51 protein-coding genes are annotated in these 53960 nt (G+C 69.8%); 30 read left to right on the top strand and 21 right to left on the bottom strand.

All coding sequences use genetic code 11. The features are described 5' to 3' along the window. Positions 1–65: 65 nt before the first annotated feature. Complete coding sequence (locus OXS49_RS13240; RefSeq protein WP_267424743.1) at positions 66–1667, top strand: gamma-glutamyltransferase family protein; 1602 nt, start codon at positions 66–68, stop codon at positions 1665–1667. A 384-nt stretch (positions 1668–2051) separates the two neighbouring features. On the opposite strand, the gene prfB is transcribed toward OXS49_RS13240, so the two are convergent. Beyond that, a protein-coding gene (prfB, locus tag OXS49_RS13235) for a peptide chain release factor 2 (protein WP_244000861.1) occupies positions 2052–3180 on the bottom strand; the annotation gives its coding sequence in 2 pieces (ribosomal slippage) (positions 2052–3110 and positions 3112–3180; 1128 coding nt in all). A gap of 188 nt (positions 3181–3368) precedes the next feature. On the opposite strand from prfB, the gene OXS49_RS13230 reads away from it, so the two are divergent. Further along, positions 3369–3707: a DUF3140 domain-containing protein gene (locus OXS49_RS13230; protein WP_267424740.1), complete on the top strand. Its 339-nt coding sequence runs from the start codon at positions 3369–3371 to the stop codon at positions 3705–3707. A gap of 24 nt (positions 3708–3731) precedes the next feature. On the opposite strand, the gene OXS49_RS13225 is transcribed toward OXS49_RS13230, so the two are convergent. Both OXS49_RS13225 and OXS49_RS13220 read right to left on the bottom strand, forming a co-directional pair. After that, positions 3732–4091: a hypothetical protein gene (locus OXS49_RS13225; RefSeq protein ID WP_244000865.1), complete on the bottom strand. Its 360-nt coding sequence runs from the start codon at positions 4089–4091 to the stop codon at positions 3732–3734. Positions 4092–4202: 111 nt separating this feature from the next. Beyond that, the gene (locus tag OXS49_RS13220; RefSeq protein WP_267424737.1) at positions 4203–4415 is read right to left on the bottom strand and encodes a hypothetical protein; all 213 of its coding nucleotides are present in this window, start codon (positions 4413–4415) and stop codon (positions 4203–4205) included. Positions 4416–4833: 418 nt separating this feature from the next. Here OXS49_RS13220 and OXS49_RS13215 point away from each other — a divergent pair, with 418 nt between their 5' ends. Beyond that, on the top strand, positions 4834–5241 hold the full coding sequence (locus tag OXS49_RS13215; protein WP_244000867.1) for a hypothetical protein: 408 nt from the start codon (positions 4834–4836) through the stop codon (positions 5239–5241). A 67-nt stretch (positions 5242–5308) separates the two neighbouring features. Here OXS49_RS13215 and OXS49_RS13210 read toward each other — a convergent pair whose 3' ends face one another. Beyond that, positions 5309–6526, bottom strand: coding sequence for an LL-diaminopimelate aminotransferase (locus OXS49_RS13210; protein WP_244000869.1), 1218 nt, complete (start codon positions 6524–6526; stop codon positions 5309–5311). A gap of 112 nt (positions 6527–6638) precedes the next feature. Continuing rightward, complete coding sequence (locus tag OXS49_RS13205) at positions 6639–7037, bottom strand: hypothetical protein (RefSeq protein ID WP_267424735.1); 399 nt, start codon at positions 7035–7037, stop codon at positions 6639–6641. A gap of 218 nt (positions 7038–7255) precedes the next feature. Between OXS49_RS13205 and phaC the strand changes: the two genes are divergently transcribed. After that, positions 7256–9037, top strand: coding sequence for a class I poly(R)-hydroxyalkanoic acid synthase (gene phaC, locus OXS49_RS13200; protein WP_267424748.1), 1782 nt, complete (start codon positions 7256–7258; stop codon positions 9035–9037). A gap of 166 nt (positions 9038–9203) precedes the next feature. Here the strand turns inward: phaC and OXS49_RS13195 are convergent, their stop codons facing one another. Further along, complete coding sequence (locus tag OXS49_RS13195; protein ID WP_267424733.1) at positions 9204–10517, bottom strand: porin; 1314 nt, start codon at positions 10515–10517, stop codon at positions 9204–9206. A 417-nt stretch (positions 10518–10934) separates the two neighbouring features. Here OXS49_RS13195 and OXS49_RS13190 point away from each other — a divergent pair, with 417 nt between their 5' ends. Next, the gene (locus OXS49_RS13190; protein WP_244000873.1) at positions 10935–11819 is read left to right on the top strand and encodes a fumarylacetoacetate hydrolase family protein; all 885 of its coding nucleotides are present in this window, start codon (positions 10935–10937) and stop codon (positions 11817–11819) included. Positions 11820–11863: 44 nt separating this feature from the next. Then, a complete protein-coding gene (gene bioB / locus OXS49_RS13185) occupies positions 11864–12865 on the top strand; it encodes a biotin synthase BioB (RefSeq protein WP_267424729.1) in 1002 nt (333 codons plus the stop codon). A gap of 29 nt (positions 12866–12894) precedes the next feature. On the opposite strand, the gene OXS49_RS13180 is transcribed toward bioB, so the two are convergent. From OXS49_RS13180 to mnmA, 4 genes are all read right to left on the bottom strand, one after another. After that, positions 12895–14349, bottom strand: coding sequence for a HAMP domain-containing sensor histidine kinase (locus OXS49_RS13180; RefSeq protein WP_267424727.1), 1455 nt, complete (start codon positions 14347–14349; stop codon positions 12895–12897). 365 nt (positions 14350–14714) lie between these two features. Further along, positions 14715–15512 (bottom strand): TVP38/TMEM64 family protein, encoded by a 798-nt coding sequence (locus OXS49_RS13175; RefSeq protein ID WP_244000879.1) that lies wholly within the window; start codon positions 15510–15512, stop codon positions 14715–14717. Further along, positions 15509–16162 (bottom strand): class I SAM-dependent methyltransferase, encoded by a 654-nt coding sequence (locus tag OXS49_RS13170; RefSeq protein ID WP_244000880.1) that lies wholly within the window; start codon positions 16160–16162, stop codon positions 15509–15511. Before OXS49_RS13170 ends, OXS49_RS13175 begins: the two co-directional genes overlap by 4 nt. 25 nt (positions 16163–16187) lie before the next feature. Beyond that, positions 16188–17342: a tRNA 2-thiouridine(34) synthase MnmA gene (gene mnmA, locus OXS49_RS13165; protein WP_267424721.1), complete on the bottom strand. Its 1155-nt coding sequence runs from the start codon at positions 17340–17342 to the stop codon at positions 16188–16190. A gap of 248 nt (positions 17343–17590) precedes the next feature. On the opposite strand from mnmA, the gene OXS49_RS13160 reads away from it, so the two are divergent. The 8 genes from OXS49_RS13160 to OXS49_RS13125 all read left to right on the top strand — a co-directional run bounded on the left by OXS49_RS13160 (position 17591) and on the right by OXS49_RS13125 (position 25765). Next, positions 17591–19216: a flagellar hook-length control protein FliK gene (locus OXS49_RS13160; RefSeq protein ID WP_267424719.1), complete on the top strand. Its 1626-nt coding sequence runs from the start codon at positions 17591–17593 to the stop codon at positions 19214–19216. Positions 19217–19290: 74 nt separating this feature from the next. Next, positions 19291–19974 carry a flagellar hook capping FlgD N-terminal domain-containing protein gene (locus tag OXS49_RS13155; protein WP_244000886.1) on the top strand — a complete coding sequence of 228 codons (684 nt, stop codon included), beginning with the start codon at positions 19291–19293 and terminating at the stop codon, positions 19972–19974. A 91-nt stretch (positions 19975–20065) separates the two neighbouring features. Then, entirely contained in the window at positions 20066–20341 is a 276-nt protein-coding gene (locus OXS49_RS13150; RefSeq protein WP_007569077.1) for a DUF1153 domain-containing protein, read from the top strand. A 322-nt stretch (positions 20342–20663) separates the two neighbouring features. Beyond that, entirely contained in the window at positions 20664–22301 is a 1638-nt protein-coding gene (gene fliF / locus OXS49_RS13145) for a flagellar basal-body MS-ring/collar protein FliF (protein ID WP_267424676.1), read from the top strand. 23 nt (positions 22302–22324) lie between these two features. Further along, on the top strand, positions 22325–23371 hold the full coding sequence (locus OXS49_RS13140) for a flagellar motor switch protein FliG (RefSeq protein ID WP_244000890.1): 1047 nt from the start codon (positions 22325–22327) through the stop codon (positions 23369–23371). After that, positions 23368–23979, top strand: coding sequence for a FliH/SctL family protein (locus tag OXS49_RS13135; protein ID WP_267424674.1), 612 nt, complete (start codon positions 23368–23370; stop codon positions 23977–23979). Before OXS49_RS13140 ends, OXS49_RS13135 begins: the two co-directional genes overlap by 4 nt. Positions 23980–23989: 10 nt before the next feature. Further along, positions 23990–24322 carry a flagellar motor switch protein FliN gene (gene fliN / locus OXS49_RS13130; protein ID WP_243916503.1) on the top strand — a complete coding sequence of 111 codons (333 nt, stop codon included), beginning with the start codon at positions 23990–23992 and terminating at the stop codon, positions 24320–24322. Between the two features lie 84 nt (positions 24323–24406). Beyond that, the gene (locus OXS49_RS13125) at positions 24407–25765 is read left to right on the top strand and encodes a sigma-54 dependent transcriptional regulator (RefSeq protein WP_267424671.1); all 1359 of its coding nucleotides are present in this window, start codon (positions 24407–24409) and stop codon (positions 25763–25765) included. Between the two features lie 155 nt (positions 25766–25920). On the opposite strand, the gene OXS49_RS13120 is transcribed toward OXS49_RS13125, so the two are convergent. Then, positions 25921–26205 carry a hypothetical protein gene (locus OXS49_RS13120; RefSeq protein ID WP_267424669.1) on the bottom strand — a complete coding sequence of 95 codons (285 nt, stop codon included), beginning with the start codon at positions 26203–26205 and terminating at the stop codon, positions 25921–25923. A gap of 99 nt (positions 26206–26304) precedes the next feature. Further along, positions 26305–27612: a capsule biosynthesis protein gene (locus tag OXS49_RS13115; RefSeq protein ID WP_244000898.1), complete on the bottom strand. Its 1308-nt coding sequence runs from the start codon at positions 27610–27612 to the stop codon at positions 26305–26307. 284 nt (positions 27613–27896) lie between these two features. Between OXS49_RS13115 and OXS49_RS13110 the strand changes: the two genes are divergently transcribed. The 3 genes from OXS49_RS13110 to fliP all read left to right on the top strand — a co-directional run bounded on the left by OXS49_RS13110 (position 27897) and on the right by fliP (position 30247). Further along, on the top strand, positions 27897–28337 hold the full coding sequence (locus OXS49_RS13110) for a hypothetical protein (protein ID WP_267424668.1): 441 nt from the start codon (positions 27897–27899) through the stop codon (positions 28335–28337). Positions 28338–28400: 63 nt separating this feature from the next. After that, complete coding sequence (locus OXS49_RS13105; protein WP_244000902.1) at positions 28401–29468, top strand: lysylphosphatidylglycerol synthase domain-containing protein; 1068 nt, start codon at positions 28401–28403, stop codon at positions 29466–29468. 5 nt (positions 29469–29473) lie between these two features. Then, complete coding sequence (gene fliP, locus OXS49_RS13100; RefSeq protein ID WP_244000904.1) at positions 29474–30247, top strand: flagellar type III secretion system pore protein FliP; 774 nt, start codon at positions 29474–29476, stop codon at positions 30245–30247. 20 nt (positions 30248–30267) lie between these two features. Here the strand turns inward: fliP and OXS49_RS13095 are convergent, their stop codons facing one another. The 4 genes from OXS49_RS13095 to OXS49_RS13080 form a co-directional block, all read right to left on the bottom strand. Next, complete coding sequence (locus OXS49_RS13095; protein ID WP_267424663.1) at positions 30268–30732, bottom strand: AAA family ATPase; 465 nt, start codon at positions 30730–30732, stop codon at positions 30268–30270. Continuing rightward, entirely contained in the window at positions 30729–34115 is a 3387-nt protein-coding gene (locus OXS49_RS13090) for a hypothetical protein (protein WP_267424746.1), read from the bottom strand. The genes OXS49_RS13095 and OXS49_RS13090 overlap by 4 nt, the downstream gene beginning before the upstream one ends. Before the next feature lie 135 nt (positions 34116–34250). After that, a complete protein-coding gene (locus OXS49_RS13085) occupies positions 34251–34940 on the bottom strand; it encodes an invasion associated locus B family protein (protein WP_267424661.1) in 690 nt (229 codons plus the stop codon). Positions 34941–35054: 114 nt separating this feature from the next. Continuing rightward, a complete protein-coding gene (locus OXS49_RS13080; RefSeq protein WP_244000910.1) occupies positions 35055–35231 on the bottom strand; it encodes a hypothetical protein in 177 nt (58 codons plus the stop codon). Between the two features lie 372 nt (positions 35232–35603). Here OXS49_RS13080 and OXS49_RS13075 point away from each other — a divergent pair, with 372 nt between their 5' ends. Next, entirely contained in the window at positions 35604–37049 is a 1446-nt protein-coding gene (locus tag OXS49_RS13075; RefSeq protein WP_244000912.1) for a saccharopine dehydrogenase NADP-binding domain-containing protein, read from the top strand. Between the two features lie 313 nt (positions 37050–37362). Here OXS49_RS13075 and OXS49_RS13070 read toward each other — a convergent pair whose 3' ends face one another. Continuing rightward, a complete protein-coding gene (locus OXS49_RS13070; protein ID WP_267424657.1) occupies positions 37363–38214 on the bottom strand; it encodes a metallophosphoesterase in 852 nt (283 codons plus the stop codon). An 8-nt stretch (positions 38215–38222) separates the two neighbouring features. Further along, on the bottom strand, positions 38223–38828 hold the full coding sequence (locus tag OXS49_RS13065) for a cation transporter (protein WP_244006286.1): 606 nt from the start codon (positions 38826–38828) through the stop codon (positions 38223–38225). Between the two features lie 185 nt (positions 38829–39013). Here OXS49_RS13065 and croR point away from each other — a divergent pair, with 185 nt between their 5' ends. The 5 genes from croR (at position 39014) to OXS49_RS13040 (ending at position 43362) form a co-directional block, all read left to right on the top strand. Then, the gene (gene croR, locus OXS49_RS13060; protein WP_244006284.1) at positions 39014–39487 is read left to right on the top strand and encodes a 3-hydroxybutyryl-CoA dehydratase; all 474 of its coding nucleotides are present in this window, start codon (positions 39014–39016) and stop codon (positions 39485–39487) included. Position 39488: 1 nt separating this feature from the next. After that, a complete protein-coding gene (locus OXS49_RS13055) occupies positions 39489–40319 on the top strand; it encodes an RNA methyltransferase (RefSeq protein ID WP_267424648.1) in 831 nt (276 codons plus the stop codon). A 205-nt stretch (positions 40320–40524) separates the two neighbouring features. Continuing rightward, the gene (locus OXS49_RS13050; RefSeq protein ID WP_267424646.1) at positions 40525–41148 is read left to right on the top strand and encodes a TadE/TadG family type IV pilus assembly protein; all 624 of its coding nucleotides are present in this window, start codon (positions 40525–40527) and stop codon (positions 41146–41148) included. Continuing rightward, on the top strand, positions 41148–41759 hold the full coding sequence (locus tag OXS49_RS13045; protein WP_244006281.1) for a TadE/TadG family type IV pilus assembly protein: 612 nt from the start codon (positions 41148–41150) through the stop codon (positions 41757–41759). Before OXS49_RS13050 ends, OXS49_RS13045 begins: the two co-directional genes overlap by 1 nt. 286 nt (positions 41760–42045) lie before the next feature. After that, a complete protein-coding gene (locus OXS49_RS13040; protein WP_267424644.1) occupies positions 42046–43362 on the top strand; it encodes a TadE/TadG family type IV pilus assembly protein in 1317 nt (438 codons plus the stop codon). 220 nt (positions 43363–43582) lie between these two features. Here the strand turns inward: OXS49_RS13040 and OXS49_RS13035 are convergent, their stop codons facing one another. Further along, complete coding sequence (locus tag OXS49_RS13035) at positions 43583–44458, bottom strand: LysR family transcriptional regulator (RefSeq protein ID WP_267424642.1); 876 nt, start codon at positions 44456–44458, stop codon at positions 43583–43585. 74 nt (positions 44459–44532) lie between these two features. Between OXS49_RS13035 and OXS49_RS13030 the strand changes: the two genes are divergently transcribed. The 5 genes from OXS49_RS13030 to OXS49_RS13010 all read left to right on the top strand — a co-directional run bounded on the left by OXS49_RS13030 (position 44533) and on the right by OXS49_RS13010 (position 50244). Then, positions 44533–45747, top strand: a complete 1215-nt coding sequence (locus OXS49_RS13030; protein WP_267424640.1) for a YbfB/YjiJ family MFS transporter — start codon at positions 44533–44535, stop codon at positions 45745–45747. 261 nt (positions 45748–46008) lie between these two features. Continuing rightward, on the top strand, positions 46009–47598 hold the full coding sequence (gene crtI / locus OXS49_RS13025) for a phytoene desaturase family protein (protein WP_267424638.1): 1590 nt from the start codon (positions 46009–46011) through the stop codon (positions 47596–47598). Between the two features lie 38 nt (positions 47599–47636). Then, positions 47637–48056: a DUF2141 domain-containing protein gene (locus OXS49_RS13020; RefSeq protein ID WP_244006295.1), complete on the top strand. Its 420-nt coding sequence runs from the start codon at positions 47637–47639 to the stop codon at positions 48054–48056. Between the two features lie 5 nt (positions 48057–48061). Then, positions 48062–49039 carry an ABC transporter ATP-binding protein gene (locus OXS49_RS13015; protein WP_244006276.1) on the top strand — a complete coding sequence of 326 codons (978 nt, stop codon included), beginning with the start codon at positions 48062–48064 and terminating at the stop codon, positions 49037–49039. Further along, positions 49036–50244 (top strand): ABC transporter permease, encoded by a 1209-nt coding sequence (locus OXS49_RS13010; RefSeq protein WP_244006275.1) that lies wholly within the window; start codon positions 49036–49038, stop codon positions 50242–50244. Before OXS49_RS13015 ends, OXS49_RS13010 begins: the two co-directional genes overlap by 4 nt. A 10-nt stretch (positions 50245–50254) precedes the next feature. Here OXS49_RS13010 and OXS49_RS13005 read toward each other — a convergent pair whose 3' ends face one another. Together OXS49_RS13005 and OXS49_RS13000 are read right to left on the bottom strand one after the other, a co-directional pair. Further along, on the bottom strand, positions 50255–50734 hold the full coding sequence (locus OXS49_RS13005; RefSeq protein ID WP_244006274.1) for a cache domain-containing protein: 480 nt from the start codon (positions 50732–50734) through the stop codon (positions 50255–50257). A gap of 47 nt (positions 50735–50781) precedes the next feature. Beyond that, positions 50782–51087, bottom strand: coding sequence for a hypothetical protein (locus OXS49_RS13000; protein WP_267424629.1), 306 nt, complete (start codon positions 51085–51087; stop codon positions 50782–50784). A 306-nt stretch (positions 51088–51393) separates the two neighbouring features. On the opposite strand from OXS49_RS13000, the gene OXS49_RS12995 reads away from it, so the two are divergent. Both OXS49_RS12995 and crtI (OXS49_RS12990) read left to right on the top strand, forming a co-directional pair. Next, a complete protein-coding gene (locus OXS49_RS12995; protein ID WP_267424628.1) occupies positions 51394–52239 on the top strand; it encodes a type 1 glutamine amidotransferase in 846 nt (281 codons plus the stop codon). Between the two features lie 97 nt (positions 52240–52336). Then, complete coding sequence (gene crtI / locus OXS49_RS12990) at positions 52337–53866, top strand: phytoene desaturase family protein (protein WP_267424627.1); 1530 nt, start codon at positions 52337–52339, stop codon at positions 53864–53866. Positions 53867–53960 lie beyond the last annotated feature (94 nt).

Raw genomic sequence — 53960 nt, 5'->3', positions numbered from 1 at the left:
TGTGGATCCGTTAGCCCTTGTGGGGAGGGGAAACGTTGGACGCCTTTGAAACGACAGGACATCCCGTGAGAGACTTCTCCGCCCCCGGCCGGTCCCCGGTCTACGCCGCCAACGCCGCCGTCGCGACCTCGCACCCACTCTCGACGCTCGCCGCGATTGAAGTCCTGCGCGCCGGCGGCAACGCCGTCGATGCCGGCATCGCGGCGGTGGCCGTGCAATGCGTGGTCGATCCGCTGATGACCGGCATCGGCGGCGACTGCTTCGCCCTCTACGCTCCCGCGGGCGCCACGAAGCCCATCGCCCTCGACGGTTCGGGCCGGGCGCCCGCCGCCGCCACGCCCGACTGGTACGCCGAGCACGGCGTCACGATCACCCCGACCTCGCCGCACGCCGTCACGGTGCCGGGCGCCGTCGCGGCCTGGGAGCTGATGGTGCGCGAACACGGCACCCGGTCCCTCGGCGAGCTGCTCCAGCCGGCGATCCGCTACGCGGCGGATGGGTTCGTCGTCCAGCAGCGGGTGGGCTGGGACTGGCAGCGGGGCGCCGAGCGGGTGGCCGCCGATCCCCACGCCGCAGAAACCTACCTGCCCGGCGGACAGGTGCCGGCGATCGGCAGCGTCCTGCGCCTGCCGAAGCTCGCAGCCACGCTCCGGCGCATCGCTGAGGACGGCGCGCGCGCCTTCTATACCGGGCCCGTGGCCGAGGACATGGTGAGCCGGCTCAACGCTCTCGGCGGCCTGCACACCCTGGACGACTTCGCCGCCGCCCGGCCCGACGTGGTCGTGCCGGTCTCGACCCGCTACCGCGGCTACGACGTGTACGAGTGCCCGCCCGCCGGCCAGGGGCTGGCCGCGCTGATGATGCTCAACGTGCTGTCCCACTACGATGTCGGTTCGCTCTCGGACCTCGACCGGCTTCACCTGTTCGCCGAGGTGTGCAAGCAGGGCTACCACCACCGCGACGTGCTGTTCGGCGACGCCGCCCTCGCGCAGGTTCCGATCGAGCACCTGCTCTCCGATGCCTGGAAGGCCGCCGCCCACGGGGCGATCGACATGGGCCGGGCCCGCGAGCCGGAGATCTATCCCGAGATCGCCCGGGAGATCGCCGAGGGCCGCGCCCACAAGGACACGGTCTACCTCTGCATCGTCGACCGGGACGGCAACGCGCTGTCGCTGATCAACTCGATCTTCCAGGGCTTCGGCTCCGGGATCCTGGCACCCGAGAGCGGCGTGCTGTTGCACAACCGCGGCCTGTCGTTCCGCACCGAGGGCGGCCACCCGAACAGCGTCGGGCCGGGCAAGCGGCCGATGCACACGATCATCCCCGGCATGCTGATGAAGGACGGGCAGGCGGTCGCGCCGTTCGGCGTCATGGGCGGCCATTACCAGGCCATGGGCCATGTCGAGCTGCTGTCCGGCCTCCTCGACCGGGGCCTCGACGTGCAGGAAGCCCTCGATGCCCCCCGCAGCTTCGCCTATGGCGGAACCTTGGAGGTTGAGGGCGGAATCTCCGACGCCGTGATGGCGGGGCTGAGGGAACGCGGCCATCCGGCGATCCGGGCGCCGCTGCCGCTCGGGGGCGGTCAGGTCATCTGGATCGACCGCAAGGCCGGCACGCTGGCCGCCGGCTCGGACCCGCGCAAGGATGGGGCGGCGCTGGGGTATTGAAGGGCGCGACGCCCCCCCACTGCGGGCTTGCGGATGCACACATCTCCCATGGAGAGGCGAAAGCGGCTCCGCGCCTCTCCCTCCCCCCCTTTGCGGGGGAGGGTGGCCCCCGAAAGGGGGTCGGGAGAGGGGAGCGACGGTGCAGGATTGAACGCCGGCCTCCATGAAGGCTGCGCCAGATCCGGACACCGCGCTCCCCTCTCGCGGGACTTCGTCCCGACCCGACCCCTGCTGACGCAGGGGCCACCCTCCCCCGCAAAGGGGGGAGGGAGGGCGCATGTGCCAGCCGAGCCGCCCCACTTGGCAACTGCACGATGATCCCCAACCCGATGTGTGAATCCGCCAGCTCTGCGGGAGAGGGAGAGCAGCGGAACCGCCGACCGATCAGTCGATATCCTCGACCGCTTCCATACCGCCGAAGACCCGCTGGGCGAGCGAGGCTTCCATGAACGGGTCGATGTCGCCGTCGAGCACCTCGTCCGGATCCGTGGACTGCGTGCCGGTGCGCAGATCCTTCACCAGCTGATACGGCTGCAGCACATAGGACCGGATCTGGTGGCCCCAGCCGATATCGGTCTTGGAGGCGGCCTCGGCGCTGGCCTTCTCCTCGCGCTTCTTCAGCTCGGCCTCGTACAGCCGGGCCCGCAGCATGTTCCAGGCGGTCGCCCGGTTCTTGTGCTGCGAGCGCTCCTGCTGGCACGCCACCACGATCCCGGTGGGATTGTGGGTGATGCGCACCGCCGAGTCGGTGGTGTTGACGTGCTGGCCGCCGGCGCCGGACGATCGGTAGGTGTCGATCCGGCAGTCGGATTCCTTGATCTCGATCTCGATTCGGTCGTCGATCACCGGATAGACCCAGACGCTGGCGAAGCTGGTGTGCCGCCGGGCACTGGAATCGTAGGGCGAGATCCGAACCAGACGGTGCACGCCGGACTCGGTCTTGAGCCAGCCATAGGCGTTGTGGCCCTTGATCAGGAGCGTGGCGCCCTTGATCCCGGCCTCTTCGCCGTCGGTCATCTCGACGACCTCGACCTTGTACTTTCGGCGCTCGGCCCAGCGGGCATACATGCGCTGAAGCATGTTGGCCCAGTCCTGGCTCTCGGTGCCGCCGGCCCCGGCATGGACTTCGAGATAGGTGTCGAACCCGTCGGCCTCGCCGGACAGCAGGGTCTCGACCTGCCGGCTCGCGGCCTCCTTCTCGACGGCCAGGATCGTGGCCTCGCCCTCGCGGATCGAGGATTCGTCACCCTCCATCTCGCCGAGTTCGATCAGCGTGGCGCCGTCCTCAAGATCGCGCTCCAGCTTCTTGATCGCCGTGACGGCCTCGTCGAGCTGCTGACGCTCGCGCATGACGTTCTGGGCGGCCTCGGCATCGTTCCAGAGGTCGGGGTTCTCGGAAGCTGCGTTCAGCTCCGCGAGGCGTTTATCGACTGTATCCCAGTCAAAGATGCCTCCTCAGCAGCCCTATAGACTGCTTGGCGGCATCCGAGGCTTGCTCGATCTCGGCGCGCATCTGGTTCTTCGGAAAACGTGGGAGGCTGGTCGGGCCGGGGTGATACCCGCCGGGGGCCGGCCTGTAAACGCCACCACGCCGCCGTATGGGCCCTCCGTGCGGCGGCCGACCGCAGGGACGGGAGCGACCCCTCCGGCCCCGGACGCGTTGGTGTTGACACCTGACGGGGCAGACGAAGGAGCGGATCAATGGCAGAGGCCGACCACGCCGAGACCTGGAAGGACTTCAACGAAGCGGTCAACATGACGCCTGCGGCGCTGAAGAAACACCTCGACAGCGATGCCAGCCAGGAGGTCGGCCAGAAGAAGGACGGCGATGAATCGACCGGCCACGAGATGGGCCGGCGCATCCTGGCGATCAAGGACACGAAGAAGGCCGACCTGACGGACGACGACTACGCCGCCATGCGCAAGGTCGTGGGCTACGTCCATCGCCATCTCAAGCAAGGCGGCGCGGCCCGGAAGGACCCCGACTCGCCCTGGCGGCTATCGCTGATGAACTGGAGCCACGATCCACACAAGGATTGAGGCCCTGCCGCGGGAGCCTGCAGCTCAGTAACGCGGCGGGACGACGTAGGACGGGGCGATCACATATTCCTTCGGCCGCTTGCGCGCCCCGAACCGGCCCTCGGTGATCTGGTCGTTGTAATAGTCAAACCCGGTGTAGCCGAAGCCACCACCGTTCATCACCTCGACCACGGGGATCGCGGGCTGGGCGAGATCGGGGCGGCCCGGCGGTACGACCACCTTGCAGCAGCCCTCGGTGTCCAGGACCGTCGGTCCGTTCGGTGCCGTGAACACGTAGGATGGCCCGCGATACGGCCCTGGCGCGTAGGCTGCGTCGGAGGCTGAGGCGCCCTGCCCCGCCACGAGAGCGAGAAGGCCGGCGGCGATCAGGGTCTTGGTGCTCACGCGATGCTCCGTCACAGGCCGGCTCGGCCGGCAACTCACGAACAGTCTAGCTGATCGCGGCCCGATTGTCCGGCTCTTCCGACCCGACCGGTTAGCGAATGGTCGGCCGGATCAACCCCGGGCGCGCAGGATCACCTGCGGGCTCGCCGGAACCGGCTTGCAATCCGAGATGAAGGCGTTGACCGGCAACGGCTTCGAATCACAGGCGTAGACATCCGTCGGGCCCGGCGCCGGGATCGGATCGCGGGCGATGATCGGGTTCGGCGCACAGGCCGAGGCCGCGGCGGCGAGCAGCAGGGCGGCGATCAGATTCAGGCGGCGCATGCTTCTCTCGGGACGCGGGGGGACCCCTCCCCTGACCCTGGCCATCGCAATCCGCCCTGACAAGCGCCGGAGCTGGACGGCAGCACCTTTGGCGGAGCCTGTCGCGCCGCGGCAACAATCAGGGCGGGCGCAACCGGGGAACGGGATGCGGGCATCGAACCGCGTCTGCGTCCTGTTTCGTGAGGCCGAGACCACGGCAGGGCCGAGCTCAACAGCACAGTTTCTGGCTATTGAAGAACGTATCGGAAGGAAACTTGCTTCGATAGGCACAGCAGAAATAAAATTTATGATCTTTTGGTCAGATCTCTGAGAATAAAAGGGCATAAATCAGGATTAAAATCAGCGCTTTGCTCTTTCTTAACCATCCTGACCTAGGATCTGGCCGTGTCCCGACGCAAACCAGCCTGGAACAACCGCCATGAGATCGTCCCTCGCATCGTTGATGGCTGACGGGTTCAAGTCTTCGGCAGTCGGCCGTGCCAAAACCGTTCCCTCCACAAGTTTCGAGGGTGAGATCGCAGTCGCGGCCCAGGTTATTGCGGATGGCTTGGCCGAAATGTGGGCGGCCCGGCGCGATACGGCGACGGCGCGGCCTTCGGACCCGGCGAGCAGGCGCGCCCTGCTCGACTCCATCACGGACCGGACCGGCATCCTGACCGCGCGGACGACCGCACCGGCGGCGCAGCTTGGCACGGCCGGCGGCTTCGGGCAGGCCGGGGCGTCGATCCACGACCTCGCCCGCAGGGTCCGGGCGGCCGAGACGCTGGCGCCGCACCCCGCGAACAGGCGTACGGTACAACTCCGAGCATCCGGCGGCACAGCGTAAGTCACCACCGGGCCCGAGCTTCGCACCGCGAGGGGCGCGGCGCCGGCTGGTTCGCGGCGGGTCGGCCTTACCCGGCCCGCACCATCGGCACGACGTTGTGCAGGGTCTTGTCGGTGCCGTCGAAGAACCGACGCACGTTGCGGGCGGCCTGGCGGATACGCTGCTCGTTCTCGACGAGCGCGATGCGCACGTATTCGTCGCCGAACTCGCCGAAGCCGATGCCGGGCGCGACCGCCACATCGGACTTCTCCAGCAGCAGCTTCGAGAATTCGAGGCTGCCCATCTCCCGGTAGCGCTCGGGGATCGGCACCCAGGCGAACATCGAGGCGGCGGGCGACGGGATGGTCCATCCGGCCTTGCCGAAGGATTCCACCAACGCGTCGCGGCGCTTCCGGTAGATGCTGCGCATCTCGTTGATGCAATCGTCCGGCCCGTTGAGGGCTGCGGTGGCGGCGACCTGGATCGGCGTGAAGGCGCCGTAATCGAGGTAGGACTTCACCCGGGTGAGCGCCGCCAGAAGCCGTTCGTTGCCGACCGCGAAGCCCATGCGCCAGCCAGCCATCGAGTAAGTCTTCGACAGCGAGGTGAACTCCACCGTGCAGTCGATCGCGCCCGGCACCTGCAGGACGGAGGGCGGCGGATTGCCGTCGAAATAGACCTCCGCGTAGGCGAGGTCCGACAGCAGGATCAACTCGTGCCGCTTCGCGAAGGCCACGAGGTCCGTGTAGAAATCGAGGTTCGCCACGTAGGCGGTGGGGTTCGACGGGTAGCACACCACCAGGGCGACCGGCTTCGGGATGGAGTGGCGCATGGCCCGCTCCAGCAGCGGGAACATCGCCGGGGTCGGCTCGGCCGGCACGGAACGGATCACGCCGCCCGCCATCAGGAAGCCGAAGGCGTGGATCGGGTAGCTCGGGTTCGGCACCAGCACGACATCGCCCGGGGCGGTGATCGCCTGGGCCATGTTGGCGAAGCCTTCCTTGGAGCCGAGCGTCGCCACGACCTGCGTGTCGGGGTTCAGGTTCACGCCGAAGCGGCGCTGATAGTAGCCGGCCTGGGCCTTGCGGAGCCCGGCGATGCCCTTGGAGGCGGAATAGCGGTCGGTGCGCGGGCGTCCGGCGGTCTCGCACAGCTTGGCGATGACGTGCTTGGGAGCGTCGAGATCGGGGTTGCCCATGCCGAGGTCGATGATGTCGGCGCCCTGCGCGCGGGCGGCGGCCTTGATCCGGTTGACCTGCTCGAAGACGTAAGGCGGCAATCGTTTGATGCGGTGAAAGTCGGTCATGGGCCTGTCCATCGGCGCGCCCCGGAGCTGGCGTCTCTCATTTGTGCCGGTCGCGCGAACCAAAGACTGTAGCAGACTTGAGCGCCGCCGCCGACCCACAAAACCGCGGCTCTTACGGAGGCGGGGGCGCCGGCTTGATCGTGGCGGCCGCACCCTGGCCGGCGCTCGCGGCGGCACGGCCGCGCGCCACGTTGCGGCCGCGAGCGCTCTCCAGCTCGGCTTCCAATTCCTTCTGGCCGGTGACGGACTTCGCCCGGATCGGGCGCTTCGGCGCGTCGACGCCGACAGGCATGTAGTCCGGCACGGCCTTGCTGCGGGTTTCGGCCACGAAGTCCGGCGTCGCGACGACCCGTGGCCCGTAGCCCGCATCGGAGGCGAGCGAGCGCACGACGTCGCCCGAGCAGGCGGCCAGCGATCCGGCGAGGAGTGCGAGAATCGACGCGCGGATAAATGCCGGGTGCCGGCCGGGATCACGGAGGCAGGATCCGGGGTTCAAAGAGGGTCGATCCATAGTCACATGTCCATGAGAAGACGCGCGGGCATGAGAAGATCGGCGGGATGTTTCGATCGCGTTCGTGAGCGCACTGGCGAAAACTCTGGCTCGCTCTTTATTTTGTCGGAAACGCGGCCCCTGCGCGGGTCGACGGATAAACCCACAGGGAGGCACGTTTGACCAGCCCTCAGGCGCCGGACCGGACCGCCCCTCCGAAATCGCCGACCAGCGGCGCGATGCCCACCGACGTCAGCCCGGCCTTGCCGGACTTCGAGGCGCTGTCGCGCAACGCCGGACAGTTCATGGAAGCGATGGGCCGCAATGTCGGCCGTCTGCTTCAACCCGAAGCCCAGGCCGGCGCCCCCGGCGGGGACATGAACGAGGCCGCCAAGGTCCTCCAGCAGGTGGCCGAGGCTTGGCTCGCCGACCCGAACAAGAGCGCCGAGGCCCAGGCCCGCCTGTCCCAGGCCTTCTTGAATCTTTGGGGCTCGACCTACTTGCGCCTGCAAGGCCAGCCGGCCGATCCCGTGGCGCTCCCCGAGCCGCGGGACGCGCGTTTCGCGCACGCCGATTGGTCCACGAACCCGTATTTCGACTTCCTCAAGCAGGCCTACCTGATCGGCACCCGCTGGGCCGAGGGGCTGGTCGAGGAGGCCGATGGGCTGGACGCGCATACGCGCCACAAGGCGCAGTTCTACCTGCGCCAGTTCACCAGCATGCTCTCGCCCTCGAACTTCCTGCCGACCAACCCGGAATTGATCCGCCACACCCTGCAGGAGAATGGCGCCAATCTCGTCCGCGGCCTGAAGATGTACGAGGAGGATCTGGAAGCCGGCGGCGGGCAGTTGCGCGTGCGCCAGACCGATCCCAGCGGCTTCGAGGTCGGCAAGAACGTGGCGGTCACCCCCGGTGAGGTGGTGTTCCGCAACGACCTGATCGAGCTGATCCAGTACAGCCCCACCACCGAGACCGTCCTGCGGCGCCCGTTCCTGATGGTGCCCCCCTGGATCAACAAGTTCTACATTCTCGATCTCAATCCCCAGAAGAGCTTCTTCAAGTGGATGGTCGACCAGGGACTGACGGTGTTCTGCATCTCGTGGGTGAACCCGGATGCGCGCCACGCCGACAAGGACTTCGAATCCTACATGCGGGAGGGGATCGAGGCGGCGATCGACGCGATCGGCGTCGCCACCGGCGAGAGCGAGGTAACGGCCGCCGGCTACTGCGTCGGCGGCACGCTGCTGTCCGTCACGCTCGCCATGCAGGCGGCCACCGGTAACCGGCGGATCAAGAGCGCGACGCTGCTGACCACCCAGGTCGACTTCACCCATGCGGGCGACCTGAAGGTTTTTGCCGACGAGGACCAGATCCGCCAGATCGAGGCCCGCATGGAGCAGCAGGGCTACCTGGAGGGTACCCAGATGGCGAACGCCTTCAACATGCTCCGGCCGAACGATCTGATCTGGCCGTACATCGTGAACAACTACATCAAGGGCAAGGCGCCCACGGCCTTCGACCTGCTGTACTGGAACTCCGACGCGACCCGGATGCCGGCGGCGAACCATTCGTTCTACCTGCGCAACTGCTATCTGAACAACACGCTGGCGCAGGGCCGGATGGTGCTGGGCAACGTCCGGCTGGACCTGAAGAAGGTGCAGATCCCGATCTTCAACCTCGCCACGCGCGAGGACCACATCGCCCCGGCGCTCTCGGTGTTCGAGGGCTCGAAGGTTTTCGGCGGCAAGGTCGATTTCGTGCTCGCGGGCTCCGGCCACATCGCGGGGGTGGTCAATCACCCGGCGAAGCCGAAATACGGCTACTGGACCGGCGGACCGGTGAAGGGGACGCTGGAATCCTGGATCGCGGCCGCGGTGGAAACCAAGGGCTCGTGGTGGCCCTACTGGTTCCAGTGGATCGAGTCCCAGGCCCCCGAACGGGTCCCGGCCCGCAAGCCCGGCGGTGATGCGCTGCAATCCCTGGGTCCGGCCCCGGGGACCTACGTGCGGATGCGCGCCTGAACCCACCGCCCCCCGAAACAGATCGGGATCGGCCATGGACCCGCCTTGTCGTCCCGGACGACGCACGGGGACTCAAGACAGCCCAAGATCTGCACGCGACCCGTCGCACGGAATGGCAGCGCTACGCTCGCCAGGCCGAGCGCAGCGAAACAGTTGAGCGGGCGCCTCAGTACTTCCGCACCAGCGGCGCGGGCGCCGGCGCCGGCGGGGCGCCGAACACGTAGCGGAAGCCCACCGAGACGATGTCGGCGCTCGAATCGACCACGCCCGCGAAGGCGATGTTGCCGACATTGTAGTCGCGCCCGATGCCGGCCAGGATCCGCGACCGGTCGAGGAAGAAGTGCGAGTAGGCGGCGTTGAGGGTCAGCTTCTCGTTCCACCGATAGCTTGCGCCGACCGAGACGTTGTAGCGGTCGCCATCGGGCAGGCGCACCGAGCGGTTGGAGAAGTCGATCGGCGAGGTCTCGTAGGCGAAGCCGGTGCGCAGCGTCAGGTTCGGCGCGGCATCGTACTCGGCGCCGATCGAGTAGGTGTAGCCGTCCTTGTAGTTCAGCGGCAGCGAATTGACCGGTAGGCCGAGCGTCTTCGAGACGATGCCGATATTGCCGAGCCTCGACCAGTTGTCCCACTCGAAGCCGAGGTTGACCCGCGCCACCGGCGAGATCGCCTGGGTCAGGCCGACGCTCAGCTTGTCGGGGGTGTTCAGCTTGGCGCGGACCTGACCGGCGGCGCGGGCCAGGGCGACGAGGGGCACGCCGATCGAGCCGTCGATGTCGTGGTGCACCGAGGAGCGGTAGCCGATGCCCAGCACGGTCCCGTCGCGCGGCGTGATCGTGGCGCCCGCGGTGAAGCCCGCGCCCCAGGACTCGCCCTTGAGGAAGGAACTCGGATAGACGGTCGGCTGGATGCCGGGGATCGGCAGCGCCTGCCGCAGGGTCAGGCGGAAATACTCGATGTTCGGACCGGCGGCGACGGACAGCCACTCGTTGACCTTGAAGCCGATCACCGGGTTGAAGGCGAGCGAGAAGATCCGCGACGAGCGTCCGTAGACCTCACCGGCCCAGACCTGCCGCGGCTTGGTCACGAGGCCGAAGGGCGCCCCGGTCGACAGGCCGAGCCAGAGGCGGTCGTTGAGCTGGTAGGAGGTCGCCCCCGCCGGCACGACCGCACCCTGGCCGATATCGCCGGAACCGCCGAGGCGGGCCAATCCCGGATTGGTGCCGATATCCGGCCGGATCGTGGAGGACAAGCCGATATAGGTAAGATTCTGCTCCGCGACGAAGCCCGGGTTCATCGTGATCGTCGCGGGATTCCAGAAGATCGAGGAGACGCCGCCCGAACCCGCCGCTGCGCCGGCCCAGGCGAGCCCCTGCGCCTCGGTGCTCTGCTCCCGGATCCCGAACGCGCCCGCATGCGCCGCCCCGGCGCCGAGGACCATCGCTGTCGCCGCGAGCATCGCCGCGCGCACCGTCCCGCCCATCTCGTCCCCCAAGCCCTTCGACCCTGTCGGGCACCGTCGAGTGTTCGTGACTCGTTATGCGGCACCGCTTCGCTCATGGTGCCAATTCCGAGGGCAAAACCGCAACGACAATCGGTCATTCCTGCACGAAGGCGAAGCACGCCGACATACCTAAAGTATGCTCCAGGATGCTGCAGATATTGCGGGGATGACTGTTTTTCCGAGATCCTATCCTGAGTTCCGCCGCACAGGCGCCAGCAGGAACAATAGATCAATAAACTGGTAGATATGCACTTTTCCGCCAGCACGTTGCTCAACAGCAACACGTGCGCGGCCCCCGCTCCGCAGCGTTGGCGCTTGCGCCTGGACCGGCGCCCGGCCATGGTCCCGGCGGCCGGCGGAGACCGGTTCCAGGGGCAGGAATTCAGGAGCGCGGCGATGAAGCTCTTCCGGCACGGTCCGAGCGGCGACGAGAAGCCCGGCCTCGTGGACGCAAACGGGGGCCTGCGCGACCTCTCGGGCATCGTCCGCGATATTGCCGGACCGGCGCTGTCCCCCGAATCGCTCGCGCGGCTGCGGGCTCTGGATCCCGAGACCCTGCCGAAGCTGCCGCCGGACGTGCGGCTCGGCCCCTGCGTGGGCGGCACCCGCAACGTGGTGGCGATCGGCCTGAACTTCGCCGACCACGCTGCCGAGACGGGCTCGCCGATCCCCGCGGAGCCGATCATCTTCAACAAGGCGCCATCGAGCCTGTGCGGCCCGAACGACGCGGTGATCCTGCCCAAGGGCTCGTCCTGCACCGATTGGGAGGTGGAACTCGCCGTGGTGATCGGCCGGCGCGCCAGCTACGTCCACGCCAACGAGGCGCTGAACTACGTGGCGGGCGCCTGCATCTGCAACGACGTCTCCGAGCGCGACTGGCAGATGAACCGCGGCCCGACCTGGACCAAGGGCAAGAGCGCGCCGACCTTCGGGCCGCTGGGCCCCTGGCTGGTGACGCTGGACGAGATCCCGGACCTCAAGAACCTCGCCATGAGCCTCGACGTGAACGGCGAGCGCCGGCAGACCGGCTCGACCGCGACCATGATCTTCGACGTGCCCCAGCTCGTCGCCTACACGTCGCACTTCATGCTGCTGGAGCCCGGCGACGTGATCACCACCGGCACGCCGCCGGGCGTCGGCCTCGGCATGAAGCCGCCGCACTACCTGAAGGCCGGCGACGAGATGGTTCTGCGCATCGAGCGGCTGGGCGAGCAGCGCCAGACCGTCATCGCCTTCGACGACTGGACCGCCAAGGTCTCGGCCGGTGAGCCGACCGACTGAGCCGGGTGCTTGATTTTTTTGCGCCGATCCCACTCAAAGGCACCATGAGCCAAGTCACCACCCCGTACCCGCAGGACATCCGCCACGATTGGACCGTGGCGGAGATCCAGGCGATCCACGACCTGCCGCTGCTCGATCTCGTGCATCGGGCCGCCACCGTGCATCGAGCGTACAACGACCCGGCCGATGTCCAGCGCGCGAGCCTGTTGTCGATCAAGACCGGCGGCTGCCCGGAGGATTGCGGCTACTGCTCGCAATCGGCCCACCACAAGGAGACCGGGCTGCCGCGCCAGCGCCTGATGCCGGTGGAGACCGTGCTGGCTGAGGCCGCCGCCGCCAAGGCGTCCGGCGCGACCCGGTTCTGCATGGGCGCAGCGTGGCGCAGCCCCAAGGACGGGCCGGATTTCGACGCGGTTCTCGCCATGGTCCGCGGGGTGCGCGGCCTCGGCATGGAGGCCTGCGTCACGCTCGGCATGCTGACGGCGAGCCAGGCCGAGCGCCTCGCCGAGGCCGGGCTGACGGCCTACAACCACAACCTCGATACGGGACCGGACTATTACGACAAGATCGTCTCGACCCGGACCTACGAGGACCGGCTGAACACGCTGGATCGGGTACGCGCGGCGGGGATTGGCGTCTGCTGCGGCGGCATTATCGGCCTGGGTGAGGGATCGAGCGACCGCGTGGCGATGCTGCACGTGCTGGCCAACCACGCGCCGCACCCGGAAAGCGTGCCGATCAACGCGCTGGCGGCAGTCGCCGGTACGCCGCTGGGCGACACAGCCGAGGCGATCGACCCGTTCGACATGGTGCGCATGTGCGCCACCGCCCGCATCGTGATGCCCCGCGCCCGGGTCCGGCTCAGCGCAGGCCGGCGGGCGCTCAGCCGGGAGGCGCAGGCTTTGTGCTTCCTGGCAGGGGCCAACTCGATCTTCTACGGCGAGCGGCTGCTCACCACCGCCAACGCCGAAGCGGATGCGGATGCGGCCCTGCTGGCCGATCTCGGCATTCGCGTCGCCGAGCCGGTCCTGGCGGCTGCGGAATAGGGCTCCGTCCCGAGGGCGGGATAAAGGCTTCAGCCCTCGGCCAGCACGATCCGGAACCGCGCCCCGTCCTCGCAGGTGTCGAGAGTCAGCGTGCCGCCCATGATCCCGATCAGCTCGGCAGCGATCGGCAGGCCGAGCCCCGTTCCGCCGGACCGCGTCGAGCCGGCAAACGGTTCGAACAGGTTTTCCCGGGCGCGCGCCGGCAGTCCGGGGCCGTTATCGGCAACCAGAATGATGATCCGCCCCGGCTCCTCGCGCGCGGCCGTGACCCGCACCGTGGCGTCGGCGACTTTGGCCCCATCGAGGGCCTGCACGGCGTTGCGGACGAGGTTGGCCAGCGCCCGCCCCAGCTGCTCCGGATCGGCCTGGACGGACAGGCCGCCCGCCGCCACCTGCACGGCTACGGGATGTGCCGACAGCGCGGCAAGGTCCGGGAGCTCGGCGAAGATCGGCGCCAGCGTCGTCCGGACGAGGCGCGGCGCCCGCTCGCTCACCCGGCCATAGGCGAGCGTCGCCTCGCAGAAGCGGATCGCGCGGGCGAGCGTGTCGACGAGGCGCGGCGCGACGCGCTGGACCGTGGGATCGGCGGTGCCTTCCAGACGATCGCCGAGCAATTGCGCGCCGGTGAGAAGGTTGCGCAATTCGTGGCTGATCTTGCTCACGGCGAGGCCCAGCTCGGCCAGCCGCCGCTTCTGCCGGAGCTGATCGGCGAGGCTGCGCTGCATCCGCCCGAGCGCCAGCTCGGCCTGCCCGATCTCGTCGCTGCGGCGGGACGGCGCGATGATCCGGCCGGCATCCTCCGGATCGTCCGCGAAGGCGGTGATGCTGGTCACCAGCCGCCGCACCGGGCGCACGATCAGGACCTGAAGCACCACGAAGACCAGCCCCGCCGCCGAGGCCGCGATGATCAGCGAGGAGACCAGCAGCCGCAGGGCGTAATCGACCATGGCCGAGCGGAGCGGCGCCTCATCGAGCAGGATCTCGACCCGATCGAAGCCGATCCCCCCTTCCCCGACAACGCGGATCGGCTCCTGCGTCGGGGCCACCAGGGTCCGCCACGCCCCGCGGATCGCCGAGAAAGCCGTGACATCGCGCAGGTCGACGGTATCGGCGACGCGTTCCGGCACCGCCTCGATGGCGAGCAAGCGCTGCGTGCCGCCGCCGCGGACCGCGATGGCGCGGGCGTTGACCCCGGCAAGCAGCCGGCTCTCCAGCGCCTCCGAGACCGGCTCGCCCGTCCGGCCGTCGAGGACCAGGGCGGCGACCTGCGCGGCCGCCAGCCGATCCGACATCCACTCGATCCGATAATTGGCCACTGCCGGCACGTAGGTCAGCACCTCCGCCACCGCCACGAACGCCACGGTGACGAGGAACAGCCGGCCGGACAGGCCCAGGCGCAGCCTGCGCCGGTCGGACCCGTCGCGGGTCTGGACCGGGATTGGCACGGCGGCCGTCGCGACCGCGGTGTCGGACTCGAGCGTCATGCCGGTCACGCTCCGCGCGGGCGTCGCGGAGGCGGAACGAGACGGCGGTGGTTGCTCGAGCCGGTTCCGGCCTTCGCGGGGGACATGTTCACAAGCCACGGTCTTGCAGGCGATACAGCCTCTAGGCCGCGAGCACTATAATGTAATGGCCCGCCAGCGGTTGCATCTGCCATCGCCACCGGATTCACGGTTGGGAACCGTCCGCGCGTCCTGGCACGGTCGCTCGATCGCATTGCAATCCGGCGGACCCGAACATTTGACCCGACAGCCCAAGTGCCTTTTCGGCACGCCCTGCACTTGGGAATAGCGGCACGTCGTTGTTTTGACGCGCTCTCTCGCGTCGATGCGGGATCCGCGTCCGCAAATCACGTCTCAGAACGGCGCCGGGCGCGCCGACCGAGGGCCATGCTGACCAGTGCGAAGGCGGCCAGCATCACGAGACCCGCCACCATCTTGGGCGTCACGAGGTCCCGCAGGGTCAGGGACCGGTCACAATCGGTTGCGGCCGTAGCCAGGCAGGCCGTCCGGGCGGCCTCGTGGGCGGCGACCACATCCTCGATCCCCGCCCCCGTGGTGGCGTACACGAAGACCCCGGGCAGCAATCCCAGGAAGGTCGCCAGCACGAAGACCCGCATCTTCACCCCGAAGGCGGCAGGCGCGAGATTCGTGACCCAGAACGGGAACAGCGGCAGCAACCGCAGGACCGCGATGTAACCGAAGGCGTCACGGCGAAAACCCTCGGCGAGGCCCGCGAGGCGGGTCCCGCCCATCCGGCGGAGCAGGTCGGCGCCGGGCCCCCGGCCGATGGTGAACACGATCGCCGCCCCCGTGGTTGCGGCGCAGAGCGCGGTCAGCGCCCCCGGCACGATCCCGAACAGGAAGCCGCAGATCATGGTGAGGATCAGCGTGGCCGGCACCGACACAACCACAGCCCCGACGTAAAGGCAGTAGGCCGAGACCAGCGCGCGGCCATAATCGGCCTCGACGTATCCCCGCAGCCACGCCCGGGAGGCGAGCAAGCGGTCGAGGCTCAGGAGTTGCGCCGCGCCCGAGACGAGGACGATGGTCGAGATGCCGATCAGCAGCACGAGCGGCAGCCAGCGCCGGACACGCTTCCAGCGGCCCTCGCGGGGGGCCCCGGCGACGGGCAGAACCTCGCTCACCCGGACTTGCGCATCCGCAGGATCTTGAAGAACCCGCCCGGGAAGGTCGGCTTCAGGCCCAGCACCTCGACGCCGTTGCGCCGGGCCCAGGCCTCGATCCGCGTGGCCTTGAAGTCCGAGGACCAGCCGATCTTGGTGCAGAGCGGCGCCACGATCTCTTCGACCCGGGCCAAGGGGCCGTCGCTCTGGCCGAAATGGTTGGCCAGCACGATGCCACCGCCGGGCCGCACCACGCGCAGGAACTCGGACATCGCTGCCTCGGGGTCCGGCACCAGGGTGATCAGGAACTGCGCCACCACGGCGTCGAAGCTCGCATCGGCGTAGCCCAGGTGGCAGACATCCATCACCTGCAGCCCCTTCACGTGGGCCAGGTTCCGGCGCCGGACCTTGGCGCGGGCGCGCTTGAGCATGTCCTCCGAGAGGTCGACGCCGCAGACGAAGCTCGCCTTCGGATAGTAGCCGAGCGCCAGCCCGGTACCGACGCCGGCCTCCAGGATCCGCGGGCCATGCTCGGCGGCGGCCTCCACGGCCGCGCGGGCGGCGGGCTCGGTGAGCTTGTCGTAGACCACGTCGTAGACGGGGGCCCAGCGCGCGTAGGCCTTGCGCATCAGGGCCGTGCTCGGCCCGGCCGTCTGCGGCTCGCTCAGCATCGTTCGGACATTCCAGAGATTGAGATCAGGCGGCCTCGCGAGGCCGGGCCGACAACGCGTCGACGCGCCGGATGGTGCCGCCACCGAGCACCCGGGCGCGGGGGCCGTCATCCGCGTAGATCGCGCAGGCCTGGCCCGGCGACACGCCGTCCTCCGGCTCGGCGAGCACCACCTCGGCGGCGCCGTCCGGCCCGACCGTGAGGGTCGCCGGGCGGGGCGGCCGGGTCGAGCGCACGCGCACAGCCACGGGGAGGTCGCGCACGGCTTCGGCCGGCCCCTCGCCGAGCCAGTTCAGCTCCGAGAGGCGGATACGGGCGGTGGCGAGGGCGGTCCGGGGGCCGACGACCACCCGGGCGGTATCCGGCTCCAGCCGCACCACGTAGAGCGGCTCGGCCCCTGAAAGGCCGAGGCCCCGGCGCTGGCCGACCGTATAATGCACGATGCCCTCGTGGCGGCCGAGGACATGGCCCGCGAGGTCGACGATCTCGCCGGGCCGCGCCGCGTCCGGGCGCAGGCGGGCGATCACGTCGCTGTAGCGGCCCTGCGGCACGAAGCAGATATCCTGGCTGTCGGGCTTCTCGGCCAGCGACAGGCCGAGGTCCTTCGCGAGGGCCCGGGTCGCGGTCTTCTCCATCTCGCCCAGCGGGAAGCGCAGGAAGTCCAGCTGCTCGGCGGTGGTCGCGTACAGGAAATAACTCTGGTCCCGGGCGGGATCGAGGGCGCGGTGCAGCGCCCGGCCACCACCCGGCAGCGCCCGGCTCGCCACGTAATGGCCGGTGGCCAGGGCGTCCGCGTTCAGATCCCGGGCGAGGCCCAGGAGATCGCGGAACTTCACCGTGCGATTGCACTCGACGCAGGGGATCGGCGTCTCGCCCGCGAGGTAGCTCTCGGCGAATTTCTCGATCACCGCGTCGCGGAACCGATCCTCGTAGTCGAGGACGTAATGCGGAATGCCGAGATGCTCGGCAGCCGCCCGCGCGTCGTGGATGTCCTGCCCGGCGCAACACGCGCCCTTGCGATGGCTCGCCGCGCCATGGTCGTAGAGCTGGAGCGTGACGCCGACCACGTCGAAGCCCTGGCGCTTCAGGAGCCCGGCGACCACGGAGGAATCGACGCCGCCCGACATGGCGACGACGACGCGCGTCTCGTGGGGGGCTTTGGGGAGATCGAGGGCGTTCATCACGAGGATCCGCAGCCGCCTGCCCGGAAGCTTCCTGGCTGCACGGGGCGTCTATAGCGGGAGTCCGCCCGGCTTTCCAGCGTGAACGGCCCGCTCCGGTGCGGCCGCCCGGCAGATCCTGCCGGGCAGGCGGCAGCTTCGACCTTGGGCCCGCCCTTCGATTTCAAAAAAACCTCTATTTGTCAGTTTCTTGGCTCGGCGCATCGTTGGCGCGCACCTTGCTGCATCGCCCTCAAGAGGAGCCCGGAATGGCGAGCGGTGCGACGGATCGGTTGGACGTGACCGCGTGGATCCCATCCACGCGGACGAGCTGGGACGCGGCGGGCATCGCCGCGCGGTCCGGCACGTCCACGCAGGACCGGTTCGGCGCGGCCCTCGACGCCGCCCGAATCCGGGACGACGCCGCAGTCACGCAGGCCCGTTCGGCCGGCCAGCGCGATGCCGCCGACGCGACGCGGACGCGGCAGGCGACGCAGCGCGCGGAAACCGACGCCGCCCGGACGGTTTCGGAGCGGAACCGCGACGCAGCCGCGCAGGCCGAGGCCCGAACTGCGGAGACGCGTTCGGCTGCCGCCCTGCCGAAGAAAGCCGCGACCGCGGTGACGCCCGGTACGCCCGCACCGGCAGCCGCTCCACGCGCCGAGGATCCCGTTGCCGCGCCCGCTCCGCACCCGGAGCCATCCGCTTCGGCGGCGCCGCGCACGCCATCAGAGCCCACCCCGCAGGACGCACAGGCCCCCCTGAAGGTCGCAACGGCCGGCACGCCGGTGCAGGATTCGGTGGCCGACACGCCGGTCACGGACGCCGATACCCCCGGCCCGGCCGAACCCCAGGCACAGGCGAGCCAGGTCGAGGCCCCGGCGCAAGCTGCGCCGCCCGATCCCACCGCCACGCTGCTGAGCCTGCTTGCCGCGATGTCGGGCGGCGCGACCATCAACAGCGCTACGACCAAAGCTCAGGCTCCGGAACCGGACACGGCCGGCAAGGAGAGCATTACAGCCACGCTCCCGGCCGGCGCCGGAGCGGCCCTCTCGGCCTCTATCGGACCAGCGCCAACGCCCTCCCGGACGGGCACGGTCGATGCTGCGCCGGAGACGACGGTTACGGGGATCGCCGGGCCGGGTGTCGGCACGAAGGGGGCCGCGGCGGGCGCGGCGCGATCCGAGCCGGTCAATCCGGGAGCCAGCCCAGTCGCGACCGTTCAGACCGGCACGGGCGATCCGACGACGCCTGCGGCCAACCCTGGCGCGGATTTCCTCGCCGCCCTGGCCGATGCCGGTCAGGCTGCTGGCCAGTCCTCCGCTTCCGGTGCGGCCGGCCCTGCGCCGCAGGCGGCGGGCTTGGCCAATCCGGGCGGGTTACCGGCGGCGACGGCATCCGCCGGGTCCGCGGCCGCCGCGCAGGCTGTACCCGTTCAGCCGACAGCGCCCGCCCAGCCCGATCCGGCGATCCCGATCGGGCAGGTCCCGATGACCATCGGCCTGCGCTCGCTGAACGGATCGAACGCCTTCCAGATCCGGCTCGATCCGATCGAACTCGGGCGGGTCGACGTCAAGCTTGAAATCGACAAGGCCCGCGGGACGGTCACGACGCACCTCGTGGTCGATCGGCCGGAGACCCTGGCGATGCTCCAGCGCGATGCGAACCAGCTGCAACAGGCCCTGACGCAGGCCGGCCTCGATCCATCGGCCGGCGGCCTGAACCTGTCCCTGCGCGGCGACGGCAGCGCGCAGACCGGCGGCGGCAACGGCCAACAGGGCGGCTCCCCCCAGGGCGGGTCCGCCGGCTGGACCCGGGATCAGGCCGAAGCCCCGCAGGAGATCGCCCCGACGCGATGGCTGCGCGGCTACGGCGGTCTCGACATCAGGATCTAGGCGCGGCGGCCCCTCGCCGAACGACACGCCATCATCGTGCGCCCGCGCTTGGGCGCGGCACGGGAGAGACCAGCATGACCAGCGGCATATCGGGCCTCGCCAGCACGGCATCGGCGACCAGCGCGGCGTCGAAGAGCGGGAACGCGACCGAGATCGCCAGCAACTTCACGCAGTTCCTGACGCTGCTCACCACGCAGCTCAAGAACCAGAACCCCCTCGACCCGATGGATACCAACCAGTTCACGCAGCAGCTCGTGCAGTTCGCCGGCGTCGAGCAGCAGCTCAAGACCAATGACCGCCTCGACAACATCCTCACCGCCTCGCAATCGGCGAGCTCGGCCACGGCGACGAGCTACATCGGCAAGACCATAACGGCGAGCGGGGCGTCCTCGCAGCTCTCGGGCGGCTCGGCCGCCTGGACGCTGACCCCGGCCCGCGCCGCCTCGAAGGCGGTGATCACGATCCTTGATTCCAACAGCAACGTCGTGGCGACGCAGGCGACGTCGCTCGCCGCCGGAAGCCAAGCCTACACGTGGAACGGCAAAACCTCGGCCGGTCTGACCGCACCCGATGGCACCTATTCGATCAAGGTCTCGGCCACGGACGCCACCGGATCCACCGTCGCGGTCGATACCAGCCTGTCGGGGACGGTGGACGAAGTCGATCTCAGCGGCTCTTCGCCGGTTCTGCTGATCGGCTCGCAGAAAGTGCCGCTGTCGAGTGTGCAGACGATCGGGTTGTCCACAAGTGGCGCTTAACGAATCACATTCGAGCGACGCGCTTCAACATCTCTTAAGCGGGCGCAAGTACCTTGAAGCCTCGACAGGTCAGTCGAGTGTAGAGCGTATCATGACCGAACCTAGCCGCCCGAGAGTAAAGTACGTGATCGGGCCCGACGGCAGTCCTTTGACCATCGCGGACCTCCCGCCCCCGAGCACCCGCCGTTGGGTGATCCGGCGCAAGGCCGAGGTGGTGGCCGCGGTGCGCGGCGGCCTCCTGAGCCTTGAGGAGGCCTGCAAGCGCTATACCCTGACCACCGAGGAATTCCTGAGCTGGCAGTTCTCCATCGACCAGCACGGGCTCGCCGGTCTGCGGACCACACGGATCCAACATTACCGGCACTGATCCGGGCGTCTTCAGGGATGGGCCAGTTCGCCCGAGCCGACAGGTCCCGAAGTCTCGCGAAGCCGCGTCCCGACCCCGGGCGCGGCTTCGTGGCGTTGAAAGCGACCTCCGACGAAGTGGACACCGGTTCGGCGCAAGAGGGCGCGTCGAAGCAAAGGCTGAGAGCAGCGCACGGTCGCCTCGCGACCGTGAACGGCTCTGCCCACCGGCTGCGTGCAACTGCAGGTCCGGGCATTAACGCCGCGCTAACCACGACCTGGGCAAATTCTGCCGGGCGAGCCGCCAGGGCCCGCCTCGCGTTCAGAGTGCAGCGAAGCCGCCCGTGAAGCCGGTCCTCGATCTCGTCACGAAGCTCGGACCGGCCCGCATCGCCGCCATGGCGGCGGTGACGCTCACGCTCATCGGCTTCTTCGCGTTCATCATCCTGCGGGTCTCGCGCCCCGACATGGGCGTGCTGTTCTCCGACCTGTCGATGCAGGATTCGGCGTCCGTCGTCCGCGACCTCGACAGCCGCGGCATCCGCTACGAGACGCGGGGCGAGGCCGGCCAGACGATCCTGGCACCCCGGGGCGACCTCGCCAAGCTGCGCATGGACCTCGCCGGCAAGGGCCTCCCGACCCAGGCCGGCGTCGGCTACGAGATCTTCGACAAGGGCGACGCGTTCTCGTCCACCAACTTCGTGCAGAACGTGAACCACCTGCGCGCCCTGGAGGGGGAGCTCGCCCGTTCGATCCGGGCGATCGGCCGGGTCCAGGCGGCGCGCGTCCACCTCGTCCTGCCGGAGCGGCGCCTGTTCGAGCGCGACCGGGAGAGCCCGAGCGCCGCCATCGTGCTGAAGCTGATGGGCGACCTCGATGCCGGGCAGGTCCGGGCGATCCGCCATCTCGTCGCCTCCGCGGTGGAGGGGCTGAAGCCCGAGCGGGTCTCGATCGTCGACGAGCGCGGCCGTCTGCTGGCGGATGGGGCCCGGGACGCCGAGGCCGACGTCGCCGGCGGCTACGAGGACCGGCAGGTCGGCCTGGAGCGGCGCCTGCGCGGCCAGATCGAGGATGTGGTCGCCGGCATCGTCGGGCCGGGCCGGGCCCGGGTGCAGGTCAACGCCGAGCTCGACCACAACCGGACCGAGAGCCGCTCCGAAACCTTCGACCCCGAGAGCCGCGTCGTCCGCTCCGCCCAGACGCGGACCGAATCCTCGCAGACCAGCAACGCCGACGGGCAGGTCAGCGTCGGCAACGAATTGCCCGGCGCCAACGCCACCGACAAGGCGCCGGCTCCCAAGGACGCGACCAACAAGAACGAGGAGACCACGAATTACGAGATCTCCCGGGTGACCAAGACCGAAATCGCCGAAGGCGGTCGGATCAAGCGCCTGTCGGTGGCCGTGGTGGTCGACGGCGTCTACGCGCCCACGGCCGACGGGAAGCAGACCTACAGCCCCCGCGCGCCCGCCGAGATCGAGCGGATCACCGCCCTGGTGCGCAGCGCGGTCGGGTTCGACAAGGCCCGCGGCGATCAGATCGAGGTCGTCAATCTCCGCTTCGCCGAGGCGCCGAGCCTGCCGCAATTCAGCGAGCCGACGCTGATCCAGTCGCTGCTCGCCCCCACCAAGGAGGATGTGCTGCGCATGGCCGAGCTCGCCGTGCTGGCGCTCCTGACCCTGATCGTCCTGCTCACCGTGGTGCGCCCGCTGTTGCGGCAGGTGCTGGCGCCGGTGCCGGCCCCGCCGTCGCTCGCCGCGGCGGGGGGCATGGGCATCGCGGCCGATGCCGCGGCGGTCGCGGGGCCTGCGGGGGGGACCATCACGATGATCGACCGGGACAATCCCACCGCCCGGCTGATGGAGTTCGCCAAGATCAACGGCCAGGTCCAGGCCGAAACCGTCCAGCGCGTGGTCGACATGGTCCGGGCGAGCCCCGCCGAGACCGTCGAGGTGCTGCGCGGCTGGATCCAGGAAGAGTAGCGTAGGGCGTCGAGGGCAGCACGATGGCGGCAGGTCTGGCAAATACCCTGGCGACGGTGGGCGGCGATTCCTTCGCGTCCATGCCCGGTCCGCAGCGCGCGGCCGCGCTCCTGCTGATGCTCGGCGAGGAGGAAGGCGCGCCGATCTGGCAGATGCTGGAGGAGGAGGAGGTCAAGAAGGTCAGCCACGCGATGGTCCAGCTCGGCACGCTGGAGGTCGCCACCGTCGAGCGGCTGATCATCGAGTTCGTGACGAAGCTGAGCAACAGCGGCGGCATCTCGTCGAACTTCGAGCGGACCGAGGCGCTGCTCCTGAAGATCTTCCCAAGCGATCAGGTCTCGCTGATCATGGCGGAGATCAAGGGCGCGTCCGGCAAGCGGGTCTGGGCCTCGATCGCCCAGGTCGATCCGGAGATCCTCGCCTCGTTCCTGCGCAACGAGTACCCGCAGACCGTGGCGGTGGTGCTGTCGCGGGTGCGGGCCGACTACGCCGCCAAGGTGCTGACCATCCTCCCCGAGGATTTCGCGATCGACTGCCTCAACCGGATGCTGCGCATGGAGACGGTGCAGAAGGAGGCCCTGCGCCACATCGAGGAGACGCTGCGGGTCGAGTTCGTCTCGACCATCGCGCAGACCCAGCGCCGCGACGCGCACGAGATGATGGCCGACGTGTTCAACGCCTTCGACCGGCAGACGGAGGGTCGCTTCCTCGCAGCCCTCGATCAGGCGAATCGCGGCTCGGCCAAGCGCATCCGCGAGCTGATGTTCACCTTCGAGGATCTGCTGAAGCTCGATCCGGGCAGCGTCCAGACCCTGATGCGCTCGATCGAGGGCGAAACGCTCTGCCGGGCGCTCAAGGGCGCCAACGAGCCGACCCGGGCCTTCTTCATGAAGCAGATGTCGACCCGCGCGGCCAAGAACCTCACGGACGAGATGGCCTCCCTCGGCCCGGTCCGCCTCAAGGAGGTGGACGAGGCGCAGACGCGGATGACCGAGATCGCCAAGGACCTGGCCGAGAAGGGCGAGATCATGATCGCCAAGAATAGCGCCGAGGAGGAGCTGGTCTATTGAGCGCCCAGACCGCTCGGAGCGCCAAGCCGTTCCTGTTCGAAAACGACTTCCGCAGCGGGCGTCCCAGCGCCGAGGCCCAGCGCGCCGCCGAGGCCGCCGCCCGCGCCGAGGTGGACGCCCATGCCCGCGGCCTCCACGAAGGCCGCATCCAGGCCGAGGCGCAGATCCAGGGCCGGCTCGCCGACGCTCTGAACCGGCTGGCGCTGGCTGCGGCGGGCCTCATCGCCCAGGCCGACGCCCGGGATGCCGAGCGCGAGGTGCAGGCCGTCGAGGTGGCGATGCTGATCGCCCGGAAGGTCGCCGGCGACGCGCTCGACGCGGCCCCGCTCGCCGGCATCGGCGAGGCGGCGCGCGCCGCCCTCCCGCACCTGCGCGGCGTGCCCCACCTCGTTGTGCGGGTCCACGACAGCCTGGTCGAGGAGGCCGAGACCCTTATGAAGCGCCTGGCGCGCGAGCGCGGCTACGAAGGCCGCCTCGTCGTGCTCGGCGACCCCGAGATGGCGGCGGGCGATGCCCGCATCGAATGGGCCGACGGCGGCATCGTGCGGGAGCGCGCCCGCATCGAGGCGGCGGTTCTGGACGCCCTCGGCCTGGCTCAGAATTCCTGAAGGAAGCCCGATGTCCGACGATTTCAGCCTGCCCCAGCTCGGCGAGAACGACACCGACTACGCGGCCGGCTCGATCCGCGACGCGCCGACCACGCCGAAGACCGCCGCCGATCTCGAGCAGCTGTTCGACGTGCCCGTGATGGTCTCGGCGGTGCTGGGCTCCGCCCGGATGCCGATCGGCGACCTGCTCCGGATGGCGCCCGGCGCCGTGCTCGAACTCGACCGGAAGGTCGGCGAGGCGATCGACGTGTTCGTCAACAACCGGCTGGTCGCCCGCGGCGAGGTCGTTCTCGTCGAGGACCGGCTCGGCGTGACGATGACCGAGATCGTCAAGGGCGAGTAGTCCGGGCGAGTAGTCCGGGCGCGTGATTTTTGGGACGCGGGCGCCGGGGGCTGTCCGCGCCATGAGCTCTGAGAGGAACGAACCATGCGGCTCCTGATAATCGGGCGGCTGAACGGCGAACTGATCACCGCCTCAAAGATCGCCATGCAGCGCGGGGCCTCCGTGACGCAGGCCGATGCCGTGCCGCAGGGCCTCAACGTGCTGCGCGCCCGCGGCGCCGATCTGATCATGATCGACGTGTCGCTGCCGATCGCCACCCTCGTCGCAGCCCTTGAGGTGGAACGGATCCGCACCCCCGTGGTCGCCTGCGGGGTCTCGGCGGACGCCTCGGCCGCCGTGGCGGCGATCCGGGCGGGCGCCAAGGAGTACATTCCGCTTCCGCCCGACCCCGAGATGATCGCCGCGGTGCTGGAGGCGGTCGCCACCGACCGCGCCGCCTTCGTGTGGCGCGATCCCTCCATGGAGCGGGTGGTCAAGCTCGCCGAGCAGGTCGCCCGCTCGGAAGCCTCGGTGCTGATCACCGGCGAGAGCGGAACCGGTAAGGAGGTGCTGGCCCGGCACGTCCACCAGAAGTCCAACCGGGCGGGCAAGCCCTTCGTCTCGGTCAACTGCGCGGCGATCCCCGAGGCTTTGCTCGAATCCGAGCTGTTCGGCCACGAGAAGGGCGCGTTCACCGGCGCGGTCGCCCGGCGCATCGGCCGGTTCGAGGAGGCCAATGGCGGCACGCTGCTGTTGGACGAGATCTCCGAAATGGATGTGCGCCTGCAGGCCAAGCTGCTGCGCGCCCTTCAGGAGCGGGTGATCGACCGGGTCGGCGGCACGGCCCCGGTGCGGGTCGATATCCGGGTGCTCGCCACCTCCAACCGCAACCTCGCCGAGGAGGTCCGCAAGGGCACGTTCCGCGAGGATCTGTTCTACCGCCTGAACGTCGTGGCCCTGAAGCTGCCGCCGCTCCGCGAGCGGCCGGCCGACATCCTCGAACTCGCCGCGCATTTCGCCAAGAAATACGCCGCGGTGAACGGCGTGTCGGTCCGCCCCATCTCGGCCGAGGCGCGGGCGCTGGTGCTGAAGAACCCCTGGCGCGGCAACGTCCGCGAACTGGAGAATACCCTGCACCGGGCGGTTCTGCTCGCCTCCGGCGACGCGATCGGACCCGAGGCGATCCTGTCCCCGGACGGCGAGACGATCGCCTTGGAGGGCCCGGCGACACGCGCCGCGCAGGCAGCCGAGGCCGCGACCCGCGGGCTGGTGGGACGGACCGTGGCGCAGGTCGAATGCGACCTGATCCTCGATACCCTCGACCATTGCCTGGGCAACCGCACCCACGCGGCCAAGATCCTCGGGATCTCGATCCGAACCCTGCGCAACAAGCTCAACGAGTACGTCTCGTCGGGCCTCGACGTAGCGGAGCCCGGCGGCGTGCGGAGCGCAGCCTTCGGATAGGGGCGCGCCGATCAGAGGGATCGGGTTCTGGAGGCGATGCGCGTCTCCGACCCGCCTTCATCGATCTTCGAAGCCCGCACGGGAGGACGGCTCCGCACCCGCCAAGCGCATCGGTGCGGCTCCCGCGGATCGTATTCTTCCAGGCTGCGCGCGATCTACCGACGCCCGGTCTTCGCCGCCTGATCGCGCTCGTTCTGAGCGGCATAGGCCGCGTCGAGCTTGCGCAGCGAGGCGTAGCGGGCGACGTCACCCTCCACGTCGCGGATCGTCTCCTCGACGAGATGGCGCTGGAGCGCGACGCGCGGATCGTTGGGCGGCAGCGCTTCCCGCTCCTGCAGGCGAAGCACGGCCTGCCGCACAACGGTGTAGACCGCCTCGCGCTCCTCCCGGGTCATCGACGGCTGGATCGCCTTCGCGACGAGATCGGAGAAATCCGACATGGTCCGTTAGACTTCGCTCTTCCATCGGGCGCCGGGACCGCCGGGCCGCCCCCCTCTACAGACCGGGCGGCCCAGGATCCAGAGGCGTGCTGCAGCCGCCTACATTCTCTGGTCGCGGATACCCGCGATCAGAAGCGAGGACGAGCTCCAGATCACGAAGAAGCAGAAGAACGCGACCAGCAGCGTGTGGCCGCGCTCCGGGTAGAGGCTGTCCGTCGGCAGGACCGGCGGCACGAAGGTCGCCAGGAAGATATGCTGCTTGGAGGCCGCGACCCGCGCCCGGTCGAGCAGCAGATGGGCCGATTCCTCGAGTTTCTCGGCGATCGTCCGCTCGACGAGCAGACCCTCGTACTGGAGCAGCGCTTCGGTCAGGTTCGCACCGCCCGCGGCGCCCGAACTCGTCATCTCGTCCTGCAGGATCTTCATCTGCTGGTCGATGGCCGTGATGTTGGCGACGAGCGTCTGGATCGAGCGCGAGCGCTCGTCCAGGCTGGAGCTGCGCAGGACCTGGAGGTCGTTCTCGGCCTTGAGCTTGTCCTTCTTCAGCAGCGTCAGGGTTGCCAGCGTCCCCTCGGCGGACTTGACCGGATCGATCACCCCCCACTGGTTGCGGAAGGATTGCAGGGCAATGTGCGCCTTGCTCAGGCGCTCCTGCGCGGTTCTGGCGTCGGTCTCGGCCTGGACGACCATGTCGGCCTGCGCGCGCTTTGAGATGTCGTTGATCAGCGCCTCGGAGCGCGTGACCACTTCGCGGGCGATGGTCAGGGCGTCCTCGGGCGTGAACGCCCGAACCGACAGGCGGATCACGCCCGAGATCGAGTCGATATGCGCGATGACGTGCGTGCGCCAATACTGGGTCAGATCCTCGATCGGGTCGGTCGGATCAAACCGCGTCCAGAAATCGGCCTCCTGGCGGGAGAACATCTTGGACAGGCCGATGCTCTTCTCGAGCGACTCGACCATGGTCTGGCTGGCGATGTAGTCGCGGACGATGAAGCTGTCCTGGCTGTTATGCTTCTGAATGAGGTTCGTGTATTGGCCGAGGGAGATGTTCTCCATCGGTTCGACGTTGCCGCGCACCGTGAACTGGGCCTCGGCGACGTACTGGTTCGACGCGAAGCCGAACAGGTACAGCCCGACCACGAGGGTCGGCAACAGGACGAACAAGCTGATGCGGCGGATGATCCGCGCGCCGTAGCTCGACGTGTCCTCCCGGCGCGGGCGCAGGCCGGGCAGTTGGGTCCAGTCCAGGCGCTTGCGAATCGCGGTGGCCAGAGCCTGGGCGCCGCGCTTCTCCGGAACCGGCCGGATCGTCTCCGCGCTCCGCCGCAGCTCGGTCATCGTCGGGGCTGCGAACGTCACGATCTCGCTTTCGCGCGTGTCGTCTTTGACGTCGTCGAGGCTCATCCGCTCTGTGTTCCTGGGTCTGCGCCGGTTCCGCTGATGCGGCGCCGGCCAAGGGGCGGCCCGTGCGCGGAACCGGGATCCCGTTCTTTTAGGCCCTTTTTATGGCGCCCGGGTCGACCTGCGGGGCGGGGCGACGGGCGACCGAGAGCGCTCTCCGCCGAAGTGGACACCGGTTCGGCGCAAGAGAGCGCGTCACAACAAAAGCTTGGAGCCGCGCTCGATTGCGATGCGATCGGGCACGGCTCTAGCCCGATGCCGGTATCGCGCCCTACTTTCTCCGGATGATGACAGAACCACGCTCAACGGGCGACGCCGATCGTCCCGCTGCCGGTCGGCCTGGCGGCCGCTCGGCCAAAACCAAGCTCACCGACATCGTGGTGGTCTGCTCCAAATGCGCCAAGCGGCAGGGCCTGCGCGCGCGCGCCGTGCGCGCGCTCCTGAAGAAGGCCGGGAAACAGGCCGCCCAGGAGGCGTCGGGCACCCGGAGGAAGCTCCGCATCGTCGAGTCGGGTTGCCTCGGCCCGTGCCCGAAGCGTGCTATCGCGGTCGCCACCGGTGCGAGCCTCGCGGCCGGCCGCGTGATCCTGCTCGATCCCGAGGCCGGGCCGGCGGAGGCGCTCGCCGCCATCCTCCAACCCATCCCGCCGTGCCGGCCGTCCCCTGAATTCGGCCCCAATACCGTTCTAGCGGCGGTACCACATGACGAATCGCCGCCGGCGCGCTGACCGGCACAACTTGGAGCCGCTCCTGGTGCCCGCCTTCAGACACGTCACGCACGCACTGCGACCGTGAAGGAAGCGCGCCCATCCGGAAAGCGCCGGGTCATCCGCGCCCTCGTCCGCCGCCTGCCGCTGCTCGGCACGCTGATCGGGCTGGGCTTCGCGATCTGGCTCGTGGCGACCAACGACCTCCAGGCGGTGGCCACGGCGTTCGGCCGGATCGGCGTCGTGGGCTTCCTCAGCGTCACGCTGGTGCGGACGCTGGTGCTGTTGGTGTGCGGAATCGCCTGGGCGCGCATCCTCGACGGGCTGTCGCCGGCGCCGGCTTCGGCCTGCCTGATCCTGCGCTTCGTGCGCGAGGGCATCAACGTCCTGTTGCCGGTCGCCTCGGTGGGCGGCGAGGTGTTGGGCGCGCGGCTCCTCACCTTCTGGGGCGTGGCCGGCTCGCTCGCCGCCGCCTCGGTGCTGGCCGATCTCCTGTTCCAGGTCGGCACGCTCGCTCTGTTCGCAGGCCTCGGGGCCGGCCTCCTGAGCCGCGTCGAGGGCGCGGAGGCGGCCGAACTCGCCGGTTGGACGCTGCGCACCCTCGCGGTTGCGGCAATCGCCGTCGCAGCGTTTTTCGCGCTCCAGCGGACCGGGATCGTCCGCGTCCTGGAAGAGCGGATCGCCGCCCTCGGCCGGCGCTTCGTGCGCGAGACCGAAGCCCTGCCCGAACCGCGCCAGCGCATCCAGGGGGCGCTGGATGCCGTCTGGGCGCCGGGGCGGCGGGGCCGGCTCGCCCAGTCGGTCGCCCTGCACGCGTTGGCTTGGCTCCTCGGCGCGACCGAAATCCTCGTCGTCTTCACCTGCATCGGCGTCGACAATGTCGGCCTGACCGACATCCTGGTGATCGAGTCGCTGAGCCAGGCGATCAAGGCCGCCGCCTTCCTGGTCCCGAGCGGACTCGGCGTGCAGGAGGGCGGGCTCGTGCTGGTCTGCGGCCTGTTCGGCATCGATGCCGGTACGGCCATCGCCCTGTCCCTCGCCCGCCGGGTGCCCGACGTGGTGCTGGGCCTGCCGTCGCTCCTCGTCTGGCAGAATCTCGAAGCCCGCCGCGAGGGCGTGCGCCCCGCCGCGCCGACCTGCGACCGCTCGTGACCCCGATGCCCGATCTGCCGACAGCCCCGACCCGCCCCGGCCGGGGGCGCAGGCTCCGGCGCCTGGGCCTGGGCCTCGCCGCGATCCCGCTGCTCGCCGCCTCGCCCGCCCTTGCCCAGAGCGTCACCCTGGACCTCGGCGCCGGCGGCACCACCGAGCGCGCCCTCCAGCTCGTCGCGCTGATCACCGTCCTGGCGGTCGCCCCCTCGGTGCTGGTGATGGCCACGGCCTTCACCCGGATCGTCGTGGTGCTCTCGCTCCTGCGCTCGGCACTCGGTACCCAGACGGCGCCGCCGACCGCGGTGCTGGTCAGCCTCGCCCTGTTCCTGACCGCCTTCGTGATGGCGCCGACGGGCCGCGCCGCCTACAGCGCCGGGATCGAACCCCTGATCGCCGGACGGATCACACAGGCCCAGGCCTTCGAGCGTGCCTCGGCGCCGTTCAAGACCTTCATGCTGAAGAACGTCCGCGAGAAGGACCTCAAGCTGTTCCTCGACCTCGCCAAGGTGCCGGCGCCGAAGGGGCCCGAGGATGTCGGTCTCGAGATCGTCACCCCGGCCTTCATGATCTCGGAGCTGAGGCGCGCCTTCGAGATCGGCTTCCTGCTGTTCATCCCGTTCCTGATCATCGACCTCGTGGTCGCCTCGGTGCTGATGGCGATCGGCATGATGATGCTGCCGCCCGCCACGGTCTCCCTGCCATTCAAGCTGATCTTCTTCGTGCTGGTCGACGGATGGACGCTGGTGGCGGGCTCGCTGGTGCAGAGCTACGGGAGCTGACGCCGCCCAAGCGGGCATCGTCAGGCCTGTACGATCCGGACCGTGGCGAAGCCCTCGCCGGGTGTCGGCGGCTCGAACAGGCGGTCGACGGAGCGGATGCTGGCCTCGGGCACGCACCGGTCGGCGGGCCGCTGCCGGTTCCGTTCCAGGGCGCGGCCGAGCGGCGTCCGGATCCAGACCGCCGATACGGGGATCCCGTAGGACCGGGCACAGTCGATGATCGGCGCGCGGTGCCGTGCGCCGGGCAGGGCCGCGTCGAAATAGGTCGTCCCGGCCTCCGGTTCCTGGCGGGCGATCCAGAAGGACTTGCCCGCTCCCTGCAGGCCGCAGACCACCACCAGCCGTTCGACGGTCCGGGCCTCCAGCTGGTCGCGCAACGCCGCGAAGGCCCGGCGCCATGCCTCGGCGTTCCGCTCCGGCGTCCAGACACGCCCGGCTTCGGTCTCCAGGAAGGCGTCGGGATCGATGACGCGCCGCGCGCTCATCCCGGGGGCGTGCCGGGGGTCTCGGCGTTGCTCTGCCGATCACCGCCCTGCGGCTCGGAACCGCCCTCGTCCACGGCCTTGGCCTTCCCCCGGTCGGGGGTGGCGGCGTCCGGGTAGCGCTTGCGGTACTCGGCCAGGAAGGCCGACAGCGTCTCGGCCTTGGTGGCCTGGGCCGCCACCGCCCGGAAGCCCGGGCTGCGGGTCGGGTCGGATCCCGTGAGCAGCGCGAAGGTGCGCGCGTCGGGGCTCGCCGCCATGGCCTCCGAGAACTTCGCCTTGAGCCGTTCCAGGCCGATCGCCTCGCCCGCGAGGTTGTAGGCGATCGCGGCGCGCATGGCATCGGCCCGGGACGCCGCGTCGAGCGGCTGGCCGGACCGCCACGCCTCGCCGAGCAGCGCCTCGTGCGTCTCGCCGGCGTCGCGCCAGCGGCGGGCCCCCCAGTAGATGTCGGCCCGCAGGCGCTCGATGTCCGGCCCGGCCTCTCCCTCGAGAGTCTCAAGGGCGAGGTCCGTGCGGGTCAGGTCCGAGAGGGCGCGGGCGCGGATCAGGTTCCGGGCACGCTTCAGCTCGCCCGGCAACTCCGGCAGCTCGGTGGCATCGAGGACCTTCAACGCCTGCAGGGGCTTGTCGTCCATCAGCCGCACCGTGGCGAGCCGCGCCGCGACCGCCGACCGGGCCGGGCCGGTGAGCCGGTTGTCGATCTGGTACTGCAGCAGATCGGCGGCGGGTTCGAGAAGGTCGAGGCGCACCAAGCGGTCGGCCAGCCGGCGCACCACTTCGTCGCCGCGCCGCCCGATCGGGCTCAGCTCCCGGAAATCGAAGAACAACGCCACGGCCTCGACCCCCGACAGGCTCTCCCCCTTGTCGGTGAGGTACAGGTTCTCGAAGGCGATCTGCGCCTCGCGGGTGAGCGCCACCGAGGCCGTGGCGTTCGGCGCGAAGACGTTGGCCCGGCGCGCGGCCGTGAAGGCCTGGCGCCAGTGGCCGGCGGCGAGGTGGAGGCGGGCCACCCCGGCCGTGATGCTCTCCTCGATCGGGCCGCCATGCCAGGTCAGGGCGAGCCGTTCCAGGCGCTCGGTCGCGGCCTCCGGCGTCAGCGTGCCGGCGGATTGCGCGAGCAAGGTGCCCCGCAGGGCTGCCTCGGCCGAGACCGGACGCACCGCCTCCCTCTCCAGGCGGGTATAGGCGTCGAGCGCCGCCTTGACCTGACCGGTCGCCTCCGAAACGCGGGCGCGGACCAGGGCCAGCCGGTCGCGGATCCAGGGGGGCAGGTCGCGGGCATCCCCGGCGCGGGCGGCGGCCGTTTCGGCATCGTCGTTCTCGATCGCCGATTCCGCCGCCGCGGCGCGGATCGTCTGCGCCAGATCCGTGGGGTACTCCTGGGCCAGCGGCAGGACCTTGAGGAAGCCGGTCTCGGCGGCCTTCCAATCCCCAACGCCGGCTGAGACCATCGCCCGCCACAGGGCCGCCTCCGGATTCCCGGCGAGGATCGGGACGGACAAAGCCTTCAACGCCTCGGCGTTGCGCCCCATCCGCACCTGCGCGATGCCGCGCAGCAGGGCCGTGTCGCGCTGGCCCGCGAGCAGCGGATCGTCGGCGGCCGCCGCTTCGAGCGCCGCCAGGGCTTCAGGATCGAGCCCATTGGCGAGATAGGTGCGGGCCAGCGCGAGCCGCGCCGGGCCGCGATCGGCCGGATTGGCGGCCGCGGCGGCATCGAGCGCCCCGCGCACGGTATCGCGCACCACACCGGACCGTGCCCGGTTCCAGGCCTCGGGCGTGATGGCGAGGGTGCCCGGATCGGCCAGGGCGACCTCGTCCTTCCGCGCCGTCGCCGACGTGGCGAGCCCCCCGGTCCGGCCGATCGTCACCGTGTCGAGTTCGGGGCGCACCGCGAGGTCGTCGGCGCTGGCCAGCACCGCGAGGCCGTGCCGGCTCGGGAGGATCTCGAAATCCACGAACCGCCGGTTCTTCGGATTGCCGACCGGCCGCCGGGACGCCGACGTGACCACCGCGATGCGCTCGCCGTCGAGATCGAGCCACGTCGCCGAGCCCGGGCGGGGCAAGCCGAGGGACACCGCGATGCGGCCCGCGCTATCGGGCTTGCGCAGGGGGTCGATCGTATCGCTCGGGCTCAAGGCGTCGCCCGCCGAGAGTTCCCAGCCAACGCCGCCCTCCGTCGAGACCGCGTTGAGATCGACCAAGCGGCCCTGGGGTGCCGAGAAACGCAGGATCGTCAGCGGTCCGGTCCGGGTGGGGCTTCCCACCGGCACCAGGCCCTGATGGCCGGTCGGAGCCGGGACCGTCTCGGCGGTCTCGAAGGCGAGCGTGACCACACCGCCGCGCTCGAACAGCACGGCTGGCGGCAGCGCATGGAACGGGAAGACCAGGCCGGACCCGGCCGGGCGGATCGGCGGCGGTGCCGGCGGACGCTCGGCGACGGCCGGCGCTTCAGCGCGAGCCGGCGGCGCGGAGGGAGGAGCGGGAACGGCCGGCGCCGCAGCCACCGGTGCCGGTGTCGCCGGCCCGGGTATCGCGACGGCGGTGCCGGCGGGTTCCGCCGGCTTGCGCCGGACGGCGTCCAAGAGGAAGGCCCCGTCCTCGCGCTCGGAGCCGATCTGGAATCCGTCTTCGGGCGTGACGAGCAGGCTGGCCGAGGTCGCATCGGTCTCGGTCGCCAGCTTGGCGATGCCGGGCCGGGGACGCCCGCGTGTCCCGGACGAGTCGATGGTCCAGGGGCCGACGACCCGTAGCCGCGTCGTATTGCCCTCGGCGGTGAGGGTCGTGACGGCCTCCGCGGGCATCCGCAGCGACAGGCGCGTCAGCGTCGGGAGGAGCGCCAATTCCAGCGACAGGGGCTTGCGCACCGGCTCGGGGATGCGGGCCTTGAGCGCTTCCTCGGCAACCCTGGCGCGACGGGCGAGTTCGGCCACCACTTCGGGCGGCAGCGGGGGCGGCAACCCGGCCCAGCCCTCCGGCAGCAGATCCACGAAGATGCGCTCGCCGGCCATCTGCAGGTTGACCCGGTAGGGCCGCTGCAGGGCGACGCGCAACCCGGTCCCGTCCGGGTCGCGCCGCACGCTCGACACGTAGGCGGGCATTTCCTCGGCCAACCGCTCGGGACCCTGCCCGACGCGCTCGCCGTAGCCGAGGAGCAGCACGCCGCCGGCGAGCTTCGCCTTGACGATGACCGGCTTGTCGAAGGTGAGCACGATGCGGCCGTAGCCACCGGGACCGGTGCCGGTCTCCGCGCCTTTGGCGCCGGTCAGCCGGGCGGCCAGCGCCGGGTCGATGACCGCCAGCAGGGCGAGCACCGGGAGCGACCCGCGCAGCAGCCGCCGCCCGAGCCCCTGACCGATCCGGGGTCGCCCGCCCTCCGATCCCATCGCCTCGCCGATCCGATCCCGGCGCGCGGCGCTGTGGGCCGCAGCGCGCGGCGCCACATGTCGCGGGCATCCTGCGGCGGGGCCACTAACGCGGCCTTAACCGTAACCCGCAAATCCGCCGGATCGCTCTGTCCGTCAGCCGCTCAGGGCGACGGCGCGGTCGAGGGCCTGGGCGAATCCCTCCAGCGGAACAGTGATCGTGGCGTCATCGCTGCTGCCCGACTTGTGGCCGATCACGAACAGCTTCTTGGCGGTCCGCATGCCATCGAGGGCCGGCGTCGGGAAGCCGATCGGCACGAAGCAGCCGTCCGGCCCGCAGGCGCTGTAGGGTGCGCCCTTGCCGAGGACCTGGTCATCCAGCTTGAAGGTGATGCCAGGCTCGATCGAGAGGCCAAAGGGCATCAGCACGATCCCTTCGGCGCGGCCCTCCTTCGGCGTCTGGAATTCGATGCCGAACTTGCGCCGACCCGTCTGCGAATCGCCCTGCGCCTGGGCGACGATGCAGGTGATCTTCTCCCCGGGATGCGTGCAGGTCATGGACCAGTCGCCGTAGCTCTCGGTCACGGAGTTGGCGCCCGTGGGCCACGCGGCATGGGCGGGCGCCGAGGCGGCGGCAGGTGTTGCCGGCGTTGCCTCTGTGGGAGCAGGCTTGGCCACCGGCTTCGGAGCGGCAGGCTTCGGCTTGGGCTTCGGCCGGGCCTTCGGCGGCGCCTCGGCCGGGGCGGCCTCCGGCTCGGCATCCTGAGCCCGCGGCGCCACCAACGGAAGGGCGAGCAGCAGCGTGACGGTCAGGCTGGAGCGCAGGAACGCGCGAATCGTCGGCATGGAATCAACAACCCCCAAGGCCATGGAACGGCAGAGCCGCCTAAAGCCCAAGCGGGGACGACGCAATTGCTCCGGCCGATCCGACGCCGAAACCGCCTCGCCGCGTCCTAAACCTCAGAGCGGGTTGGGGCCGCCGACGGCGCGGGCCAGGGCACAGCGACGGGCGAACGCGACCTCGGCGCCGCCGCGAACCGCGCGGGCGCAGGCGAACATGAGGGTGAGGATGCCGGGATCGCGGTCGACGGTCTCGGTGACCGGGCCGGGGATCCGAGAGGTGATGAGAGCGAGCATGACGGACTCCGACGGGCTGTGGCTCGGACGTTTCCGTAAAATCCCAGGCTGCGTGGCCATCTCGGCGGCCTTGTTGCATCGCAATATGAGGAATGCGGCCCGCGCCGGCCACAGGTCGGGACGCGGATGCATCATGCGTATGGCTCATGGCGACGAGCCGACACGTCAACGTTGCGTTTACGTCTCGATGCAGCGGATGGTTGACCGGACCCAGGCGAGCCGCCATTGAGCCGCTTTCGGCGACGGCCCCAACGGCCGCGCCGCTGCGCATGCGTGGACCTGTCGCCGCAGTGTCACATGCGCGCCATAACCCGCCCGCTGGCCAGACCGCGCGGACGCCCGCCGCGTCCGCCAGATCCGAGGATTTTCCGTATGACCGATCAGCCGTCCCGTCACCCGATCCACGGCCGCATCAGCGGCCCCATCGTGATGATCGGCTTCGGCTCGATCGGCCGGGGCACCCTGCCCCTGATCGAGCGCCATTTCGCGTACGACAAGGCCCGCTTCACGGTGATCGACCCGGTCGACACCCACCGGGCGCTCGCCGAGAAGCACGGCCTGCGCTTCGAGAAGGTGGCGCTGACCCCTGAGAACTATCGCGAGGTGCTCACCCCGCTCCTCACCGAGGGCGGCGGCCAGGGCTTCTGCGTGAACCTGTCGGTCGACACCTCGTCGCGCGCCATTCTGGAGCTCTGCCGCGAGCTCGGCGCCCTCTACATCGACACGGTGGCCGAGCCCTGGCCGGGCTTCTACTTCGACAAGAGCAAGAGCCAGGGCGACCGCACCAACTACGCGCTGCGGCAGGACATCCTCGACGCCCGCACCCAGAAGCCCGGCGGCCCCACCGCGGTCTCGTGCTGCGGCGCGAATCCCGGCATGGTCTCGTGGTTCGTCAAGCAGGCGCTCCTGAACATCGCCCAGGATACCGGCCTGCAGCGGCCGGAGCCCAGGTCCAAGGCCGAATGGGCCGGCCTGATGAAGGATCTGGGCGTGAAGGGCGTCCACATCGCCGAGCGCGATACCCAGCGCGCCAAGAATCCGAAGCCGCGCGGCGTCTTCGTCAACACGTGGTCGGTCGAGGGCTTCGTCTCCGAGGGCAACCAGCCCGCCGAGCTCGGCTGGGGCACGCACGAGACCTGGAAGCCCGACAATGCCCGCGAGCAGGAGAAGGGCTCGCGCTGCGCGATCTACCTGCTCCAGCCGGGCGCCGACACCCGCGTGCGCACCTGGGTGCCGACCGCCGGCTCGCAGTTCGGCTTCCTCGTGACCCACAACGAGGCGGTCTCGATCGCCGACTACTACACGGTGCGCGAGGGCGGTCAGGCGGTGTTCCGGCCGACCTGCCACTACGCCTACCACCCGGCCGACGACGCGGTGCTGTCGCTCCACGAGATGTTCGGCAAGGCCGCCAAGGTGCAGGAGCAGCACCACATCCTCGACGAGACCGAGATCGTCGACGGCATCGACGAGCTGGGCGTGCTGGTCTACGGCCACAAGAAGAACGCCTACTGGTACGGCTCGCAGCTCTCCATCGAGGAGACCCGCCGGATCGCCCCCTACCAGAACGCCACCGGCCTGCAGGTGACCTCGGCGGTGCTCGCCGGCATGGTCTGGGCGCTGGAGAACCCCGAAGCCGGGATCGTCGAGGCCGACGAGATGGATTTCCGCCGCTGCCTGGAGGTCCAGACCCCGTATCTCGGCCCGGTCGTGGGCGTGTACACGGACTGGACGCCGCTCACCGACCGCCCGGGGCTGTTCCCGGAGGACATCGACACCAGCGATCCGTGGCAGTTCCGGAACGTGCTGGTCCACGGCTGAGGTTTAGCCAGGTTCTGGATTGGATACGCCCCCTCCCTCACCCCTTTGCGGGGAGGGCGGCCCCCGAAGGGGGTCGGGCCGGGACGAAGTCCCGCGAGAGGGGAGCCACGGTGCAGAAGGAGGCTGTAGCCCTCACAACGGCTCCGCCTTTTCGGAAGCCGGGTTCCCCTCTCCCGACCCGGCCTGACGGCCGGCTCACCCTCCCCCGCCGAGGGGGGAGGGTGACGCGCCTCGTCGTCCCGCAACCCCATTCATCGATGAGGCCGGAACATCGTAGCCCTCCGCAACTCGGCCTGCCGTCGCATTGCCGGCGTCACGCACCACCGACGCCCAACACGAAATCCGGCCGGTAGGTCGCCCCCTCGACGGGGTTCGAGACCCAGCGGCAGCGCCCGACCGCCATGTCGTGGCCGGCATGGAAATGCCCGGAGATCCAGAGATCCGGCCGCTCGGCATCGGTGAGGTCGTCGAGCGCCGTGGAGGCGTAGAAGGCCGGCACCCACCAGGGGACGCCGGGCTCGTCCCGGTAGCGATCGGCCGCGCGCGGGCTCGCCGGATGGTGGGTGATCACCACGGTGGGACCGTCATGCGGGATCCGGAGCGCGGCGTGCAGGGCCGCCCGCTCGGCTTGGTGCTCGGCCATCGCGTCCGCGGGCTGCCAGGGACTGCCGTCGGCCTTCCGGATCGAACCCAGATATTCCCGCGAGCCGGTGACCGGGTCGGTCATGCGCGCGGCCGCGTAGGCGATCGGATCCTCCGGGCGCCCGGGCGTGTCGGCGTCGAGCCAGCGCCCGGCCAGCGTCCAGTCGCTCCACAGGGTCGTGCCGACGAAGCGCACCCCATTGATGACGCAGGCCTGCGCCCGTTGGAGCAGGTGGATCCGGGCGCCGAGCCCGTTCAGACGCGCGACCTCCGAGTCCAGGGCCGCCAGCAGTTCCGGCGCGGTGCGGCCGTCGCCGGTCGGCGCGTAGCGCTCGTGGTTGCCAGGGACCAGCACGACGGGCCGCCCCTGCGCGAGGTGCAGCAGACCCGCCAAACCGCGCTCGGGATGCCCCTCGTAGAGATCGCCCGGGCAGGCGAGCAGGTCGAACGGCTCGCTCGGCGGCGCGATCAGGTCGAGGCGGCGCCGTTCGATGTGGAGATCCGAGATCGGGAAGATGCGCATGGCTGTGATTACCGGGCGGCCCGGCGCTCGGCCGCCGCAGCCTTGAGGATGTCGGCGGCGGAATCGGCGTTGAGGATCGCGATCCCCGCCGCCACGACGAGATCCGGCCAGGGCGATGGGTAGAGGGCGGTCACCAGCCCGGCCGCGATGATCGCGAGGTTGGCGAAGGCATCGTTGCGGGCCGAGAGATAGGCCGCCTGGGTCAGGCTGCCCGAGCCGGTCCGGTGCCGGGCGAGCATGGCGGCGCAGGTCAGGTTCACGGCGAGCGCCCCGAGCCCGGCAAGGGTCAGCGGCAGGGCGGAAGGGGCCACGAAATCCGAGATTTTCCCATAGGCCGCCCAGGCGCCCGCGAGCGCCGGCAGGAGCAGGATGCCCGCCATGGCGGTGCCGAGGCGGGCGCGGTTGCGCGCGCTCCAGCCGAGACCCGCAAAGATCAACAGGTTGATCGCTGCGTCCTCCAGGAAATCGAGGCTGTCGGCGATCAGCGCCACCGAGCCGATGGCGAGCGCGACCGCGATCTCGATCCCGAAATAGCCGAGGTTCAGCGCCGCCACACGGGCGACGACGGGGCGGAGGGCGGGCGGCGCGGGCCGGGCGGCATCATCGGCAATCACGGGGCGCGTCTTCGCCGACCCGGGCAGTCCTGTCGAGGGCTGTTGAGAAAACCCTGCCCGCGCCTCAAGAAAGTTCGAGGCTCTTACGCCTTCGTCCGGGTGGATTCGATTCCGTGATCGTGCGAGGCCAGCAGAGGGCCGGGCGCGCAAGGCGTCGCAGGCCGGAAGCGGAGGTCTGCCGAGTCATGCTGCCCGAATTGCGCGTTCTCTTTTTCGAGGATCTCGAGGTCGGGCTGTCGGAGACCCTGTCGAAGACCATCGCGTCCTCGGACGTGGTCGGCTTCGCCGAGATCACCGGCGACCGCAACCCGATCCACCTGTCCGAGCATTTCGCCGCCCGCACGCCGTTCGGCACCCGCATCGCCCACGGCCTCTACACCGCCGGGCTGATCTCGGCGGTGCTCGGCACCCGCCTGCCGGGACCGGGCGCGGTCTACATCTCGCAGACCCTGAACTTCCGCGCGCCGGTGCGGATCGGCGATGTCGTGGAGGTGACCGTGACGGTCGCCGAGTTGATGCCCGAGCGCCGGCGCGCACGGCTCGCCTGCCAGTGCTCGGTGGCGGGGGAGACGGTCCTCGACGGCGAGGCACTGGTGAAGGTGCCGACCAAGGCCGAGGCCGACCCGCTCGCCATCCGCACCGAGCGACAGCAGGGCTGAGGTGGAGCCGGTTCCGGAGACGATCACCGATCCGGACGATCCGCGCCTCGAACCCTACACCCGCATGCGCGAGCGCGACCTCGTGGGCCGCGCCGGGCGCTTCATCGCCGAGGGCGAGGTGACCCTGCGGCTGCTGCTCGGCCGACGCAGCCGCTTCCGCGCCGAATCGATCCTGCTCCTGCCGGAACGGTGGCCGGGCCTCACAGAGGCCGTGGCGGCATGCCCTGCGCCGCCGCCGGTCTTCCGCGCCAGCCGGGCCGTGATGAGCGCCGTGGCGGGCTTCCCGATCCATCGCGGGGTGCTGGCGGTCGGCCTGCGCGGTGCAGAGCCCGACGCGGCGGCGCTCGTGCCGCCCGCGCCCGCGCCGGCCCTGGTGCTCGGCCTCGCGGGCCTGACCAACCACGACAATGTCGGTGCCGCCTTCCGCAACGCCGCCGCCTTCGGGGCGGATGCCGTGGTCCTCGACGCCGCGAGCTGCGATCCGCTCTATCGCAAGAGCATCCGGGTCTCGGCCGGCGCCGCGCTGATCCAGCCCTTCGCGCGGCTCGCCGTGGACCAGGACTGGCTGCAGCTCGCCGAATCGCTCGACCTCCAGGCGCTGGCGCTCAGCCCGGGCGCAACCGAGACCCTGGAGGAGCACGCAGCCCCCAAGCGGGCGCTCCTGATCCTGGGCACGGAGGGGCCGGGGCTCGATACGGCGATTCTCGCGCGGGCACGGCCGGTCCGCATCCCGATGGCGGCGGGCTTCGATTCCCTCAACGTCGCCACCGCGGCGGGCATTGCCCTTCACAAGATCGCGTGCGGCCAGGGGCGTCTCGACGTCGAACGATAAGGTCCAGCGCAGACGCCACGCCCGGGATCACAGGTCCGGTCCGCTCAGCGCGAGATTGAGATCTTTGGTTGAAAGAATTTCCGCGATACAACCACAGAATACAACGTGATCAATCTCCCGCCCTAGTTTCCGCGACCGCATACGCAAAAACGTAAGATTTCCATGGTCTATCCGGCTGTAGTACCGCAACCCGGCGGGTCGGACCGTGAGAACATCAAATCATGTCGCGCGCCATTGGCTGAGGCTGCCAAATCCGGCCGCACGGCTGTGGCGTGAGCGGAGCGGTGCAACGGCGGTCGAGTTCGGGCTCGTCGCGCTGCCGTTCCTCGCCATGGTCGGCGCCTGTCTCGAGAACGGGCTCGTCACCTGGGAGCAGGAGATCATCCAGCAGGCCGTCGTCGAGGCCGGGCGCCAGATCTATACGGGCTCGTTCCAGACCGCGAATGCCGGCACGACCGACGCGGCGACACTGCTGAGCCGGTTCCGGACCGCGATCTGCACGCAGCCGAACGGCGCCCCGCGGGTGACGATCTTCAACTGCGCCAATGTCCGCGTCAGCATCACGCCGGCCGCCAGCTACGCCGGAGCCACGACGGTCTCGCCCGTCGCCTTCAACACCAACGGCGTCAGCGACTGGAACCCGAACTTCCAGAGCTACACCTGCGGTGGAGCGTCCTCGATCATGGTGGTCCAGGCAGCCGTCGACATCCCGGTCTTCTTCCCGTTCCTCGGCGCGGCGACGGCAAACCTGCCGAACAAGCGGCGCGTGCTCCAGGCCGCGACCGTGTTCAAGATCGAGCCCTACACCACCAAGTCCGTCTGCTCGTGATGACCGCCCTCTCGCAGACCCTGAAACGCTTCCGGGCCGACGGGCGGGGCATCGCCGCGGTCGAGTTCGCCCTGGTTCTCCCGGTGCTGATTGCCATCTACTTCGGCACCGTCGAGTTGACCCGCGTCCTCGATGCGAACCGCAAGCTGACGTTGTTCGCCCGCACGCTGGCCGACCTCTCGGGGCGCGCCGACAACCCGAAACCCTCCGCCGCCGACATGACGACGATCGCCGGCGCGGCGACCGCGATCCTCCGGCCGCTGGACGCTTCGGGCCTCCAGATCGTCGTCAACGCCATGGGCGTCGAGTCGGTCTACGGCACCCTCTACGGCGGCGTGTGCTCCAGCTGGCCCCAGAACGCGACCCAGCGCCCCGCCCAGCAGATCAACGGGACGAACGGTTTGCCGGCTACGCCGGCCGCCTATCAGTTCGACGGGGCGCGCTACATCCTGGCGGAGGTGTCGATGGCCTACACGCCGATCATCGGCAGCGCCCTCTACCGTTGGATCTTCGGTGCGCGCGGTCTGACCTTCACCCGGCAGATCCCATGGTCGCAGCGGACCATCAACGAGATCGTCATGCCGGGCGGTGTGGCCTGCCCGACCTACTAGAGCGCTCTCCGCCGAAGTGGACACCGGTTCGGCGCAAGAGAGCGCGCACAAACGAAGGCTTCGAGGGGGGCTCGATTGCAACGCGATCGGGCACCGCTCGAGAGCCTCATCCTGCGACGGGGGCTTCGGTCTTCCGGACGCGATGAGGCACGACCAACAACCGGACGCCAACCCCCGATCGCGACGGTCGGGACCAGCATCGTCCCTATTCCAGCCTGTGTTCCATCGCGCTCCGGCCGGACGCCCCCAGGTCCACCGGCAGGGCGCCCAACCGCGCGAGGGTACCGTGTCGTTGTTTCCTGACCGCGCCATCTGCTCCCTCCGCGTGCGCCTGACGGATTACCGGCGGGCGCGCTCCGGCCAGGTCGCGATCACCCTCGCCCTCATGGCGATCCCGATCCTGTTCGCCTCCGCCGCCGCCATCGATTACGGCCGTCGCAACGCCGCCAAGGCACGGCTCGACGCCGCGCTCGATGGGGCCGTCCTCGCGGTCATGTCCCAAAAGACCAACACCATCACGCAAACCAATCTCCAGAACATGGAGACGCAGTTCCGGACCGAGGCCGCCAAAGTCCCCGGCGTGAACGTCACCACCTTCACGCCCGGGACACCAGTCAACGGAACCTCGACGTTGAGCTTGACGGCGAGCTACACCGCCACCGTAAAAACCAGCTTGGCCTCGATGATGAAAGTCACGTCGATGAACATCGGCGCAACTTTGGCCAGTACCCGCAATCTGTTCCAATACATCAGTTTTTACCTGCTGCTCGACAATTCCCCGTCAATGGGACTTGCGGCAACCGATACCGATGTCAACAACATGAAGAACGCGACGAACGACCGCTGCGCCTTCGCCTGTCACGAGCACACCTACGACAGCCAGGGCAATGTAACCGGCGACAATCTGAACGACTATTACCACGTTGCGCAGAAGAACAACATCAAACTGCGCATTCAAGTCCTGAGAGACTCGGTCTCGGCGCTGGTCGATCAGGCCAACGCCAGCATGTCGCTGAGCCAGCAGTTCCAGATGGAGATGTGGACCTTCAACGATTCCGCGACCCAGACGCGGTTGCAGGCCATGACGCCGACCCTGAGCCAGATCAAGACGGCGGCGGCCAACATCGACATCGCCTACGCGTATTACAGTCAGTCCGACAATCAGACCGATTTCGAGCGTGCCATTGCGAAGATGAACACGACGATCCCGGCCAGCGGGACGGGTACGACGTCGGCATCGCCGATCCGATTCCTCTTCTTCGTGACCGACGGCGTCGAGGATACCGGCGGCACCGTCACCAACCAGAGCGCCGGGTTTCAGAACAACAGCAATCGCTTCATCGGCCCGTTCAGTCCGTCGACCTGCAATACCCTAAAGAACAACAACGTTCGCATCGGGATCATCTACACCCAATATCTTCCGATCTACGACAATCCTTTTTACGTATCTAACGTCAAGCCGTACGAGAACCAGATCGGGCCGATGCTGAAGGCCTGCGCGTCGGACGGCCTGTATTTCCCCGTCGCCTCCGGCGGCGACATCACGGCCGCCATGCTCCAGCTGTTCTCGACCGCCGTCGCCTCCGTCAGACTGAGCAATTGACGCGCCCGTGCGGCGAGCACGGTTCGTCGCGCCCGCGACGCGGCTGTCGCTCTCGGCAGTATCAAAGAGACGGCGCCTGGGGGAATGCTCGTCGCCGCACTGCCGGCGTCCACCCGTGGATGGATCTCAGATTTCACGCACGCTCGACAGGGAAGGCATGCGCCGAGATGGGCCAGCGCTTTGTCTGCCGACCCGATAGGCGACTGAGACCACTGCCACCTCACGCCGCCCGGGCATCGGCGGCCGGCTTCGGGAGCAGCGCCATGAGCGCCTGCAGCGGCGCACTCGCCTCCCCGGTCCAGACGAGATGCGTGCGATTGCGGCGCAGGCGCTCGGGCAGCGGATGGCGCTGCACTGCGTCGCTCAGAACGGCATGGTCGAGCATCTCGCTCGGCACGATCGCCGCCCCCGTGCCCGCCGCCACACAGGCCACGATGGCGTGGTAGGAATTCATCTCCAGCACCCGCTCGGGCGACGCACCCTCCCCGTCCAGCCACGCGACGAGGCGGGCGCGGTAGGAGCACCCGTGCGGGAAGGCCACGACGGTGCGTCCGCCCAGCGCGACCGCCGCGCGGATCGTCCTCGCGCCCTTGCCGGTGATCAGCACGAGATCCTCGTCGAAGACGTGAACCGACGCGAGGCTTCGACGCTCGAACGGCTCCGAGATGAAGGCCGCCTCGATTTCGAAACCGTCGAGCTGACGCAGCAGCGCGCGGGTCGTGCCGGTCCGCAACTCGATCGCGACATCCGGATACCGCGCGTAGAAGGCCGACAGGATCGGCGGCAGCCGCGCGCCGGCCGCGCTCTCCAGGGAGCCGAGCCGGAGCACGCCGCGCACGGTTCCGCCGCGCAGATCCCGCTCGGCCTGATCGGCCATCTGCAGCAGCTTCTCCGCATGGCCCAGCAGGGTCCGCCCGGCCTCCGTCAGCGCGAGGCTACGCCCCTGGCGGCGGAACAGCGCGACGCCGAGGCGTTCCTCGAACTGCTTGATCCGGGTGGTCACGTTGGAGGGCACCCGGTGCAGGTGCGCCGCGGCCCGTGTCACCCCGCCCTCGCGCACAACACTGCGGAAGATGTCCAGGTCGTCGAGATCCATTGTTCTCATGACAAGAACGATAGGTCACAAAAATTCATTTTCCAAGACGGTCGGAGCCGTGTTCAACGGACCCGATGAGCACGACGCAGCCCGCCGCCGCCGGAACACAGCCCACGATTGGGCCGATCATCGGGTCCGGCCTCGTCGCCCTGGCGGTCGCCATGGGGATCGGCCGGTTCGCCTTCACGCCGCTCCTGCCGCTGATGGTCCGCGACGGTACCCTGAGCCCGGCGGCCGGCGCGGAATGGGCGGCGGCCAATTACCTCGGCTACTTCCTCGGCGCGCTGACCGCCGCTTGGTTCGCGGGCGATCCGCGGCGCGGGTTGCTGCTGAGCCTGCTCGGCGTGGCGCTGACGACCCTCGCCATGGCGGCGATCGAGCCTGGGTCGGCCGCGGTGCTCGGCCTCGCGCTGCGCGGCGGCGCCGGGGTGTTCAGCGCCTGGGCGCTGGTCTGCGCGAGCGGCTGGTGCCTGGCCGAACTCGCCCGGCGGCGGGCCGGGCAGGCCGGGGCCTGGGTCTACACCGGCGTCGGGCTCGGCATCGCCCTGGCCGGCCTGCTGACGTGGCTCGGCGGACGCCAGCCGGCGCAGCGGCTCTGGCTCGAACTGGGCGTCATTGCCGGCGCCGGCGCGCTTTTCGTCTGGGCGCAATCCTCCGCGCCATCCTCCAGAGCGGACACGCAGACGGCCGAAATCACCGAACGGGAGGCCGCATCCGCCGCGCCGATGCCCCGGAGCCGGCAGCTCTCCCTCGTGGTCTGCTACGGAACCTTCGGGTTCGGCTACATCGTTCCGGCGACCTTCCTGCCCTCCATGGCGCGGGCGCTGACGCCCGATCCGCTGGTCTTCGGGCTGACATGGCCGCTGTTCGGCCTCGCGGCCGCGCTCTCGGTCGCCGCGGTGGCGCGCTTCCTGCCCCATGGCTCCCGCCAGCGGATCTGGGCGCTGGCGCAGGGCGTCATGGCGCTCGGCACAGCCCTGCCCCTGTTCGTCCCGACCCTGCCGGCCATCGCGGTGTCGGCGATCCTCGTGGGCGGCACCTTCATGGTCGCCACCATGGCGGGCCTGCAATTGGCCCGCGAGGCGCGGCCCGACAATCCGACGCCGCTCCTGGGCCGCATGACCGCCGCCTTCGCGGCCGGGCAGATCGCCGGCCCGCTGCTGGTGCGTGCCCTCGGCTCCGGGCGCTGGGGCGGTTGGGACGCGCTGAGCTGGACCGGCGCGGTTGCCACGCTGCTGCTGATCCTGACAGCCTTATGGCTGTGGCGGTCCGCGCGACCCGTCCCTTGATGCGCTCTCCACCGAACTGGACATCGATTCGGCATAAGAGAACGCATCACACCACGGGCTGAAAGCCATGCCCCATCCTGAGGCCCCTCGACCGATCGCCCCGGAACAGGGGCTATCGACACGACGGCCACCCGGTAAGGTTGTCCCGGTATAATCGCCCAGTTCGTTCTGCGCGCGACAAACGGCAGCAATTGCCGCCGGCGCGAGATGGCCTAGCTTGACCATTGGGCGTGCGGGGGAATCGACAGGGAGTCGGCGGCGTTGCTTCAGTCTGGGAATGGGTTGCGGGCGCTGACCGGTCGCCGGGTAGCCGTGGTCGGCGCCGGTCCGGGAGGCTTGGCCTCCGCCCTGCTTTTGGCGCGGGCCGGGATCCACGTGACGCTGTTCGAGAAGGACAGCCAGGTCGGCGGCCGCACCAAGACGGTGTCGGCGCCGGGCGGCTACAAGTTCGATATCGGACCGACCTTCTTCCTCTATCCTCAGATCCTGGCCGACATCTTCGCCAGCTGCGGCGAGCGGCTGGAGGACCACGTCAAGCTCGAACGGCTCGATCCGCAATACCACCTCGTGTTCGAGGGCGAGAGCGGGATCTCGGGGACGATCCGGGCGACCGGCGACATCGCCCGCATGGAGCAGGAGATCGCCCGCCTCGCGCCGGACGACGCCAAGAACGTGCAGGCGTTCTTCACCGAGAACCGGACCAAGCTCGAATACTTCAAGCCGATCCTGCAGCAGGCCTTCCACACCCTGCGCAGCCTCGCGAGCCCGGCGATGCTCGCCGCCCTGCCCTACCTGCATCCCGGCCGGAGCGTCGACCGCGACCTGAAGCGTTACTTCGCGGACCCGCGGGTGCGCCTCGCCTTCTCGTTCCAGACCAAGTACCTCGGCATGTCGCCGTTCCGGTGCCCGAGCCTGTTCACGATCCTGTCGTTTCTCGAATACGAGCACGGGGTCTACCACCCGGTTGGCGGCTGCGGCGCGGTCTCGGACGCCATGGCGGGTCTGGCCGGCCGTATGGGCGTCGATCTGCGGCTCAACACCAGCGTCGAGCGGGTGCTGTTCGACGGCAAGCGCGCCAACGGCGTCGTGGCGGACGGCGAGACCTTCAACGCCGACGCGGTGCTGATCAACGGCGACTTTGCCAAGGTGGTGCGTGCCCTGGTGCCGGAGCGGCACCGACCGCGCTGGCGCGACGCGAAGATCCAGAAGGCGCGGCTCTCTTGCTCGACCTTCATGCTCTACCTCGGCATCGAGGGAAACATGCCCGAGAGCCTGGGGCATCACACGATCCTGCTCGCCGAGGGCTACGAGAAGAACATCCGCGAGATCACCGAGGGCACGCTGCCGATGCAGCCCTCGCTCTACGTGCAGCATGCTGGCTACACCGACGGCGGCATGGCGCCCCCCGGACAGACTGCCCTCTACGTGCTCGTGCCGGTGCCGAACCTGAAGTCCGGGATCGACTGGGCCGCCCAGCGGGCGAGCTACCGCGCCCTAATCATGGAGCGGCTGAAGCTCCTCGGGATCGCGGATCTCGAATCCCGGATCCGCTACGAGCGGATCATCGACCCGACCCAGTGGGAGGAGGATTTCGCCGTCCACGAGGGCGCTACCTTCAACCTCGCCCACGACCTGATGCAGATGCTGTATTTCCGGCCCCACAACCGCTTCGGGCCAGGGCTCTACATCGTGGGCGGCGGCACCCATCCGGGCTCCGGCCTGCCGGTGATCTACGAGGGCGCCCGCATCTCGGCCCGTCTGCTGATCGAGGAACTGGCCGGTGCCCGCGCGGCCGCCTCCGCCGGCATCCCCGAGACCGCACCGCTGGCCACCTCCCGCGAGGCCTCGTGAGCCGGCCGGGGGTTCGGAGGTCGGGTCGACGGCACGGTCTGCCCGGGCTCGTCGTGGCGGGCACGCTCTGTGCCACCGTACCGGCGACGGCCGCGACCGTGCAGGTCGAGATCGACGGGATCGAGCCCGGCGGCGGCCCGGTGCGGGTCGCCCTGTGCCAGGGGAGCCTCGCGGAAGCCGCCTGCGCCCGGGGCGATGAGGCCTCGGCCTCCGCCGGCCGGCTCCAGTTCACCTTCCAGGGCGTGCCGACCGGGACCTACGCGGTGGCGGCCTATCAGGATGCGAACGGCAACGGCCGCCTCGACCGTACCGGGCTCGGCCTGCCGCTCGAACCCTATGGATTCTCAGGCGTCGCCGGGCGCCGGGCGCGGCCGGATTTCGCCGAAGCGGCCTTCAGCCTGCGGGAGCCGGGCGGCTCCATCCGCGTGCGCCTCGCCCGCGCCCTGCCGCGGCGCTGACGCGGATGGGCGATCCCCTGGTCAGGATCGCGGGCGTCGGTCTCGACCTCGGCGGGCGGCGGGTCCTGGAGCGCGTCGATCTCGACCTCGAAGCCGGCGAGACCCTGGCGCTCCTTGGCCCGAACGGGGCCGGCAAGTCCTCCCTGATGCGCCTCGTGGCGGGCCGGCTCGGCCCGAGCGCGGGATCCGTGCGGGTCGGCGGTGCGGATCCGCACCGCGCGGGCAGCGCCCGCCGCGCCATCGGCTGGGTCCCGCAGGAGATCGCCCTCTATCCGAAGCTGACGGTCGCCGAGAATCTTGGCGTGTTCGGCCAACTCGCGGGTGTCGCCCGGCGCGACCGGAGAGCGGCCGTGGAGGCCGCGCTGGCGATGGCCGACATCGCCGAGGTCGCGCGGCGCCCGGTGGGAACCCTGTCGGGGGGCTACCGACGCCGGGTCAACATCGCCGCGAGCCTGATGAACCGACCCAGTCTGGTCCTGCTCGATGAGCCGACGAGCGGTGTCGACCTCGCCGCCCGCGCGGCGATCCACGCCGTCCTCGACCGGCTGAAGGCGGCCGGCACCGCGATCCTGATCGCCACCCACGACTTTGCGGAAGCCGAGCGTCTGGCCTCGCAGGTCGCATTCCTGGCGCAGGGCCGGATCGTGCGCGCAGGCCGCCTCGCCGATCTGCTCGCGCAGCTGCGCACGGGCGCGCCCGAGCGGGAGCTCGGTCTGACGGTCCCGGCGGACGCAGCTGCAGCCGCGTCCCTGCGCCGGGCCGGCTTTGCGGCCGCCGAACCGGATGGCCTCGTCTGGCGCTCCGTCGAGCGCTCCGGGCTCGACGGAGCCGCCCTGCTCGGAGCCCTGCGGGCCCAGGGCATACCGGTGGCCGAGGTCCGGGTACGCGCTCCGCGGCTGGAAGCGCTCTACCTCGACGCCCTTCGGCCCCGCGAGGCGAACGACAGCGGGACCACCACCCTGCGGGCGGGGATGGCCCGATGATCGGTGCCGCGTTCCGCGTGATGGCGCTCAGCCTGCTGCGCGACCGCGCCGCGCTGGTCATGGCCTTCGTGCTGCCGACCGTGATGTTCTCGATTTTTGCGGCGATCTTCTCCGGGGCGACCGGCGACCGGATCCGCATTCATCTCGGACTTGCCGATCTCGCGCAGACCACCGCCACGCGGCGCCTCACCGATGCGCTGGCGGCCGATCCGTCCCTGCGGGTGACGCGCCTGCCCGTGACCGACCTCGTCGGCGTCGCCGAAGCGGTGCGCTCGGGCGAGGTCGATGTGGCGCTCGCCCTGCGGGGCGACCTGATCGCGGCTCCCGCGGAGGGCGCGCCCGGACCGGCCGACCAGCCGGTGGTGCTGGTTGAGAATCCCGCCAAGGCGCTGGCGACGCCGATCGCGCTCGGCCAGCTCCAGCGCGTGCTGAACGCGGCCTTGCCCGACGTGGTCCTGTCGCGGATCGTCGCCGACGTGGAGCGCAGCGGCAAGATCGGCCCGGACGAACGCCGCTTCCTCGACGAGGCGTTCGCCGAGCAGCGGGCCAAGAAGGAGCCGTTCGGCTTCGCCGACTTGGTCGAGCGGCGCAGCACCGCCGCCGGCACGGCGAACGCCCGGATCAGCTACTACGCGGGGGCGATCACGGCCGTATTCTTGCTGTTTGCCGCCATGCAGGGGGCGATGTCGCTGGTCGAGGAGCGCGAGACCGGCCTCGCCGAGCGGCTGATGGCCGGTCCGGGCGGGCTTCCGGTGGTGGTGCTCGGCAAGTTCGGCTTTCTGACACTTCAGGGCGTCGTGCAGGCGGGGCTGATCTTCCTGGCCGCCGCACTCCTCTACGGGGTGGAGATCGGCCCGCACTGGCCGGCCTTCCTGGCGACCTGCCTGCTGGTCTCGGCCATGGCGGCGGGACTGGCGCTCGCGGCCTGCGCCCTCGCGGCGTCCCGCCAGCAGGCGCACCTCGCCTCGACCTTCGGGGTCCTGCTGCTCTCGGCGGTGGGCGGCTCGATGGTGCCGCGCTTCCTGATGCCGCCCTGGCTGCAGCAGGCCGGCTGGCTCACCCCCAACGCCTGGGCGATCGATGCCTATCAGAACGCGTTGAGCGAAGGGTTCGCCGTCGCGGCTCCGGCGCTGGCGGTTCTGGGGGGCCTGGCACTCGGCGGACTCGGTCTTGCCCTCACGCTGGTGGCCCGACGTACGGCCTGACCGGACGACACTATTCGACGTAGACGCCGGCCCCGATCAGCGCCCCCGCGCCCGCGACGTGGGTCTCGCAGACGTAGCTCCATTTCACGGTGGGTACCGCCTGCCCCGGCCTCGGGAACATGTAATCGACCCAGCCCGAGCCGAACTGGCCGACGGTCTCGATGAAGTCCCGATGGAATTGCTTCCCATCGGCGTCGCGCTCGTGGAGCAGGTCCCGCCCCTCGCGGTTCGGATAAGCGGCGTTGAACAGCACGACGCCCCGCATGTCGACAACGAACAGATAGACATCCCCGTAGCGCCATCCGCTGCCCTTCTGCCGGAATTCGGTGAAGGCGGCGGGGCCGCGCTCCTCCAGGAACTCGGCCGCCCGGTTGACGAGCTTCTCGATCTCCACGGCCTGATGGAAGACCGGCGGCGAGCGCTTCCCGGACGCGGGTAGCGTCGCGCCGAGCAGGAGCAGCACCGGCCAGATCAGCAGGGCTCTCGCCATGGCCTCACCTCACCGCAGCACCATCCGGCTTTCGATCCCGCGGCCGGTCAGGCCCGCGTTTCCAGGGCGGGACCGCCAGGTGTCAGGCGTTGCCGCAGGGTCGCCAGCCACCGGCGCCGCGGGGGCGGGACCGTCGGGCCGACGGCATTGGGCAGGGCCTCGAAAGCAAGGCGGTTGCGTTGCAGCTCGATGATCCGGTGGAGGTGTCGCATCGCCGTGAGCCCCTGCGCGGCGATCAGGCGATGGCCCTCGCAGGCGCCGTCCTCGACGAGGCGCTGCACGGCATCCTCGGCCCGGGCAATCAGCCCCCGCGACTCCAGACAATACAGCTCCATCTCAGCGAGATCCGGCATTTCAACCTCCCTGCCGATCACGTCTTTGTATTAGACCTATGCTGAATATTGCTGTGATTGGCCGGAAAGCATCATCCGTTTGGGGTGTATCGCGCTTCCGTTCCGATCACCGTTTCGTGCGCGCCAAGCGACCGGGGCGGACGACACGATTGCCGGCGCTCGGTCGGCCGCGGCTTCGGCCAGCCTGTCGCAAGTCAGGCCCGGAAACCGGGGGCGCGACGATCCGCGCTGGTCCTGCGACCAGGGGCGCGCGGACACGGCCGGCGTGATCGGTCACGGTCCGGTCCCGCCTGACGAGACGAATCTATGCTCCGCCTGCTCATCGCCGACGGCAACGATCGTGCGGCCCGCGGCCGGCACGTCGCCGCCACGGGCCGGACTTCGGCCGAGTCCTACGCCGCCGTGGTGCGGGCCCTCGCCCCCGGGACAACCTGCCGTTTCGTCAGCCCGGCCGATGCGGACGCCGCGCTGCCGGCCGGGCTCGATGATTTCGACGGCGTGATCTTCACCGGATCGACCCTCAAGGTCTCCGAGGGCACGCCCGAAGTGACCCGGCAGGTCGATCTGATGCGCGCGGCCCTGGAGGCAGGGCGGCCGATCTTCGGCTCGTGCTGGGGCGTCCAGGTCGCCGCCACGGTGGCTGGAGGCAAGGCCGCCGAGAACCCGCGCGGCCCCGAATACGGCTTCGCCCGGTCGATCACGCCGACCGAGGAGGGCCGGACCCATCCTCTGCTCGCCGGCCGGCCGGCCGCCTGGGACGCCCCGGCAATCCACTCGGACGCGGTGCTGCAGCCGCCGCCGGGCGCCCGCGTGCTCGCCGGCAACCCGATGCTGGGCATCCAGGCGATCGAGATCCGCTACGGCACCGGCTGGTTCTGGGGGACGCAGTACCATCCGGAACTCGACCTCGACGAACTCGCCGCCATGCTGCGCCTTTGCGATACGGCCCTCGTGGAGGCCGGCTTCGCGGAGGATGCCGGGGCGGTGGCCGCCTATGCCGACGAGATTGCCGGCCTCGGTGGACCGGACGTGGGGGCGGCCCGGCGCCTTGCGTGGCGCCACGGGATCGGCCCGGAAATCCTGGACGCGACGCTGCGTCGCCGGGAAATCGGCAACTTCCTGGCCCGTCTGTCCACAAGCGTGGACGAATAGACCTGCGCCGCGACCGGGTGGCGCGTTGACCCGCCCGGTCGTGGGTCTAGCTTCGCTGGCGAGGGCCGCCTCACGGCCTCGGGAGCGACCCATCAGGATGACCCAGGATTCTACGGTCGCCGTCATCGGCAGCGGGCTTGGCGGACTCGCGGCCGCATGCGTCGCCGCCGCGCGGGGCCACCGCGTGACGGTCTACGACAAGAACGGCTGGCTCGGCGGCAAGGCGGCGGTGCTGCACGAGGGCGGCTTCCGCTTCGACATGGGCCCGACCATCCTGACCGTACCCCGGGTGCTGGAACGGATTTTCGCCGAGGCCGGCCGCTCGGTCCACGACTACATGGATTTGCGCCGCCTCGACCCGCAATGGCGCTGCTTCTTCGACGACGGCAGCCAGATCGACCTGATGCAGGACGTCGAGCGGATGGCAGGCGACATGGAGCGCTTCGCCCCCGGCAGCGGCGAAGGTTATAAAAAATTCCTCTCCATTTCGGAGCATCTGCACGGGGTTTCGGAACGATTCTTCTTCTGGAAGCCGGTCGAGGACCTGTTCGACACGATCAATATTCGCGCCAACATGAACCCCGGCACGCTGCGCGACGTGCTCTCCCTGCGCATGCACGCCTCCGTGGCCTCGACGATCCGCGGCAAGGTCAAGGATGCCCGGCTCGCGCAGATGCTCGACCACTTCGTGCAGTATGTCGGCTCCTCGCCCTACGGTGCGCCGGCGGTGCTCTGCGCCATCGCGCACATGCAGACGGCCGACGGGGTCTGGTACCCGATGGGCGGCACGCGGGCCGTCGCCGAGGGGCTGGCGAAGCTCGCCCAGGAACTCGGCGCCACCTGCAAAACCGACACCGAGGTGACCGGCATCGAGACCGCCAACGGCGCGGTCCGCGGGGTACGCACCGCCGCCGGCGTCACGCCGTTCGACGCGGTGATCTCCAACATGGATTCAGTGCGCACCTACCGCGAACTCGTCGGCGGTGATGCTGCCAAGGCCTACGCCAAGAAGAACCCCGAGCCGGCCTGCTCGGGCGTGGTGCTCTACCTCGGCCTGAACAAGCGCTACGAGCACCTGAACCACCACGATTTCGTCTTCTCCCGCGATCCGGAGGAGGAGTTCGACTACATCTACAACAAGGGTGAGCCGGCCCCGGACCCGACCGCCTATCTGGCCGCCCCCTCGTCCACCGATCCGAGCGTGGCGCCGGAGGGCGGCGAGGCGCTGTACGTCCTCGTGCACACGCCGTATCTGCGCCCCCACCACGACTGGCGCCCGGACGGCCCGCTGTTCCAGAACTACCGCCGGACGATCCTCGACAAGCTCAAGCGCACCGCCAACATGCCGGATCTGGAGGAGCGTATCGTGGTCGAGCGTCACCTGACGCCGCAGGACATCCACGAGCGCTATCGGGTGCTAAACGGCGCGATCTACGGGCTGGCCTCGCACGGGCGGGTGATGGGGGCGTTCAAGCCCGGCAACCGCTCGCGGCAGGTGCGCGGCCTCTATCTCGCGGGCGGTGCCGCCCATCCGGGGCCCGGCATGCCGATGGTGATGATGTCCGGCTGGATCGCCGCCGACGCGCACGATCAGGACGCGCGCGGCGCTTTGCGCGCCACGGCGTGAGATCCGCGCCGCCCTTCCCTCCCCCCTCTGCGGGGGAGGATGGCCCCCGAAGGGGGTCGGGAGGGGGGCAGCGCGACGCGGCAGAACTAGGCTC

Source organism: Methylobacterium sp. GC_Met_2 (assembly GCF_026540795.1).
Lineage (GTDB): Bacteria > Pseudomonadota > Alphaproteobacteria > Rhizobiales > Beijerinckiaceae > Methylobacterium.
The sequence above is the reverse complement of the archived record's forward strand: the minus strand, read 5'-3'. Positions and strand labels throughout refer to the sequence as shown.

Excerpts from the sequence above, each read along its gene's own strand:
- mnmA (WP_267424721.1), bottom strand. The coding sequence starts at position 17,342 with ATGAACGCCCTCGATCTCCCCAAAGCCCCCCACGAGACGCGCGTCGTC.
- OXS49_RS13030 (WP_267424640.1), top strand. The coding sequence starts at position 44,533 with ATGAGCACGACGCAGCCCGCCGCCGCCGGAACACAGCCCACGATTGGG.
- OXS49_RS13035 (WP_267424642.1), bottom strand. The coding sequence starts at position 44,458 with ATGGATCTCGACGACCTGGACATCTTCCGCAGTGTTGTGCGCGAGGGC.
- OXS49_RS13220 (WP_267424737.1), bottom strand. The coding sequence starts at position 4,415 with ATGCGCCGCCTGAATCTGATCGCCGCCCTGCTGCTCGCCGCCGCGGCC.
- OXS49_RS13180 (WP_267424727.1), bottom strand. The coding sequence starts at position 14,349 with ATGACGCTCGAGTCCGACACCGCGGTCGCGACGGCCGCCGTGCCAATC.
- OXS49_RS13120 (WP_267424669.1), bottom strand. The coding sequence starts at position 26,205 with ATGTCGGATTTCTCCGATCTCGTCGCGAAGGCGATCCAGCCGTCGATG.
- OXS49_RS13070 (WP_267424657.1), bottom strand. The coding sequence starts at position 38,214 with ATGCGCATCTTCCCGATCTCGGATCTCCACATCGAACGGCGCCGCCTC.
- OXS49_RS13195 (WP_267424733.1), bottom strand. The coding sequence starts at position 10,517 with ATGGGCGGGACGGTGCGCGCGGCGATGCTCGCGGCGACAGCGATGGTC.
- OXS49_RS13190 (WP_244000873.1), top strand. The coding sequence starts at position 10,935 with ATGAAGCTCTTCCGGCACGGTCCGAGCGGCGACGAGAAGCCCGGCCTC.
- OXS49_RS13210 (WP_244000869.1), bottom strand. The coding sequence starts at position 6,526 with ATGACCGACTTTCACCGCATCAAACGATTGCCGCCTTACGTCTTCGAG.
- OXS49_RS13010 (WP_244006275.1), top strand. The coding sequence starts at position 49,036 with ATGATCGGTGCCGCGTTCCGCGTGATGGCGCTCAGCCTGCTGCGCGAC.
- OXS49_RS13085 (WP_267424661.1), bottom strand. The coding sequence starts at position 34,940 with ATGCCGACGATTCGCGCGTTCCTGCGCTCCAGCCTGACCGTCACGCTG.
- OXS49_RS13045 (WP_244006281.1), top strand. The coding sequence starts at position 41,148 with ATGACCGCCCTCTCGCAGACCCTGAAACGCTTCCGGGCCGACGGGCGG.
- OXS49_RS13155 (WP_244000886.1), top strand. The coding sequence starts at position 19,291 with ATGACCAGCGGCATATCGGGCCTCGCCAGCACGGCATCGGCGACCAGC.
- OXS49_RS13160 (WP_267424719.1), top strand. The coding sequence starts at position 17,591 with ATGGCGAGCGGTGCGACGGATCGGTTGGACGTGACCGCGTGGATCCCA.
- OXS49_RS13230 (WP_267424740.1), top strand. The coding sequence starts at position 3,369 with ATGGCAGAGGCCGACCACGCCGAGACCTGGAAGGACTTCAACGAAGCG.
- OXS49_RS13110 (WP_267424668.1), top strand. The coding sequence starts at position 27,897 with ATGACAGAACCACGCTCAACGGGCGACGCCGATCGTCCCGCTGCCGGT.
- croR (WP_244006284.1), top strand. The coding sequence starts at position 39,014 with ATGCTGCCCGAATTGCGCGTTCTCTTTTTCGAGGATCTCGAGGTCGGG.
- OXS49_RS13205 (WP_267424735.1), bottom strand. The coding sequence starts at position 7,037 with ATGGATCGACCCTCTTTGAACCCCGGATCCTGCCTCCGTGATCCCGGC.
- crtI (WP_267424627.1), top strand. The coding sequence starts at position 52,337 with ATGACCCAGGATTCTACGGTCGCCGTCATCGGCAGCGGGCTTGGCGGA.
- OXS49_RS13090 (WP_267424746.1), bottom strand. The coding sequence starts at position 34,115 with ATGGGATCGGAGGGCGGGCGACCCCGGATCGGTCAGGGGCTCGGGCGG.
- OXS49_RS13015 (WP_244006276.1), top strand. The coding sequence starts at position 48,062 with ATGGGCGATCCCCTGGTCAGGATCGCGGGCGTCGGTCTCGACCTCGGC.
- fliP (WP_244000904.1), top strand. The coding sequence starts at position 29,474 with ATGCCCGATCTGCCGACAGCCCCGACCCGCCCCGGCCGGGGGCGCAGG.
- OXS49_RS13215 (WP_244000867.1), top strand. The coding sequence starts at position 4,834 with ATGAGATCGTCCCTCGCATCGTTGATGGCTGACGGGTTCAAGTCTTCG.
- OXS49_RS13005 (WP_244006274.1), bottom strand. The coding sequence starts at position 50,734 with ATGGCGAGAGCCCTGCTGATCTGGCCGGTGCTGCTCCTGCTCGGCGCG.
- OXS49_RS13080 (WP_244000910.1), bottom strand. The coding sequence starts at position 35,231 with ATGCTCGCTCTCATCACCTCTCGGATCCCCGGCCCGGTCACCGAGACC.
- OXS49_RS13170 (WP_244000880.1), bottom strand. The coding sequence starts at position 16,162 with ATGCTGAGCGAGCCGCAGACGGCCGGGCCGAGCACGGCCCTGATGCGC.
- fliN (WP_243916503.1), top strand. The coding sequence starts at position 23,990 with ATGTCCGACGATTTCAGCCTGCCCCAGCTCGGCGAGAACGACACCGAC.
- phaC (WP_267424748.1), top strand. The coding sequence starts at position 7,256 with ATGCCCACCGACGTCAGCCCGGCCTTGCCGGACTTCGAGGCGCTGTCG.
- OXS49_RS13095 (WP_267424663.1), bottom strand. The coding sequence starts at position 30,732 with ATGAGCGCGCGGCGCGTCATCGATCCCGACGCCTTCCTGGAGACCGAA.
- OXS49_RS13125 (WP_267424671.1), top strand. The coding sequence starts at position 24,407 with ATGCGGCTCCTGATAATCGGGCGGCTGAACGGCGAACTGATCACCGCC.
- OXS49_RS13000 (WP_267424629.1), bottom strand. The coding sequence starts at position 51,087 with ATGCCGGATCTCGCTGAGATGGAGCTGTATTGTCTGGAGTCGCGGGGG.
- OXS49_RS13150 (WP_007569077.1), top strand. The coding sequence starts at position 20,066 with ATGACCGAACCTAGCCGCCCGAGAGTAAAGTACGTGATCGGGCCCGAC.
- bioB (WP_267424729.1), top strand. The coding sequence starts at position 11,864 with ATGAGCCAAGTCACCACCCCGTACCCGCAGGACATCCGCCACGATTGG.
- OXS49_RS13075 (WP_244000912.1), top strand. The coding sequence starts at position 35,604 with ATGACCGATCAGCCGTCCCGTCACCCGATCCACGGCCGCATCAGCGGC.
- OXS49_RS13115 (WP_244000898.1), bottom strand. The coding sequence starts at position 27,612 with ATGAGCCTCGACGACGTCAAAGACGACACGCGCGAAAGCGAGATCGTG.
- OXS49_RS13140 (WP_244000890.1), top strand. The coding sequence starts at position 22,325 with ATGGCGGCAGGTCTGGCAAATACCCTGGCGACGGTGGGCGGCGATTCC.
- OXS49_RS12995 (WP_267424628.1), top strand. The coding sequence starts at position 51,394 with ATGCTCCGCCTGCTCATCGCCGACGGCAACGATCGTGCGGCCCGCGGC.